The 56,569-nt window shown below is 58.9% G+C and carries 51 protein-coding genes and 3 pseudogenes (2 of these 54 running past the window's edge); 29 read left to right on the plus strand and 25 right to left on the minus strand.

From position 1 onward, the window contains the following. Both NTD87_RS19355 and NTD87_RS19360 read left to right on the plus strand, forming a co-directional pair. Positions 1–731, plus strand: partial view of a hypothetical protein gene (locus NTD87_RS19355; RefSeq protein ID WP_262115801.1) — the 3' portion only. It extends 250 nt beyond the left edge of the window; 731 of the gene's 981 nt are visible here — the last part of the coding sequence; its start codon lies off the left edge, out of view; its stop codon occupies positions 729–731. A gap of 2 nt (positions 732–733) precedes the next feature. Next, complete coding sequence (locus NTD87_RS19360) at positions 734–1,018, plus strand: STAS-like domain-containing protein (protein ID WP_262115802.1); 285 nt, start codon at positions 734–736, stop codon at positions 1,016–1,018. A 64-nt stretch (positions 1,019–1,082) separates the two neighbouring features. Here the strand turns inward: NTD87_RS19360 and NTD87_RS19365 are convergent, their stop codons facing one another. The 7 genes from NTD87_RS19365 to NTD87_RS19395 all read right to left on the minus strand — a co-directional run bounded on the left by NTD87_RS19365 (position 1,083) and on the right by NTD87_RS19395 (position 6,886). Beyond that, entirely contained in the window at positions 1,083–1,763 is a 681-nt protein-coding gene (locus NTD87_RS19365; protein WP_262115803.1) for an SOS response-associated peptidase, read from the minus strand. 23 nt (positions 1,764–1,786) lie between these two features. Further along, a complete protein-coding gene (locus NTD87_RS19370; protein ID WP_262115804.1) occupies positions 1,787–2,515 on the minus strand; it encodes a hypothetical protein in 729 nt (242 codons plus the stop codon). Positions 2,516–2,658: 143 nt separating this feature from the next. After that, positions 2,659–3,015 carry a DUF6572 domain-containing protein gene (locus NTD87_RS19375; protein WP_010462328.1) on the minus strand — a complete coding sequence of 119 codons (357 nt, stop codon included), beginning with the start codon at positions 3,013–3,015 and terminating at the stop codon, positions 2,659–2,661. Positions 3,016–3,025: 10 nt separating this feature from the next. Continuing rightward, a complete protein-coding gene (locus NTD87_RS19380; protein WP_262115805.1) occupies positions 3,026–4,225 on the minus strand; it encodes an S-type pyocin domain-containing protein in 1,200 nt (399 codons plus the stop codon). A gap of 268 nt (positions 4,226–4,493) precedes the next feature. Continuing rightward, the gene (locus NTD87_RS19385; protein ID WP_262115806.1) at positions 4,494–4,982 is read right to left on the minus strand and encodes a hypothetical protein; all 489 of its coding nucleotides are present in this window, start codon (positions 4,980–4,982) and stop codon (positions 4,494–4,496) included. Positions 4,983–5,058: 76 nt separating this feature from the next. After that, positions 5,059–5,427 carry a helix-turn-helix domain-containing protein gene (locus NTD87_RS19390; protein WP_262115807.1) on the minus strand — a complete coding sequence of 123 codons (369 nt, stop codon included), beginning with the start codon at positions 5,425–5,427 and terminating at the stop codon, positions 5,059–5,061. A 334-nt stretch (positions 5,428–5,761) separates the two neighbouring features. Continuing rightward, on the minus strand, positions 5,762–6,886 hold the full coding sequence (locus NTD87_RS19395) for an HNH endonuclease (RefSeq protein WP_262115808.1): 1,125 nt from the start codon (positions 6,884–6,886) through the stop codon (positions 5,762–5,764). An 856-nt stretch (positions 6,887–7,742) separates the two neighbouring features. Between NTD87_RS19395 and NTD87_RS19400 the strand changes: the two genes are divergently transcribed. From NTD87_RS19400 to NTD87_RS19440, 9 genes are all read left to right on the plus strand, one after another. Further along, positions 7,743–8,057 carry a DUF6124 family protein gene (locus NTD87_RS19400; RefSeq protein WP_262115809.1) on the plus strand — a complete coding sequence of 105 codons (315 nt, stop codon included), beginning with the start codon at positions 7,743–7,745 and terminating at the stop codon, positions 8,055–8,057. Between the two features lie 35 nt (positions 8,058–8,092). Then, a complete protein-coding gene (locus NTD87_RS19405; RefSeq protein ID WP_262115810.1) occupies positions 8,093–8,359 on the plus strand; it encodes a hypothetical protein in 267 nt (88 codons plus the stop codon). 230 nt (positions 8,360–8,589) lie between these two features. After that, positions 8,590–9,306: an MgtC/SapB family protein gene (locus NTD87_RS19410; protein WP_262115811.1), complete on the plus strand. Its 717-nt coding sequence runs from the start codon at positions 8,590–8,592 to the stop codon at positions 9,304–9,306. A gap of 352 nt (positions 9,307–9,658) precedes the next feature. Further along, the gene (locus NTD87_RS19415; RefSeq protein ID WP_262115812.1) at positions 9,659–10,285 is read left to right on the plus strand and encodes a response regulator transcription factor; all 627 of its coding nucleotides are present in this window, start codon (positions 9,659–9,661) and stop codon (positions 10,283–10,285) included. Then, positions 10,286–13,921 (plus strand): transporter substrate-binding domain-containing protein, encoded by a 3,636-nt coding sequence (locus NTD87_RS19420; protein ID WP_262115813.1) that lies wholly within the window; start codon positions 10,286–10,288, stop codon positions 13,919–13,921. It abuts the gene before it with no gap. Positions 13,922–14,087: 166 nt separating this feature from the next. Next, positions 14,088–15,290 carry an EAL domain-containing protein gene (locus tag NTD87_RS19425; protein ID WP_262115814.1) on the plus strand — a complete coding sequence of 401 codons (1,203 nt, stop codon included), beginning with the start codon at positions 14,088–14,090 and terminating at the stop codon, positions 15,288–15,290. Between the two features lie 126 nt (positions 15,291–15,416). Beyond that, positions 15,417–15,851 carry a response regulator gene (locus tag NTD87_RS19430; RefSeq protein WP_262115815.1) on the plus strand — a complete coding sequence of 145 codons (435 nt, stop codon included), beginning with the start codon at positions 15,417–15,419 and terminating at the stop codon, positions 15,849–15,851. A gap of 160 nt (positions 15,852–16,011) precedes the next feature. Next, positions 16,012–16,659, plus strand: a complete 648-nt coding sequence (locus tag NTD87_RS19435; RefSeq protein WP_262115816.1) for a response regulator transcription factor — start codon at positions 16,012–16,014, stop codon at positions 16,657–16,659. Further along, positions 16,660–19,926, plus strand: coding sequence for a transporter substrate-binding domain-containing protein (locus NTD87_RS19440; RefSeq protein ID WP_262115817.1), 3,267 nt, complete (start codon positions 16,660–16,662; stop codon positions 19,924–19,926). Between the two features lie 36 nt (positions 19,927–19,962). On the opposite strand, the gene NTD87_RS19445 is transcribed toward NTD87_RS19440, so the two are convergent. Further along, complete coding sequence (locus NTD87_RS19445) at positions 19,963–20,871, minus strand: LysR family transcriptional regulator (RefSeq protein ID WP_262115818.1); 909 nt, start codon at positions 20,869–20,871, stop codon at positions 19,963–19,965. Positions 20,872–20,976: 105 nt separating this feature from the next. On the opposite strand from NTD87_RS19445, the gene NTD87_RS19450 reads away from it, so the two are divergent. The 4 genes from NTD87_RS19450 (at position 20,977) to NTD87_RS19465 (ending at position 24,997) form a co-directional block, all read left to right on the plus strand. After that, positions 20,977–21,843, plus strand: coding sequence for a pirin family protein (locus NTD87_RS19450; protein ID WP_262115819.1), 867 nt, complete (start codon positions 20,977–20,979; stop codon positions 21,841–21,843). A 94-nt stretch (positions 21,844–21,937) separates the two neighbouring features. Continuing rightward, positions 21,938–22,621, plus strand: a complete 684-nt coding sequence (locus tag NTD87_RS19455; protein WP_262115820.1) for an isochorismatase family protein — start codon at positions 21,938–21,940, stop codon at positions 22,619–22,621. A 56-nt stretch (positions 22,622–22,677) separates the two neighbouring features. Then, the gene (gene ycaC / locus NTD87_RS19460; RefSeq protein WP_123426605.1) at positions 22,678–23,304 is read left to right on the plus strand and encodes an isochorismate family cysteine hydrolase YcaC; all 627 of its coding nucleotides are present in this window, start codon (positions 22,678–22,680) and stop codon (positions 23,302–23,304) included. Positions 23,305–23,560: 256 nt separating this feature from the next. Then, positions 23,561–24,997 carry a mechanosensitive ion channel family protein gene (locus NTD87_RS19465; RefSeq protein ID WP_262115821.1) on the plus strand — a complete coding sequence of 479 codons (1,437 nt, stop codon included), beginning with the start codon at positions 23,561–23,563 and terminating at the stop codon, positions 24,995–24,997. Positions 24,998–25,235: 238 nt separating this feature from the next. On the opposite strand, the gene NTD87_RS19470 is transcribed toward NTD87_RS19465, so the two are convergent. Continuing rightward, positions 25,236–25,607, minus strand: a complete 372-nt coding sequence (locus NTD87_RS19470; protein ID WP_262115822.1) for a DUF6124 family protein — start codon at positions 25,605–25,607, stop codon at positions 25,236–25,238. A 698-nt stretch (positions 25,608–26,305) separates the two neighbouring features. On the opposite strand from NTD87_RS19470, the gene NTD87_RS19475 reads away from it, so the two are divergent. After that, positions 26,306–26,746, plus strand: coding sequence for a carboxymuconolactone decarboxylase family protein (locus tag NTD87_RS19475; protein WP_262115823.1), 441 nt, complete (start codon positions 26,306–26,308; stop codon positions 26,744–26,746). Between the two features lie 7 nt (positions 26,747–26,753). Here NTD87_RS19475 and NTD87_RS19480 read toward each other — a convergent pair whose 3' ends face one another. The 3 genes from NTD87_RS19480 to NTD87_RS19490 form a co-directional block, all read right to left on the minus strand. Further along, positions 26,754–28,346 carry a DHA2 family efflux MFS transporter permease subunit gene (locus NTD87_RS19480; protein ID WP_262115824.1) on the minus strand — a complete coding sequence of 531 codons (1,593 nt, stop codon included), beginning with the start codon at positions 28,344–28,346 and terminating at the stop codon, positions 26,754–26,756. Further along, entirely contained in the window at positions 28,343–29,470 is a 1,128-nt protein-coding gene (locus NTD87_RS19485) for an HlyD family secretion protein (RefSeq protein WP_262115825.1), read from the minus strand. The genes NTD87_RS19480 and NTD87_RS19485 overlap by 4 nt, the downstream gene beginning before the upstream one ends. 102 nt (positions 29,471–29,572) lie before the next feature. After that, positions 29,573–30,337: an AraC family transcriptional regulator gene (locus NTD87_RS19490; protein WP_262115826.1), complete on the minus strand. Its 765-nt coding sequence runs from the start codon at positions 30,335–30,337 to the stop codon at positions 29,573–29,575. A gap of 99 nt (positions 30,338–30,436) precedes the next feature. On the opposite strand from NTD87_RS19490, the gene NTD87_RS19495 reads away from it, so the two are divergent. After that, entirely contained in the window at positions 30,437–31,567 is a 1,131-nt protein-coding gene (locus NTD87_RS19495; protein ID WP_262115827.1) for an MFS transporter, read from the plus strand. 74 nt (positions 31,568–31,641) lie between these two features. On the opposite strand, the gene NTD87_RS19500 is transcribed toward NTD87_RS19495, so the two are convergent. Further along, positions 31,642–33,618 (minus strand): alkyl/aryl-sulfatase, encoded by a 1,977-nt coding sequence (locus NTD87_RS19500; protein ID WP_262115828.1) that lies wholly within the window; start codon positions 33,616–33,618, stop codon positions 31,642–31,644. 104 nt (positions 33,619–33,722) lie between these two features. Between NTD87_RS19500 and NTD87_RS19505 the strand changes: the two genes are divergently transcribed. Then, positions 33,723–34,658: a LysR family transcriptional regulator gene (locus NTD87_RS19505; RefSeq protein ID WP_262115829.1), complete on the plus strand. Its 936-nt coding sequence runs from the start codon at positions 33,723–33,725 to the stop codon at positions 34,656–34,658. A gap of 204 nt (positions 34,659–34,862) precedes the next feature. Here NTD87_RS19505 and NTD87_RS19510 read toward each other — a convergent pair whose 3' ends face one another. Further along, positions 34,863–36,014 carry an MFS transporter gene (locus NTD87_RS19510; RefSeq protein ID WP_262115830.1) on the minus strand — a complete coding sequence of 384 codons (1,152 nt, stop codon included), beginning with the start codon at positions 36,012–36,014 and terminating at the stop codon, positions 34,863–34,865. Between the two features lie 151 nt (positions 36,015–36,165). Here NTD87_RS19510 and NTD87_RS19515 point away from each other — a divergent pair, with 151 nt between their 5' ends. Further along, on the plus strand, positions 36,166–37,158 hold the full coding sequence (locus NTD87_RS19515) for a diaminopimelate epimerase (protein WP_262115831.1): 993 nt from the start codon (positions 36,166–36,168) through the stop codon (positions 37,156–37,158). Between the two features lie 113 nt (positions 37,159–37,271). On the opposite strand, the gene codA is transcribed toward NTD87_RS19515, so the two are convergent. The 3 genes from codA to NTD87_RS19530 form a co-directional block, all read right to left on the minus strand. After that, positions 37,272–38,510, minus strand: a complete 1,239-nt coding sequence (gene codA / locus NTD87_RS19520) for a cytosine deaminase (protein WP_262115832.1) — start codon at positions 38,508–38,510, stop codon at positions 37,272–37,274. 97 nt (positions 38,511–38,607) lie between these two features. Beyond that, positions 38,608–38,964 carry a 6-carboxytetrahydropterin synthase QueD gene (gene queD / locus NTD87_RS19525; protein WP_123426580.1) on the minus strand — a complete coding sequence of 119 codons (357 nt, stop codon included), beginning with the start codon at positions 38,962–38,964 and terminating at the stop codon, positions 38,608–38,610. Between the two features lie 94 nt (positions 38,965–39,058). After that, positions 39,059–40,138 carry a patatin-like phospholipase family protein gene (locus NTD87_RS19530; protein WP_262115833.1) on the minus strand — a complete coding sequence of 360 codons (1,080 nt, stop codon included), beginning with the start codon at positions 40,136–40,138 and terminating at the stop codon, positions 39,059–39,061. Between the two features lie 143 nt (positions 40,139–40,281). Here NTD87_RS19530 and NTD87_RS28125 point away from each other — a divergent pair. From NTD87_RS28125 to NTD87_RS19545, 4 genes and pseudogenes are all read left to right on the plus strand, one after another. Further along, a pseudogene (locus tag NTD87_RS28125) lies at positions 40,282–40,366 on the plus strand (peptidase); the annotation flags it as partial. Further along, positions 40,366–40,680 (plus strand): PepSY domain-containing protein, encoded by a 315-nt coding sequence (locus tag NTD87_RS19535; protein WP_262115834.1) that lies wholly within the window; start codon positions 40,366–40,368, stop codon positions 40,678–40,680. The pseudogene NTD87_RS28125 and the gene NTD87_RS19535, both read left to right, overlap by 1 nt. Continuing rightward, positions 40,680–41,348 carry a response regulator transcription factor gene (locus tag NTD87_RS19540; protein WP_262115835.1) on the plus strand — a complete coding sequence of 223 codons (669 nt, stop codon included), beginning with the start codon at positions 40,680–40,682 and terminating at the stop codon, positions 41,346–41,348. The genes NTD87_RS19535 and NTD87_RS19540 overlap by 1 nt, the downstream gene beginning before the upstream one ends. Then, positions 41,345–42,658 carry a sensor histidine kinase gene (locus NTD87_RS19545; RefSeq protein WP_262115836.1) on the plus strand — a complete coding sequence of 438 codons (1,314 nt, stop codon included), beginning with the start codon at positions 41,345–41,347 and terminating at the stop codon, positions 42,656–42,658. The genes NTD87_RS19540 and NTD87_RS19545 overlap by 4 nt, the downstream gene beginning before the upstream one ends. A gap of 172 nt (positions 42,659–42,830) precedes the next feature. On the opposite strand, the gene NTD87_RS28130 is transcribed toward NTD87_RS19545, so the two are convergent. Together NTD87_RS28130 and NTD87_RS28135 are read right to left on the minus strand one after the other, a co-directional pair. Continuing rightward, positions 42,831–43,586 (minus strand): methyl-accepting chemotaxis protein, encoded by a 756-nt coding sequence (locus NTD87_RS28130; protein ID WP_410017498.1) that lies wholly within the window; start codon positions 43,584–43,586, stop codon positions 42,831–42,833. A 102-nt stretch (positions 43,587–43,688) separates the two neighbouring features. Next, positions 43,689–44,978 (minus strand): annotated as a pseudogene (locus NTD87_RS28135) (HAMP domain-containing protein); the annotation flags it as partial. Positions 44,979–45,371: 393 nt separating this feature from the next. Here NTD87_RS28135 and NTD87_RS19555 point away from each other — a divergent pair. The 3 genes and pseudogenes from NTD87_RS19555 (at position 45,372) to NTD87_RS28145 (ending at position 48,452) form a co-directional block, all read left to right on the plus strand. After that, positions 45,372–46,688, plus strand: a complete 1,317-nt coding sequence (locus tag NTD87_RS19555) for a Na+/H+ antiporter family protein (RefSeq protein ID WP_262115852.1) — start codon at positions 45,372–45,374, stop codon at positions 46,686–46,688. A gap of 81 nt (positions 46,689–46,769) precedes the next feature. Continuing rightward, positions 46,770–47,594 (plus strand): annotated as a pseudogene (locus NTD87_RS28140) (cache domain-containing protein); the annotation flags it as partial. A gap of 102 nt (positions 47,595–47,696) precedes the next feature. Further along, a complete protein-coding gene (locus NTD87_RS28145; RefSeq protein ID WP_410017499.1) occupies positions 47,697–48,452 on the plus strand; it encodes a methyl-accepting chemotaxis protein in 756 nt (251 codons plus the stop codon). 141 nt (positions 48,453–48,593) lie between these two features. Here the strand turns inward: NTD87_RS28145 and yegQ are convergent, their stop codons facing one another. Beyond that, complete coding sequence (gene yegQ / locus NTD87_RS19565; RefSeq protein WP_262115839.1) at positions 48,594–49,919, minus strand: tRNA 5-hydroxyuridine modification protein YegQ; 1,326 nt, start codon at positions 49,917–49,919, stop codon at positions 48,594–48,596. A gap of 156 nt (positions 49,920–50,075) precedes the next feature. Between yegQ and NTD87_RS19570 the strand changes: the two genes are divergently transcribed. Next, positions 50,076–51,137 carry an AI-2E family transporter gene (locus tag NTD87_RS19570; RefSeq protein WP_262115840.1) on the plus strand — a complete coding sequence of 354 codons (1,062 nt, stop codon included), beginning with the start codon at positions 50,076–50,078 and terminating at the stop codon, positions 51,135–51,137. Here the strand turns inward: NTD87_RS19570 and NTD87_RS19575 are convergent. From NTD87_RS19575 to NTD87_RS19585, 3 genes are all read right to left on the minus strand, one after another. After that, positions 51,134–51,316, minus strand: a complete 183-nt coding sequence (locus NTD87_RS19575) for a hypothetical protein (RefSeq protein WP_262115841.1) — start codon at positions 51,314–51,316, stop codon at positions 51,134–51,136. The two genes, NTD87_RS19570 and NTD87_RS19575, sit on opposite strands and share 4 nt — an antisense overlap. Positions 51,317–51,421: 105 nt before the next feature. Continuing rightward, positions 51,422–51,616, minus strand: a complete 195-nt coding sequence (locus NTD87_RS19580) for a hypothetical protein (protein ID WP_262115842.1) — start codon at positions 51,614–51,616, stop codon at positions 51,422–51,424. A 261-nt stretch (positions 51,617–51,877) separates the two neighbouring features. Then, positions 51,878–52,198: a hypothetical protein gene (locus NTD87_RS19585; RefSeq protein WP_262115843.1), complete on the minus strand. Its 321-nt coding sequence runs from the start codon at positions 52,196–52,198 to the stop codon at positions 51,878–51,880. A 246-nt stretch (positions 52,199–52,444) separates the two neighbouring features. On the opposite strand from NTD87_RS19585, the gene NTD87_RS19590 reads away from it, so the two are divergent. Further along, positions 52,445–53,263 carry a shikimate 5-dehydrogenase gene (locus NTD87_RS19590; protein ID WP_262115844.1) on the plus strand — a complete coding sequence of 273 codons (819 nt, stop codon included), beginning with the start codon at positions 52,445–52,447 and terminating at the stop codon, positions 53,261–53,263. Positions 53,264–53,443: 180 nt separating this feature from the next. Here the strand turns inward: NTD87_RS19590 and NTD87_RS19595 are convergent, their stop codons facing one another. Then, positions 53,444–54,091: a YceH family protein gene (locus NTD87_RS19595; protein ID WP_262115853.1), complete on the minus strand. Its 648-nt coding sequence runs from the start codon at positions 54,089–54,091 to the stop codon at positions 53,444–53,446. 195 nt (positions 54,092–54,286) lie between these two features. After that, positions 54,287–56,110: an ATP-dependent zinc metalloprotease FtsH gene (gene ftsH, locus NTD87_RS19600; RefSeq protein WP_262115845.1), complete on the minus strand. Its 1,824-nt coding sequence runs from the start codon at positions 56,108–56,110 to the stop codon at positions 54,287–54,289. 277 nt (positions 56,111–56,387) lie between these two features. Here ftsH and NTD87_RS19605 point away from each other — a divergent pair, with 277 nt between their 5' ends. Then, positions 56,388–56,569, plus strand: the start of a protein-coding gene (locus tag NTD87_RS19605) for a phosphoribosyltransferase (protein WP_262115846.1). 526 nt of this gene lie beyond the right edge of the window; 182 of the gene's 708 nt are visible here — the first part of the coding sequence; its start codon is at positions 56,388–56,390; the stop codon falls past the right edge of the window.

The raw sequence follows: 56,569 nt of genomic DNA on the forward strand, positions 1-56,569 counted from the left end.
GAAATGCTGGGGTTAACTATGCTCCTTTGACCCCGCTCGCGTCTCAAGATGCCGTGGATCAGGCTACGACACAGATCAATAGCTGTTTGAGGGCATACGCTGCACAAGGTGCTGCTGACTACAGCAAAAGTCCTGCTTTCAAAGATCTGACACATGTTGTCGGGGAGCTGCATGACAACGTCTGGTCGCATGGCCTGAGTACGGGATTCTCTACGGCTCAGCGGCAGCTGCTTCGTAAAGGGGCGACCGATCACGTTATTGAGTTTTCCCTTGCGGACTGCGGTATAGGTTTCTTGGATGAGTTGAAACGCTCAGGAATTCAGGGTATCAAATCGCATCAGGAGGCGATTGATTGGTGCGTTCAAGAAGGAAATTCGAGCAAGCTTGCGACGAAGGTTGACGCTTGGGCGCAATCAGTTCCGGAAGATTTCCTGGGCAGCAGTCCTTTTGGAGGCGCTGCCATTTGTCCGGCTGGCAACGGAAATCATCACCAAGGGTTAGGTTTGGCGAAGCTGGTGGAGCTTGCGCAAAAGTACAAAGGGGTCCTATATTTAGCCTCAGGTAATTGCGTTATGCGGATGCTGCATAATGGAGCGATCAAATACCGGCCTTTACATAATCCATGGAAAGGTGTAGCAATCTCGCTCTCGATTAAAGAATCCAGTTTCATGTCCGCTAAAGCGGCTGAACCTGATGACGTGGATGACATCATGAATTTACTGAGGAGGTGACCATGGAAGCGTATACCTTTCAGCACTCGGACTTAGCGTCACGAACTCTAGCTTCGCGGGAGCGCTCAAGTCTGACCAGAGAGCTTGCTAGCAGTGAGCAGGTTGTAATTGATCTGAAGGAAGTGGAGTCGATTTCTGAGTCCTTTGCTGATGAGTTATTCGGCGTTTTGGTGATGGAGAGGGGTTTTGACTTCGTCATCAAGCATGTAAAGATCATTAATGCTGCTGACGATGTTCTGCGTTCAATCGCCATAGCTATGAAGCGGCGGTGTTCGGCCGCAGCGTAGGATAGGATCTGTAGAAGAACCCGCCGATGCGGGTTTTTTTGTGCCTGTTTTTTGAAAAAACTCATTAGGATCTTGATTGGATTAGCTCCGGTCCGTCGTTTCTTACATTTCCCACGGCCTGACTGACCCTAAACCACTCGAAGGTTTCCGAAGGCTCACTCTGATGTAACAGCATCAGCTCGGCGCGCTCCTTTGGTGTGGCCATGTCCAGCCATTCTCTGGCCAATTCAGGCGCTAGCACCACTGGTCGCCGGTCATGGATATCCACCATACCGCCGGCGCTGTCGGCGGTGATGATCACAAAGCCGTCATGCTCTTCAGGGCCTTCATCGGCGTCGGGGAATTGGCCAATGACGGCACACAGAATCGGTGCGCCATCCCGGCGCCGAATGAGATAGGGTTGCTTCTTTGGTCCGCCTTCATCGACCCATTCGAACCAGTTGTCGATGGGTGTGATGGCGCGGTGTGGCCAGATCGCCCGAAAGAATGCGCCGTGCGCGACCTTCTCGACCCTGGCATTGATCGGTGCTGCGCGATCCTTCGCCCAGTGCGGACGCCATCCCCAGCGCACCCGGTCAGCGTGCAGGGTGTCGCCTTCGATGTGGAACAAGGCAACCTGCGTCGACGGCGCGACGTTGTACCGTTCGAGCGGCTGCTCACCGACGGTGCTGACCAGGGCATTGGGCATGCTCAGCGCCGCAACGAAGTCGTGGATGCCGCGGTACTGGGAAAGTCGTCCGCACATTGCCTCGTCCTCACGTAGTGCTTTCAGCGTAGACCAGTGAATACCTGCTTCGTTACAAACCCTTTGCCGACGCAAGTCGGGCAATCGTCGCGTTGTCCGAAATGATCAAGGCAGGACGGGCAAGTGTGAAACCTTGCCAGGTCGAGAAGCGGGCGTGCCTTTTCGAACGTGCGGAGATTGTGGTTCTCTTGGGCGACTTGGGCTGTGTCGACCAGGGCACGGTACAGGTCGGGATCCTCGATCGGCTTGTAAATGACACCATCGACAACTCGCTGAGTCTCGACGAGGTCGCACACCGTTCCGTCAGGCATGGTCAGTGTGAGGCCTGTAATTCTCGCAATTGCGCAGGATGTATTGAACACCAGGTTTGCTCCGTCGGCATCCGGATAAACTTTGCCGTCATAGCTAGTCCGGCACGGGTCGGCAAGTGAGCTTGCGAAGTCGAAAATGGATCGACCGATACGTCCGAATAGTTCGGTTGTCCCATGCGCCACAACGTCATAGGAAGAGGCGCCACAGTAGCGTGGCGGCGAATCATGCAGTTCCTCGACGACGTGCCAATAGGCGGCGTTCGCCAGTTCATCCATATCGAATTGCTCAAGCTTGTCGATCAAGCCTTCGGCGGCTAGGCCCTTGCTCATGGAGTGAAGAGTCTGGCGATACGCCTCCGGGTTTTGAATTCGGAAGGAGGGGTTGTCGAGGGTCGAGCGCCACTGCTGAAGTCTCAGCGCTTTTGCCTGGTCGAAATTCATGGGGACTAATTCACTGCACATACACTGGTTTTATGTACAGTAATTCAGCCGTGTGATTGCGGCGAGGGTTGGGCGACGAACAGCAGCTTTTAGGCGTCCGGAATTCGCTCATCGGACCTGGTACTGTCAGATGCTCCCCCTGGTCACATGTTGCGTATCGCGTCATTCTCGTCAAGTACGAACTCTAGTCCAATGCCCACTTCCTTTAGCACCTCTGCTGCACGATCAATGAAGAACTCGCCTTGCTCTGGCAGCTCATACAAGCCGTTGATGCGAATGATGGGGTGCTTCCCAAGTGCGTTGGGGATCTCGGTGTAGATCTCGCCGCTCTCGATGAATGCAACGTAGGTATTGAGCTTGTCTTGAAGCAGTTGCAGGTGTTCGCCTTGCTCAGCTTTCCCGCCCCATTCAAGGTGGTCAGAAATATACAACACCACGTTGTCAGGTTCCCAAGTGGGGATTGCCCAGATATCAATCACCTGTGGATTTGTAATGGACATGTCTGCTCCCTCAGGGTTTTGGTCGAACAATTTCGACTCTGGTTGGTGGGATTACGGTGCCCCCGGGAAAGCCGGGTTTCCCTTTGCCTACAACGACTGCACCGCTTTCTTCGATCTCTGGATACGCCAGTTTTTGGTTACGAGTCAGTGGCGCTGTATCAGACGATTTGCATTCGATGCAGGAAATGTTGCCGTCTGCATCCCGCCCTAGCATATCGAATCTCGTGCGTACTCCGCTTTTGGTCTTGGCCGTCACTTCTCGGCCCACTTCGGGCGTTGTTTCGCGTAGCTCGTCGTACTTGGAGTCTTCAAAGGCCTTGCCCTTCTCCTTGTTCTTCTCCAACTGCGTACTGAGCACAATGTAGATTGGCTCAATGCCCGAGTCAGGGAACCAAATAATTGCATCTTGGAAGTCAGGGGGATGCGCAGGATTCGCCAGCACCGTGTCAGATTGTGCTGTCGGTGGGTACACCCAAACAGGTGGCAACTGTGGGGCGCCTTCCAGTGCAGGAATACCTAGTACACCGTCAGGGCTTGCCGCTGGCGTCCAAGTGAGCCCAATGCCGTTGCCAATGTCAGCAACAAATTTCTCGCCGACTTTCTCGCCCTTGATGATGGGGACATTTTCCCATTCCGCTTTACCGCCCGTGTAGAAGCCGTAAGCGTTAACGGAGCCGTCCGGCAATGTCTTCACGTTGACCCGCACACGGGTGCGGCCAGTTTCAAGCGTTGCGTACTGGTCGTTCGTGTAGAAGGCGCTGTCGGGTGAAATACTGGTGTTCGGTATCAGCATCCCAACCGTACCCATTACAAAGCCAGAAGCAACAACGCCTGATCCTTTTAGCAGGCTCAGTGACAGCGACCCACCAAGACGTTGAGCAATTGCACTGCCAGTAGCAGACCCGCCCACCAGTTGCAGTGGGGTGCCTTGGGCGGTAATTGTGGCCCCGGTGGCCAGCACTGCCCACAACCCGTAGTCGGCCAGTTTCTCAACAGGCACAAACCCGGCTGGGTTCTTGTGATTGATTACGCCGTCAGGGAGGTTACAGCTCTTGGCGAACACACAGCCCATGGTGTCGGGCTTGTCTTCTGGCTTCGGTGCAAGGTCTTTGTATTCCGCCCAACGCTGGGCATTGATATCAACAGGCTCTACGCCGCTGTTGTGACTAGCCGAGTTGGGCAAAGCTGGTTTGGGCACATAACCGGACATGCAGCTTCCTTTCGTCCTTGGGGAATTCCAGCCTGTAGCTGGGCAGCATCGACGTTACCGGGAAGCTCAAGCACTGGCTGTAGGACAATTCCTAATTGCAGTGCTGAATGTTCCCAGATCCATGTCATCGCAGGGAACGGATGGTAACCGCACTAGCATGAGGGTTTGAATGGTGGCATTTTGCGCACCCGCTGCCATCGTTATGAAAGTTGGCTTCTGGCTGATTGCAATCATCATTGCGGGCCGGGCACAGGTAATTGGAGTGATCTCAGAACTGGGCAGTGGGCGCTTTCGAGCAATGGTAAGTCGCGGGAGCGCTGCCATATACCACGCCATCATCGTAATAACGATAGTCGCCGTTTAGCCGGTTCAAAGTGTGATGCTCCAACGTTGGCTTGCCAGTCACCGGGTTTTGAACGCCAGAAGTCCATTTGACCTCGTCCTCGGTGACGGCTGCGGCCAGTCCATTCGCTGCTTTCAAAGCAATATCTAGATGGATCGTTGTTGTAAAGCGCTGTCCGTAAATCTCTGCCTCGCAAAGCAAGTCAAGTGGCCCGGTAGTGGGGGCGGCGGCCGAAGAGGCAGAAGAGGCAGAAGAGGCGGGAGTGTTTGGTGTTGGCTCTTGTGAAGAAACTACCAGGCCAGCTGCCTTTACAACGGCGATCGCCTTTTCCAGAGGGATGGGCTTTTCAGAGCCCAGGATGCAACTTTGAATGTCGTCAAATTTGCGGTCGCACCCGCTTAGGGCTAGCAACATGCAGGCTCCTCCGAGAATAGTTATTTTTCTCATATGATCTCCATTGAAAAATTAAGGGCGTATGGCGCAAAGCCAACTACTCGATCATATGGAAATCGTCACGTTTCCTGGGATCCGTGGTTCCACCTCGGCAGTTTTGGCCGCGCATAGGCTTCAGTCCTGGAAGAAAGACCAGGCCTTCCGCTTCTAAGGCGAACGACAAGGCTTGCATCGTGACCTGTCGCAATGTCCGCCGGCCTTCTTCAAGCTCTCTGATTGCCTTGACTGAAACCCCGGACCGGAATGAGAGTGCCTCTACTGACCAATTCAGCATGGCGCGAGCAGCGGCGCAGTGGACTGTCGAGAAGGACAACGGTAAATCATCTAATGAAGGGCCGGGTCCCCATTCGATTCCCGCTTCCTTCAGCGCTCTGATCTGCTGCAGGTCGATAATTTTCCCCGCCATTGCACAATCTCCCGAGTGCTGTTTATTTGTACAGTAAAGCACGGAGCGCAAGACGATGATAGTGCGTCACGATGAACCTGGACGAGTCGCCGTGGTACGGAATTGGGGGGGCGTGCAGCTAATGATGTGGTGATCGCGGGGATGATTCAGGAAGAGCTGAGGGTCTAGATGCTGGTGTCTGTTCAGTTCATTCGGAGTCTGCGAAAAACAGAAACAGGCACCTTAACAGACACCTAGTTGACGCGGGGAAGGCTGGAGGCCTTGAAAACAGTGGAGCGGGTGAAGGGAATCGAACCCTCGTTATCAGCTTGGGAAACTGATATCGGAGTGACGATTAACGACGAATCATGTTCGCAAGTTTCGATCCGAGATAATCAGCGACGAGAATGGAGAACTCTTGCGCGCGTTCAGTTGGAATGATGCCTTCTTTCGGAATACCCATTGACTCGCACGCATGTTCGAAAGCATTGCTGGTCTCTCGCTCTAGGTATCGAGATTGATTGCGCTTATAGATGATACCGAATCCCTCATCGAGGGCGGCGGTATAGGTTTCATCCGTCACCGCTTGATTGATCCGGATCAATTCTAGCTCATCGTCGGACAGATTGAGGTCGACGCTAAGGTCGAGGCCAGTGCCGTTTGCGGGGTTAAAGGCGTAAGTAGTATTTACTGTGGGGCCATCATATTGTTCACTCAGGATCACTACGATCCGTGACATGGAAAAATACTCAACATATCCTAGAAGTTGCCGCTTAGAGGGGATGCCGACAACGCTAACGCAATTAAAGGCGTGCGTTGACGGTCGATTCGCGATCAAGTCGCGCAGATAAAAAAATGCGTAAGGTGGCGTTACGGTATCGTTCTTCAAGTATTGCATAGCCGCATCGCAGGATTGAGCACTCACGCCAGCAGCTGCAGCCAATGCGACAGTAGTTTTGACCATTGAACGGCCGGCTAGCTCTCCGCCAAATTGCGCGGAAAAGGTCACGGGTGACTCCAGGGGCGTCTCTGTTACCGTCATGGCGCTCAAAAATGAATCCACATTCACCTTCGGATTCTTTTTTGCGGCCTGCTTGACCATTTTATGAGCTGTTGGCTTATCCCTTGCCGTTATATTTATTTTTATGCCTTTTTCGCCTGGCTCAGCCCTATAAGTGGCGTTCGAGATTGTCATGCTGCCATCAGGCAGCAAGAGGTAATTCTCACCATCGATAGTCTGAATCTTGATATTCGGTGGCGTCCCTCGTTCTCGATCAACGCCGTGCATCATCGCGAGGTGGGAAAACTGCTGCCAAATCTCAGCATCCCAGCTATCGCCCGAACGGCTATTGCAATCAATGCAGATGAACGATCGAATTTTCCGTCGACCACCGATCGAGTGCGGAATAATGTGCTCACGAGAGTCGTTGGCATATTCAATTCGCTTTTCGCAGAGCGCACAGCTGCTTGCGTTGTCCATGGCGGTTCCTTGAATAGGTGATAGCGCTTCTGGAAACAGTACCACGAAGAGAAGGGTAAGCCGCCCCTAGGTGGCGTTTGAAAATCTTAACTGGAACGAGAGGGAGTTAGGGCAAAATTAGGGCATATTCGAGACCGCTATAGGCAGCAGAAAGCCTTAAGTTTTCACTGAAAATGCCATATTCAATGGCCTTGAGTGTCCCTACTTTATAAAACACACAAAGCTCTGCTGTCCTCGTCGGGATGGCAGAGCTTTTTTCGTCTGGGTGGAAGGGTTGTCTGTTGTGAATGAGTTTTAGGATTGGAGGGCGCGGCACTGTCGACAAAGTTTGCCGGCGGAATTTGGTGAGGGCACCATCCGACTCACTCAGCTTTCTGTATTGGTGGTACAAAAATGGTACGCATTGAATTTGAAGTGGAATCTAAGCCTTTATTTACGGGCTGATGCTGGAAAGTCGTTCCCATCCATCATCGGAGCGACGGCGAAGCAACAGAGCAAATCTTGCCGATTGAATCTAGCTTCAAACACACCACACCTGCATCGGACATTTCCTGCAACCTGCATCGTTTTTAGCTGCTATATCGCCAATCACCTCAGCAGATAACCTTCCCCAGTCGCTGCAAAATCAGCGGCCGGATGTGGAAGTCCGTTCTATAGCTAAAGGCGCCCAAGCGCCCATAAACACATGTCGGCGTTTTTTTATGCCAACATTGTCGTGTTATGGCGGCTGTGCGCGGGGCACTCCCGAGTGCGCCGGGATCCTTTAGCACCCCGGTCTTCCACACCTGCGGACAGCTGCCACCCTCATGTGGAAGTGAGATTGGCAGTTCACTGAATTGCTAAAGGAGCTTCACCCATGAAAAAGATCACCCCCAATCCCCCCAATCCCCCCAATCCCCCCGAAACCCCAGCCGTTTCTGATTCTGCGGACCCCACCACCCACCTCTTCACCATCGCCCCCAACGTCGACACCGAAACCTTGCTGATCCACGCCTCCGAAACCCTCGCCTCCCTAAACGCCATGACCACCGACCTAGCCTTCGAGCTCGAAGGTTCGCAGCGCCATGTGGCGTTGGCGATGCAGCAGTTAGTGGTGCTGGGTGAATTGCTGGTGAACCGGGCGCTGGAACATCTCGACACGCCTGCATCGGCGTCGGCCACTCGCCACTGAGCGCTCACGCGGGTTCATTCAATGGAGGTTCTGTCATGGCTCGATACATGCCGATCACCGGTATTGACTGCACAATCCCATCCTTGCTGATCGACACCGAAGCGCCGGTCGATGTGCTGCACGACACGGCGGCGTATCGCATTCGCAGCGTGACGCAATTGCTGGAAACGCTTTCCCAGGGCGAGGGGATCAGTCGTGATGCGTTGCTGTTGCAGGACTTTGCGCGGGTGTTGGCGATTACGCTGCGCGATGGGTGTGATGTGATGGATGTGGTGGGGCGACGCTTGCACGCTCAGGTTTGATAGCCGTTACAAAAATGGGCGACCTCAACGGGTCGCCCCACATTCTTCGACAACGTGTTTTCGGTGTTGGCAGCCGGGCAATGTCGGGCGCTTCATGAGCTTCTTTGGCCCGATCAGTGCAGTCTTTGACATATTGATGTTCGCCTTGATGTGGTATGTGTTTGACGCCAACACGCTGGACCATCAAACCTGGCTTCTGCGAAAGGCTCAGGCTACCAAGGAGAGAGCTCATGCAAGCCATCGACAACATCAACCTGACCTCGCTGGTCGATACCCTGGTCAGCCTCAGCGCGGCGTTCATTCTGGGTGGGGTGATCGGTTTTGAGCGCCAGTTCCGTCAGCGCACGGCGGGGCTTCGAACCAATGTGCTGGTGGCGGTGGGGGCGGCGATTTTCGTCGACATGGCCAACCGTCTCGGTGGTGCCGAAGGGGCGGTTAGGGTGGTGGCCTACGTGGTGTCCGGTATCGGTTTTCTCGGTGCCGGCGTGATCATGCGCGAAGAGGGCAATGTCCGCGGTCTGAACACCGCAGCCACCCTGTGGGCCTCGGCAGCGGTCGGTGCGTGCGCCGGTGCCGACCTGGTGCTGGAAGCGGCGCTCGGCACTGTGTTCATCCTGGCGGCGAACACGCTGCTGCGGCCGATCGTCAACAACATCAACCGTCAACCGCTGGACGTGATCTCGGCCGAGGTGACCAATATCGTTTACGTCATCGCCCAGCGCTCCAGGCAAAAGGCCGTATTTGCCCTGCTCGAAGCCGAACTGGAGCGCAGCAACTACCCGGCCAGTGATGTCGATGTGCGCGCCTTTGGCAGCGACGAAGTGGAAATCGAAGCCACCCTGGCCACCACCTCGGTGGATGGCGACGAGCTGGATGCCCTCGTGGCGCGGATTTCCCTCTCACCCTTGGTGCAACAGGCGTTCTGGAGCCCGAGCACTACCGAGTGATGTCTTCTTTGGGAAATTTCCTACATTGCAGTAGGACGGATCCTTCCTAAAAATACATCCCCATTCGCCAGTATTCGCGCCTCGGATTTTCAACGTCTTTGAAAAACATGCAATCAGGCCGGTCAGGGTATTATCTGTCATGTCCCACAACCTGCCATGGTTGACAGCAGTGGCTGGGACGGTTCGCGCAGACCCCATGTGGCGAGCAGCGGACGCACTGAAAAGTCCGTGAAACTTCCTACACTGCACTCAGGGGCCTGCCCCTTGGGGTGACGCATGAACGGGTGGGGTCTTTTTCAGACCGGGATATTTTCCCCTTCGGCCCGTTCTGGCCCGTCTTACAGAGGTTTGTATGTATAAAGCGATGGTTGTGGACGATCACCCGTTCATTCGATCTTCAGTCAAGGTGCTACTGGAGCAAGAACACTTCGAGGTGGTCGCCGAGGCGGGCAACGGTGCCGATGCCGTGCAACTGGCCCGTCAGCATGCGCCTGACCTGATTGTCCTCGACATAGCGATGCCAAAGCTCGATGGGCTGGAGGTTATCAGCCGGATCAGCGCGCTGCGTCTGCCGAGCAGAATTCTCGTACTGACGTCGCAGGCGCCGCAGTTCTACGCCATGCGCTGCATGAAGGCGGGGGCCGCGGGCTACATCTCCAAGACCGAAGATACGGGCGAGTTGCTCAAGGCCATTTCGGCGCTCATGGGGGGCTATACCTTTTTCCCGAATCTGTCGTGCAGTTCGGTCCGTCGCAGCGATGTCCAGGCCACGGATCTCGAACTGATCCAGAGCCTGACGGACCGTGAACTGACGATCCTGCAGCAGCTGTCGAACGGCCTCAGCAACAAGCAGATCGGTGATGCCATGCTCCTGAGTAACAAGACCATCAGCACCTACAAAACCCGATTGATCGAGAAACTCAACGTCAAATCGGTGGTGTATCTGGCGGACTTTGCCAAACGTAACAATCTGATCTAGATGGCCTTTTTTCGAAATTTTGTGCTTGTGGCTGCGCTTGTACTTCTGTCACTGCCAGTCCGCATCGTGTTGGCCGAGCCGCAGCCCTATCACCTGCTGGGCCGTTCCAGTGTCGAGGGCTATCACGTTGAACTCAATGAAGACGACTGGCGTTGGCTGCGCAGCAAAGACAGGCTGGTGCTGGGGGCGTCGGCCCCGGAATATCCGCCATTCGGCATCAGCAACAATGGCAACGACTACGAAGGCCTGACGGCCGATTATGCGCAGCTGCTGGGTGAACTGCTGCATATCAAGGTTCAAGTGCTGCGCTACAGCTCACGCGAGCACGTCGTCGAGGCACTCAAGAAAGGGCAGGTCGACTTGCTCGGAACTGCCAACGACTTCGAGGCCGCGGACTCGCAGTTGGTGCTGTCCAGCGCCTATGCCGATGACCAGCCGACCCTGGTCAGTCGTATCGACGACACCCAGGACCTGACGCCGAATCTGGCAGGCAAACGGTTGGCGATGCTTTATCACTACCTGCCACCGGATCAGGTGCGGGCGTTTTATCCCAAGGCCCAATTGCAACTGTACCCATCGACGCTCAGTGCAATCGGTGCAGTCGCGTTTGGCCAGGCGGATGTGTACATCGGCGACGCCATCAGCGCCAACTACCTCATTCTCAAAAACTACCTGAACAACGTCCAGTTGGCCGACTTCTCGCGGATGGAGGTGAATAACTTTTCCTTTGCCTTGGCACGGGATAACCAGCGCTTGTTGCGAATCGTCAATGCGGCACTGGCAGTGATTCCAACGGAAGTGCGCCTGAGTATCCTGCGGCGCTGGAGTGCGGGCGGCGCGAGTCTCTCAGGAAAAAACCGGGTGCACTTCAGTGACAGTGAGCAGCGCTGGCTGGACACTCATCCACGGGTGCGCGTTGCCGTGGATGGCGGCTTTGTGCCGTTGTCGTTCTACAGTCGCGAGGGTGAGTTTCGAGGTGTGGCGGCCGATGTGCTGGCCAAGGTTGCACTGCGTACGGGCTTGAAGTTCGATATCCAGCAGGGTTCTTCGGTTCCGGAACTGATCGACAGGATCAAATCGGATCAGGCCGATCTGCTCGTGTCCCTGACCCCCAGTGTCGAGCGCGAAAACACGTTGCGCTTTACGCGTCCCTACTTGAACACGCCGTACGTGCTGGTTAGCCGGACATCCGCCGATGCCCCGACGACCCTGGACGAGATGATCGGTCGACGGCTGGCGCTGACCCTGGGCAGCCCTGTCAGAGAAATGGTTGCCGAGCGCTATCCGGGCGTTCGGCTACTGGTGGCGGACAACGCCCAGGCGGCCATGGCGATGGTCGCCAAAGGTGAAGCGGATGCCGCGATCAATCCCTTGATCATTGCGCGCTACATGATTTCCGGGCAGTACCGTGACCAGTTGCAAATCACCAGCACCGTCGGGACCTCATCGGCGCACATGGCCTTTGCTACGGCACGCGGCACGCGGGAGCTGCATTCGATTCTGGACAAGGCCTTGTTCAGCATTCCCCCGGAAGAATTGGACGAACTGACCAATCGTTGGCGCAGCGAAGCCGTGGTCGATGACAGCTACTGGTTGCGTTACCGGGCGACCATCATCCAGGGGTTTGTCATCGCCGGTCTGCTGTTGCTGGTGGCGTTGGGCTGGATCGGTTATCTGCGAGTGTTGATGCGCAAACGCGAGCAAGCCGAGCGCGCGCTCAATGATCAGCTGGAGTTCATGCGCGTGTTGATTGATGGAACGCCCCATCCGATCTACGTCCGCGACCGCCAGGGGCGTCTCATGGCATGCAATAACGGCTACCTGGAGGTGTTCGGAGTTGAGCGCGACGCGGTCATTGGCAAAACCGTGATTGGCGGTGAACTCAAGAGCGTGACCGAGGCCAAGGCATTTCACGAAGAATACTTGCAGGTGATGGCGGAGGGGTTGCCACGGGTGCGGGACCGGAAACTGACGCTGTCTGAATCCGATGTGCGGACCATTTATCACTGGATGCTGCCGTATCGTGGCAGCGACGGTCAGGTCAATGGAATGATCGCCGGCTGGATCGACGTCAGTGAGCGTCAGCGGCTGCTCGAACAATTGCGTGAAGCCAAGGATGAGGCCGATGAAGCCAATCGCGCCAAAACCACGTTTCTGGCCACCATGAGCCATGAAATCCGTACGCCCATGAATGCGGTGATCGGCATGCTTGAGTTGGCCATGAAAAAAGCCGATCAAGGGATCATGGACCGCTTCGCCATCGAGGTGGCGTCGGGGGCGGCGCGGGGATTGCTGGAGTTGATCGGCGATATTCTGGACATTTCCAGAATCGAGTCCGGTCACCTGTCGCTGGCCCCCGAGCGTGCCAACTTGCGTGCACTGGTGGAATCGGCAGCGCGGATATTCGAAGGGCTGGCACGGCAAAAGCATTTGCACCTGCAGCTGGATGTGGACGGCGGGGCCAACCGCGACGTGTTGATCGACCCGCTGCGTTTCAAGCAAGTCGTTTCCAACTTGTTGAGCAATGCGATCAAGTTCACGGCAGAGGGGCAGGTGCGCTTGAGTGTGCGGGTCAAGCCTGGCAGCGATGATCAGCGCCTGGCTGTCGTGGTGCGCGTCGAGGACTCCGGCAGCGGCATTTGCGTCGAGGACCAGCAGCGGCTGTTCAGTCCGTTCAGCCAGGCCAGCAATAATATTCAGTCGGCGCGCAGTGGGGCGGGTCTGGGGCTGATGATCAGTCGCACATTGTGCGAAATGATGGGGGGGCAGTTGGTGTTGTCCAGCGTGTTGGGGCAGGGCACGCAAATTGAGGTGACGCTGGAGCTGCCCATCCTGACGCCCCTGGCGAGCGAGGCAGTCATCGGGAGGCAGCCTGCGCCTCAGGGCCAGATGTTGAACATCCTGGTCATCGATGACTACCCGGCCAATCGCCTCCTGCTGTCACAGCAATTGACGTACCTGGGGCATCGGGTCAAGGAAGCGCAAGACGGTGCCCATGGTCTACGGGCCTGGCGCAGCCAGCATTTCGATGTGGTCATTACCGACTGCAATATGCCCATCATGAACGGCTACGAGCTGACGCGTGCGATCCGCGACGAGGAGCGTACCCGAGGTATCGTGCCAGGCTTGATTCTAGGCTTCACGGCCAACGCTCAACCCGAGGAAAAGACCCGTTGCCTCGATGCCGGAATGGACGGTTGCCTGTTCAAGCCCATCAGCCTGCAAGATCTGAGTGCCCGACTGGCGAGCGTTGCCCCGGACACCGTACCGGTGCCGGCCGAAGAAGATCGGCGCGAGTCTGGCGACGCCATCGACCTGACCAACCTCGAGCAATTGACTCGGGGTGACGAGGCGTTGATCAAGAGCCTGTTGGCGGATCTGGCCCGCAGCAATGAAGAAGATATGTCGCGGCTGCTGAAACTGTTCACCCAACATGACTTGCCTGCACTGGCCGATCTGGCTCACCGGGTAAAGGGCGGTGCGCGGATCATCAAGGCGCAGGGGTTGATTCACTGTTGCGTGAGTCTGGAAGCCGCCTGCGAGGGCTTCGATGCCGAGCAGCTGACGGCTGCCGTGGATGCGTTGCAACAGGCGATGGAGCGGTTGGCCGAGACGTTGGAACAGCTTGCGCACTAGGTTCTGTACGAAAATAAGTGGCGAGATGTTTAAGGGGGCTGGATCAAATAAATTCGCCAATAAGCTTCTTTGGGAAATTTCCCACAGGTGCTGGGATGTTTCCTAGTTAAGTCCGCGCGATGTACCGGAATAATTGCGCCCTCTTTTTATAACGCGGGCCGCCGAGATGACACTGCCGATCAGGGTTCTGGTGCTTGAAGATCATTCCTTTGCACGTGCTGTTGCGGTCAACACGCTCAAGCAGTTGGGGTGTCGCGAAGTGTTCCAGGCCTGTGACGGCGCCCAGGCACTGGCGGTTCTGCAAGAGGTCGGAGCGGTGGATATCGCCTTGTGCGATCTGTGCATGGAAGGCATGGATGGTCTGGAGTTTTTCCGGCGGGTAGGACTCTCGGGGCTGGTCGGGTCAATCATCATCTGCAGTTCACTGTCGGCCGACTTGCGTCGTGCGGTACGCCAGATTGTTTCCCTGTCGGGGCTCAGGCTGTTGGGGGATGTCGGTAAACCCTTGCATTCGCAGGCGCTGGCACAATTGCTGGAAAAACACCGCAGTGCTCCCCGCAATGATTTGATACCTGTGCACGTGTCGGAGCAGGCCTGTGAAAGCGAGGTGCGAAACGCCTTGAGCGACGGGCAACTGCAACCGTTCTACCAGCCAAAATTCAACCTGTTGACCGGTGAAATCTGCGGTGTAGAAGTGCTGGCCCGCTGGCTGCATCCGTTCAAGGGCATCTTGTCGCCGGCCGTGTTCATGCCGGTACTGGAGCGCTTTGAGTTACTGGATGAGTTGTTATTCACCCAGATGGACCAGGCATTGACGCTGCAACGGCAAGCGCGGGAGCAAGGATTTACGCTCAATGTCGCCTTCAATCTGCATGCTCAGCAGCTGACCCATCATCAACTGACCTCCTCCATCGAAGGTATTCTGGCGTTGCACGATGCGCGCGGTTGCGGATTGACGTTCGAACTGACCGAAAGTGGTTTGCTGGAAGCCCCGGCTACCAGCCTCGAGAACCTGGTGCGCCTGCGAATGATGGGCAGCCGGTTGTCCATTGATGACTTCGGCACCGGGTTTTCGTCGTTGCAGCGTCTGTGTCAGTTGCCGTTCAACGAGATCAAGCTCGACGGTGAATTCGTGCGCACGCTCGAAGATGAACCGCGTTGCCTGGCAGTGATCAGCAGCACCCTGGCGCTGGGCGAGGCGTTGGGCATGTCGGTGGTGATCGAAGGTATTGAAACCAACGAGCAGCGCCAGCAGTTGCTGGCCCTGGGTTGCACCCAGGGCCAGGGTTATCTGTTTGCACGACCCATGAGTGGCGCCGACTTACTGCGCTGGCTGCCGGTTTCATCGGTGTCACGGCAAAAAAATTAATTGTAGATGGAACTGTTTCTTTCAGAACAGTCCTACAGAAACCCCGCGGCAATGCCTTTAGTCTCTCGCACTCTTGAAATGGCTGGGTGCATTCCGGCCGCACTTTCATTGCAGAGTTAGTCAACTATGCCGAATAAAGCGTTACGTATCCTGATCGCCGATGAGCAGCATTTTCATCGCATGAAAATCGAGCGCAGTTTGAACCAGCTCGGCTATTACCGGATCGCTCCCGTGCACTCCCTTGAAGAGTTGCTCAGCGTTGTCGAATACGGCTGCGAGCCTTTTGATCTGGTGATCATCAACGCAACCTTGTGTTCCGGTTCCGGTCTGGACCCGCTGGCTTTCTGTCAGGACAACCAGCAAATCCGCCATGCGTTGATCTACGACGCGGAGCAGGCTGGATTGCCAGCCTTGTTCGCCGTGCAGCGGCACAATGTCCGGATCAGCCAGGCCCGCGTACCGGACCAGGAGACCCTCGAAGGACTGATGAACCGCGTCGATAGGCCTGTTCCCCTTTCCGAGCGTGGACACTCGTGGTCGTGTGGTGGCCTGCGCGCCTGAGTCGCCTGAACTCCGCGCTACCGTTCGTCGGTACTGTCAACTCTGACAGGTAGTTTCGCGTCTTCTCTCGTGCAACAGTCGTTGCGCGGCCGTTGTGCCAGCCCAGGTCACCGCCTTGGGCGGTGCGTCGGGATCCTCGAGCGTTTCTACAGGAGTTGCCATGCCTTCAGCGCTGATCGTGGATGATCATCCGGTTATTCGGGCCGCCGTCAAAATGGTGCTTACGCCGCTCAAGGACTCTAAACACAGAGTGATGTTTCGGACCATTCTGGAATCTTCCAATGGTGCTCATGCGCTGCAAATGATCCGTGAGCATTCACCCAATCTGGTGGTGCTGGATCTGAGCATGCCCAAGCTTGGTGGGCTGGACCTGCTGAGCCGTTTACAGCACGATCGGTTGCCTTGCAGGGTTTTAGTCTTCACCTCCTATGAGCCAAGGTTTTATGTCCAGCGCTGCATGAGGGCCGGGGCCTTGGGTTTCGTCGCGAAAACCAATGACCTGGATGACCTGCGTAAAGCCGTTACCGCGTTGATGTCTGGCTACACGTGTTTCCCTCAAGTGGACACCGACTCAGTGAACCTGGGCGATCTGCAACTCAACGAGTTGCAGATGATCGAGAAACTCTCCGACCGTGAGCTGACCATTTTCCAATACCTGGCACGTGGCTCCAGCAACAAGAATATTGCCGAGGTCATGCTCCTCAGTCACAAGACCGTCAGTACCTACAAAACCCGCTTGATCACAAAGCTCAATGTGAAATCCCTGGTTCACCTGAGGGATTTCGCCAAACGCAATAAACTGATCTGAATGCACATGAGCGTAAGAGCCTGGCTGGTCGTGCTGACAGTGTTCAGTTCATTCTGGTCGCTGGACAGCTTCGCGGCAAAACCACAGCTGCTGAAACTGCAGGGGCGTTCGGCTGTCGACGGTTACCAGGTCGAACTGGAGGAGGCCGACTGGCGCTGGCTGCGCGAGCAGGGCAGCTTGCGACTGGGCGCGTCGGCACCGGATTACGCACCGTTCGAAGTGACCATCAACCACAAGTTTCTGGAAGGCATCACCGCTGATTTTGCGGTCTTGCTCAGCCAATTGCTGCACATCAAGGTCGAGGTCAAGCGTTACCCGTCCCGGGGGGCGGTGATTACCGCGTTGAAGCAGGGGAACGTCGATCTTCTGGGGAGCGCAAACGACTTTGAAGCGGCCGATCCGCAGTTGCTGATGTCGCGAGCCTATGCCGAAGACGCTCCGGCCCTGGTCGCCCGTGAGGGCGACAGCGCCAGACTGCCAGCGGACCTTTCGGGTCTGCGGGTCGCGATGCTCGATCATTACTTGCGGCCCGAAGCGGTCGAGGCGGTTTACCCGATGGCCCGCCTGCAACTGTATCCCTCGACATTGAGTGCCATCGGCGCTGTGGCGTTCGGCGGCGCCGATGTCTACCTTGGCGACTCCATCAGCGCCAGCTACCTGATCAATAACAGTTACCTGAACAATGTTCAGTTGACGGAATTCGCTCGCCTGGACGTCAACGCGTTCGGCTTTTCAGTGAGCGCTGACAACGCTCGTTTGCGGCGAATTATCGATGCCGCGCTAGCGGTGATTCCCGTGCAGGAACGCATGATCATCTTGCGCCGCTGGAATGCTGGCAGCAGTTTCAGTAGTGCGCATCGCTTGCAATTGAGTGCCAGTGAACAACGCTGGCTGGATAACCATCAGTTAGTCAGGGTCGGTGTGATCGACAATTTTGCACCGTTGTCTTTTTATGACGATAAAGGTGAGTTCAGAGGCCTCAGCGCACAGGTCCTGGACAGGATCAGCCTGCATACCGGGCTGAGGTTCGAGCTGGTGCGCGGCAATTCGTTGAACCAGCAAATAGCCTTGCTCAAGCAAGGCGGGCTCGACCTGCTTGCAGTGATTACCCCGAGTACCGAGCGTCAGGCAGAACTGCGTTTTACTAGACCGTATCTGATCAACCCCTTTGTCCTGGTCAGTGCCGGCGGGGCTGGGGATCCGGCGACGCTGGACGACATGAACGGCAAGCGGTTGGCGATCTACAGCGGCCATACGCTGCGCGAGTTCATTCTTGCGCGGGTTCCCGGTGTGCGCTTCGTTGATGTGGAAACGCCGGCCCAAGGCATGGCACTGGTCGCCAAGGGTCAAGCCGATGCGGCATTAAGTTCGTTGATCATTGCGCGCTACCTGATCGCTCGGGAGTACCGTCACGTTCTGGCGATCACCAGTACCGTAGGCACTGAACCGGCGCACATCAGCTTCGCGACAAACCGTGGAGCCCTTGAACTCTATTCAATCCTGAATAAAGCCCTGCTAAGCATTTCCCCGGAAGAAATGGACGAGTTGGCCAACCGCTGGCGCAATGAACTGCCGATGGATGACAGCTACTGGTCGCGTCACCGCACCGCCATCATTCAAGGGTTCTCGGCCGCAGGAGTGTTGTTGCTGTTGGCGCTGGGCTGGATCGCCTACCAGCGCAGCCTGATCCGCAAACGCCAGCAACTGCTGCAACAAGTGCAGCAAGCCAAAGAGGCCGCGGACGATGCCAACCGCGCCAAGACCACCTTCCTGGCAACCATGAGCCATGAAATCCGCACCCCGATGAACGCGCTGATCGGCATGCTCGAACTGGCGATGAAGCGTGCTGAAGAGGGGGTAACCGACCGCTTTGCGATTGAGGTCGCGTCGAACGCCGCGCAGCAGTTGCTGGAGCTGATCGGCGACATTCTGGACATCTCACGGATCGAGTCCGGGCATTTGTCCCTGGCGCCGGAACGGGCGAACCTGTGGGCATTGGTCGAGTCGGTGTGCAAGGTGTTCGAAGGCCTGGCGCGGCAAAAGAACCTGCAGTGGGACGTTGAACTGGACGTGCGAAGTCAGCGCGAGGTGCTGATCGACCCGATGCGTTTCAAACAGATTCTTTCCAACCTGCTGAGCAACGCCATCAAGTTCACCCGCGCCGGGCATGTCCGATTGACGTTGCGGGTCGAGCCCGACACCGTTCACGGGCATCTGGCAATCACCGTGCTCATCGAAGACAGCGGGATCGGCATCAGCAACGCCGATCAGCAGCGACTGTTCAGTCCGTTTGTACAGGCTGCCGATAGCCCCCAGGATGGACGCAGTGGCTCAGGGTTGGGCCTGGTCATCAGTCGCTCGCTGTGCGAGATGATGGGGGGGCGATTGCAATTGAGCAGTGTGCCGGGCAGCGGCACCCAAGTCGACATCAGCCTTGAGGTGCCGGCATTGCCGCCGCTGGTTGAGCCGCCGACAGTCGATACCGCGCCGACCGGGCAGGGGCGCTCGTTGAACATTCTGGTGGTTGACGACTACCCGGCCAATCGCCTGTTGCTGTCACAACAATTGAGCTACCTGGGGCACCGTGTTCTGACTGCCAACGACGGTGAACAGGGGGTGGAATGCTGGCGTGAGCATTCGTTCGACGTGGTGATCACCGATTGCAACATGCCTCACCTCAGCGGTTATGAGCTGGCGGGGGCGATTCGCGACGAAGAGCGGGCCAATGGCTATAAGCCTTGCCTGATTCTCGGCTTCACCGCCAACGCCCAACCCGAAGAAAAAGTCCGGTGTATGCAGGCCGGGATGGACGATTGCTTGTTCAAACCCATCAGCCTGCACGACCTGAGTGCCCGCCTGATCAACATAGCGCCGGATTTGAATGCGCGGCCACTGCTCGAAACATTGCCGGCTGCCGCTGCCGAAATTGACCTCAGCAGCCTGGAGCAACTGGCCGGGCCAGACCGCAGCCTGATCGATAAGTTGCTGGCCGAACTGGCCGCCAGCAATGATGAGGATCTGGTACGGTTAAAGCGCTTTTACAACCAACGCAACCGCATATACAGCCAACGCGACCGCATCGGTTTGCGGGAACTGGCCCACCGGATCAAGGGCGGGGCGCAAATGGTCAGCGCGAAGCACTTGATCCGCTGTTGCGAGCGGCTTGAACTCGCGTGCCGTAAGCGCGACAAAACATCGTTGAGTCACGCCGTGCAAGCCTTGCAAGACGCCATGGAACGTTTGGCTCAGCACCTGGAGCAACGCTGACCGGTTCTGCCCTTGCCACAAGGTCGGGTTTTGATTTCAAGCAATATCGCTCTGGTTGAACTCCTCGCCCAGGAAATCGATCAGGGTTCGCACCGACGGCAGCAAACCACGGCGCGAAGGGAAAATGGCGTGGATGATCCCGGATTTTGGCGCCCAGCCCGGGACCAGATCGACCAACCGGCCAGCGGCCAGATCCTCACGCACCACCACGGCGGGCAGGTGGGCGACGCCGAGGCCGGCCAGCACCGCGTGGCGCAAGGCGATCAGGTCGTCGGTGACCAGCCGTGGATGATGGCGGATCACCGCACTGGCGGCGTCCCGGCCGAACAGCTCCCACTGGTATTCACGTTGCGCAGCACCCCAGTGCAGGCTCGGCAGGCCGCTGAGGTCGGCGGGTGAGGCCGGTGATGACAAACGGTCGAGAAATGCCGGGCTGCCCACCAGGCATTGGGTGCTGTTGCCCAGTACTTTCATCACAAGATCGGTGTTTTCCAGGGGCGGAAATCGTACCCGCAGGGCGATGTCGAACCCCTCGTGGATCAAGTCCACACGGCGGTTGGTACTTTCGATGAACAACTCCACCAGCGGGTACTTGAGCATGTAGCGCGTCAGCATCGGCCCGACCCAGGAATTAAGCAGCGCCGTCGGGCAACTGATGCGCACCAGGCCCTGGGGTTCGGAGCGATTGCGTTCGATCAGTTCCGCCGCGCTTTCGGCTTCCACGCGCATGGCCAGGCAACGCTGGTAGTAGGCCTGGCCAATTTCGGTGAGCGAACACTGCCGGCTGGTGCGATGAATCAGCCGTACACCGAGGCGTTCTTCGAGCTGGGAAATCCGTCGGCTGAGTTTCGACTTGGGCATGTCCAGGGCGCGCCCGGCAGCGGCGAAACCGCCGTGTTCGACGATTTGGGTGAAGTAGTAAAGGGTGTTCAGGTCTTCCACCATCGTTCTCCTGGTAGAACGCTAAGGGCGATTTTTGCAGTCTAGCGCATCAAAGGTGCCGGATTTAAGCTTTGCCCATGTTCTGACTCACCCACATTCGGAGGCACCATGAAAAACATCATCGGTATCTACACCAGCCCAAGAGCACACTGGGTGGGCGACGGTTTCCCGGCTCGCACGCTGTTTTCCTACGACAGCCTGGGCAAACACATCAGCCCGTTCCTGCTGCTCGACTACGCCGGCCCTGCTGAATTCACCCCGACCACGGCGCGTCGTGGCGTGGGTCAGCATCCGCACCGCGGTTTCGAGACTGTGACCATCGTTTACAAGGGCGAACTGGAGCATCGCGACTCCACGGGCAGCGGCGGCAAGATCGGTCCCGGCGACGTGCAATGGATGACCGCAGCGTCTGGAATTCTGCATGAGGAGTTTCACTCCGAAGCGTTCGCCAGGAGCGGCGGCACCCTGGAAATGGTCCAGTTGTGGGTCAACCTGCCGGCCAAGGACAAAATGGCCGACGCCGGTTACCAGACCATTCTCGATGGCGATATCCCGAACATTGCCCTCCAGAACCAGGCTGGCAGCCTGCGCTTGATTGCCGGTGAGTTCGATGGCAAGCGTGGACCGGCGAAGACCTTCACCCCGATCGATGTCTGGGACATCCGCCTGAATGCCGGCAAGTTGCTGAACCTGGACCTGCACGAAGGTCGTAACACGGCGCTGGTGGTGTTGCGCGGTACGGTTCAGGTCAATGGCCTGGAACTGGTTCGCGAAGGGCAATTGGCGTTGTTTGAACGCACTGGCGACCAGCTCAGCCTGGAAGCCAACAGCGATGCGGTGGTGCTGCTGCTCAGCGGTGAGCCGATTGACGAGCCGATTGTCGGTCACGGCCCGTTTGTGATGAACACCGAGCAAGAGATCCATCAGGCCTTCGCTGACTTCCAGTCTGGCCAGTTCGGCCGGATGCACGGTTAACACCACTCGCGTTTAAACCCCCGCTCTACACAGGATACGTAGGCCGGTTCACAGGCCAGGGATGGCTGTTGCCTGAAAGAAAGAGGAAACGCTCATGAGTACCGTCAATGCGGCCAACTTCAACGGCCTGAAACCGACCATCGACCCGAACGACAGCGCGTTGCTGTTGATCGATCACCAAAGCGGACTGTTCCAGATCGTCAAGGATATGGACGTTCCGCAACTGCGCGCCAATGCCATCGCCCTGGCCAAAGCCGCGACCTTGTTGAAGATGCCGGTGATCACCACTGCATCGGTACCACAAGGGCCGAACGGGCCGTTGATTCCGGAAATTCACCAAGAGGCACCGCACGCTCGGTACGTGGCTCGCAAAGGTGAAATCAACGCCTGGGACAATCCAGAATTTCACGCGGCGGTCAAAGCCACCGGCAAGAAAACCCTGGTGATTGCCGGCACGTTGACCAGCGTCTGCCTGGCATTCCCGTCAATCGCCGCGGTGCACGAAGGCTACAAAGTGTTCGCGGTGGTCGACGCCTCCGGCAATCACTCAAAACTGGCCACTGATCTGACAATTGCCCGTTTGGTCCAGGCCGGGGTGGTGCCGATCGACATCATGGCTACGCTCTCTGAGCTGCAAGGTTCGTGGAACCGCCCGGACGCCGAGCAGTGGGCTGCCGTCTACGCCCAGGCCATGCCGCATTATCAATTGCTGATCGAGAGTTACCTCAAGGCCCAGCAAGTGGCGAATGAACACGAAGTGCTGGATTCCCAGCGCTAACCGAGCACACCCACGCCGATTTCCACTCGGCATCGATAGACGCGAGGACTACTGCAATGACTACCTCTTACAAACGTCTGGACAAAAACAACGCCGCCGTCCTGTTGGTCGATCATCAGGCGGGCCTGCTGTCGCTGGTCCGCGACATCGAGCCGGACAAGTTCAAGAACAACGTGCTGGCGCTGGCCGACCTGGCCAAGTACTTCAAACTGCCGACCATCCTCACCACCAGTTTCGAAACCGGCCCCAACGGCCCGCTGGTGCCCGAGCTCAAGGCCCTGTTTCCGGAAGCGCCGTACATCGCTCGCCCTGGCCAGATCAATGCCTGGGACAACGAAGACTTCGTCAAGGCGATCAAGGCCACTGGCAAGAAGCAACTGATCATCGCCGGTGTGGTGACCGAGGTCTGCGTAGCGTTCCCGGCGCTGTCGGCCCTGGCTGAAGGTTTTGAGGTGTTCGTGGTGACGGATGCTTCCGGCACCTTCAACGAACTCACCCGTCAGTCGGCCTGGGACCGCATGTCGTCCTCGGGCGCACAACTGATGACCTGGTTCGGTCTGGCCTGTGAGCTGCACCGCGACTGGCGCAACGATGTGGAAGGGCTGGCAACCTTGTTCTCCAACCACATTCCGGACTACCGCAACCTGATGACCAGCTACAACACCCTGACCAACAGCAAGTAACAATGGGTCAAGTGGCGTACACAGATTCTGCGTACGCCACTGCCCAACTGTGGGAGCGAGCCTGCTCGCGATAGCGGTGGAACAGACACCTATACAGTGACTGTCAGACCGCTATCGCGAGCAGACGAACGTCGCCCGGCTCTTCCCACATTGGTTTTGTGGTGTTTTACAGGTTGCGTTCATCTCGCAATCAAACACTCCTACACTGTGCCCAATCTGTGCGATCTTCACGCTATTCGCCTGTTGGAGTTGCTCGATGCTGTCATTGCTCACCGATCACCCGCTGTTTTGCGCCTTGGCGCTGATTCTGTTCGACATCCTGCTGTGGCGGTTGATCAGTGTCAGTCACTGGCAGTTGGTCATGCGGCTGGTGATTTTTGCGTTGTTCAGCGCCGTATTGTTCAACGAAGGCATGAACCCGATGGACGTGGCGCCCTGGCCGGAGAACGTGCCGTTGCACCTGGCCGCGACCGGGTTGCAAATCGGTTGGTGGCTGTTTGGCGCACGGACCCTGACGGTAATGCTCGGCGCGGTGATGATGCAACGGGTCGGGCATACCGGCCGGCTGTTGCAGGATTTGCTCGGTGCGGTGATTTTCCTGATCGCGATCATTGCCGCCCTCGCGTATGTGCTCGACTTGCCGGTCAAAGGCGTGCTCGCGACGTCCGGTGCCCTGGCAATCATCGTTGGCCTGGCATTGCAGAGCACCCTCAGCGACGTGTTTTCCGGCATCGTGCTCAACACCACCAAACCCTATCAACTGGATGACTGGATCTCCATCGACGGCACCGAAGGCCGGGTCACCGATATCGATTGGCGGGCCACGCGGTTGCAAACCGCACAGGGCAGCATGGCGGTGATTCCCAACTCATTGGCGGCCAAGGCCAAGATCATCAACTTCAGCCGGCCCAGCGACATATTCGGCATTACGATCAGCCTGCAACTGAGCCCCCATGCGCGCCCGCACACGGTGATCGACGCGCTGGAGCGGGCGGTGCAGGGTTGCCGGCAGTTGCTCAGTAAACCGGCGCCGAACGTCTCCTTGAAAAGCTCCAGCGCCAGCGGCGTGGAGTACGAGATCATCGGATTTGTATCGTCGATGGGGCAAAAGCGCGAAGTGCGCAATCTGCTGTTCGATCTGGCCTTCCGGCATTTGCGCGCATCGGGCGTCAGCCTGTTGTCGACGGCAGAAACGGCAACACCACCAGGCCTCTCGCGGCCACGAGCACTGCTCGAAAGTTCGAATATTTTCTCGACCTTGCGTTCGGAAGAGAAAGACACCTTCAGCCAGAACATGAAGCTCATCACCTTCCGTGCCGGGGAAATGATCCTGCCGGCCGGCGAGGTCAGCGATCACCTGTTCATCATCGAGTCGGGCGTGGTGTCGGTGGCCTTGAGCCGTGGCGGTAACAAGTTCGAAGCCGGGCGCATGGGGCCGGGCGAGGTCATCGGCGAAGCCGGCATCCTCTCGAATAAATCAGTGCCGGCAGACTTTTCGGCCAAGACCTTCTGCACCCTGTACCGGATCGAAAAGGAATACCTCAAACCCTGCCTCGACGCCCGCCACGACATCAACGAAGCGATGCAAGCGCTGCTGGATTTCCGCCTGCACACCGCACAAACCCTGACTCAGGAAGTGCCGAAGGTGGTGGAGAAGAAAGGCTTCTTGCAGTGGTTGCGTAGCCGGACGTAGCCCGTTGCGGCGCCTTCATCGGTGACTTGTGTTGTTCGGGGTCTACCGATCAGTCAAGCCGCTACACACTTCGTAGCAGCTGCCGAGCCTGCGAGGCTGCGTTCGGTCTGGGCCGCATCCGGACGAAGCGGTCGTAAATCAGGCAACGCATCCTTTCAGGAAAACCGCATACGCAGGATCTGCGAGGACTGCGTCCTCGAACGCAGCCTCGCGGGCTCGGCAGCTGCTACGGGCGCTGTTACTCCGGTGGATCGAGGTGGTCCAGTGCGCGATTCACGGCCAACTCGGCCAGGGAAATCATCTGTTGAATCGCCAGTGCGGTATTGCGCTTGGGGCCTTCGAGGTCGAACGCCAGATCGCTGGCCATGACGTTGGCCGAGGCGAGGGTTTCGCAGGCGTGGGCCAATAGGGTTTCCGAGTCGACGTCGGGTGCAATGACGAAAATGCAGCCGGGGCGTCGGTCGGCTAGCAATGCCTTGGTCTCTGGCAACACCAGGTAATGATCGAGCGCACGGTGCGCGGCGGCGTGGAGTTCTTTCGAGTCGAGGGAAGCGTAGGGGGAAACGGGGTCGGTTTCTGTTTCGGGGGGATTTGGAGTTGGTTTGAACATTTTCGTAATTACCTCTTTGGAGCTACCACCGATTCGCTGCTAAACGAAAGGGTGGCGGCTGTACGCAGGTTAGCAGACCGGGAGGAATCACGAAAAACCGGCGCGCCCGAGGGCGCCCTGCGCACAGCCACCATAGCGTTCAGGGATAGGAAATACCTGAATTTCTGGAGTGCAGTGCACCTACGTAAAACCTCCGAGCTGCTAAACCCGATCGCTGATGGGCAGCGACAGGAGAACAATAGAAGCCAGGGCCAAGGCGCACAAGCCGGCGGATTCTGGCGCAGGTGTAGGCCCTGACGCAAGGCGTTGTAGCCTCTGATGGGCACTGCGTAGGCAAGCTTAAACACCCGTAGCAGCTGTCGAGCCCGCGAGGCTGCGTTCGGCTCGGTCCGCGCTCGGGCGAAGCAGTCGTAAAATCAGGCAACACGTTCTTTCAGGTGAACCGCGTACGCAGGGTTGGCGAGGACTGCGTCCTCGAACGCAGCCTCGCGGGCTCGGCAGCTGCTACGGTTGCTGTTACTCCGATGGATCGAGGTGGTCCAGCGCGCGATTAACCGCCAACTTGGCCGGAGAAACGGTCGCGCCAAAAAACGGGCAGGTTAGTCATTGGCTACCTCGACTTCTGAATAATTGGCTATTTGTGCCAATGGCCAGTGGCGCTAACGTATGGCGCATCCCCACTTGCTACGGAGCTCACCATGCAACCTCGTGTCGATTTTTACACCGCCTCACCGGAAGCCCTCAAAGCCATGATCGCGCTGGAAACCGCAGTCTCGAAACTGCCGTTGGAAAAGTCGCTGATCGAACTGGTCAAACTGCGTGCTTCGCAGATCAACGGCTGCGCGTTCTGCATTGACATGCACACCGCCGATGCCATCAAGGAGGGTGAAACCCCACGTCGCCTGTTCGCCGTTACCGCCTGGCGCGAAGCCCCGTTCTTCAGCGACCGCGAGCGTGCGGCCCTGGCCTGGACCGAATCCCTGACCCAGCTCAGCCTGACCCACGCCCCGGACGAAGACTATGAGTTGGTAAGCGCGCAATTCACGCCCAAGGAAATGGTCGACCTGACCGTGGCGATTACCACCATCAACAGCTGGAACCGTCTCGCTGTAGGCTTCCGCAAAATGCCCCAGGCCTGATCCGGGCTCAATGGGCATCCGCTGACGGCGCGGCCGGTGGTTGTACCTTGTGCATCAAGGGCACCATCAGCGTCGCGATAATGAAGCAGACCATGATCATGACAAACGCGTCGCCATAGGTTTGCGTCTGGGCTTCGCGGTAGGTCAGCAACCACAGTTGGTGCAGGCTGGCGGTGACACCCGCCTCGCCGCTTTGACCCAGGGCGGCGAAGTTGCTGCCGACCTGTGACAGCCACTGGTTCAGGGCTTCATTGCTGCTGTTCAAGTGCTCGGCCAGCCGGGTGAAGTGCAGGTTGGTGCGGTCATTGAGGATCGTCGCGCAGGCGGCGATGCCGATCGCGCCACCGAGGTTGCGCATCAGATTGAACAATCCCGAGGCGTGCTTCAACCGTGCCGGGGCCAACCCGCCCAGGGTCAGCGTGACCGCCGGTGGCACCGCCAATTGCTGGGCAATGCCGCGCAAGGCTTGTGGCAGCATCAATTCTTTGGCGCCCCAGTCATGGGTGATCGGGCTGAAGTCCCACATCGATAACGCGAACAGCCCAAGGCCGGCCATCATGATCCAGCGCAGGTCGACGCGGTTGGCCAGAAAGGCATACAGCGGAATCGCCATGATTTGGAAGATCCCGGTGGAAAACACCGCCAGACCAATGTCCAGTGCGCCATAACCGCGTACCCGACCGAGAAACAGCGGCGTCAGGTAAATGGTCGCGAACAGGCCGATCCCGGTGACGAACGAAAAGAAGCAGCCGAGGGCAAAGTTGCGGTCCTTCAAGGCTCGCAGATCAACGATCGGGTTGGCCACGTGCAAGGTCCGGCCAATAAACGCCAGGCCTGCCAGCCCCGAGATCCACGCCGTGGTCAGAATCGTCTGATCGCTGAACCAGTTCCAGCGCGGACCTTCTTCCAGGGTGTATTCCAGGCACCCGAGAAACAGCGCCATGAAGGCCATGCTCAGGTAATCCGCGCCCTTGAGCAGGGACAGTTCCGGTTGGTCGATCTTCACCAGCATCGGCACCGCCACGGCGACGAAAATCCCCGGCACCAGATTGATGTAGAACAGCCAATGCCAGGACGACACATCGGTGATCCAGCCTCCGATGACGGGTCCCAATGTCGGTGACAACGAGGCCACCGCGCCGATGGTTGCGGCGGCGATCACCCGTTGTTTACCGGTGAAGAAAAAGAACGCGGTGGTGAACACCAGCGGGATCATCGAGCCACCCAGAAAACCTTGCAGGGCACGAAAGGCGATCATGCTCTGGATGTTCCAGGCCGCGCCGCAGAGCAGGCTGGCCAGGGTGAAGCCAACCGCCGAGGCGCAGAACAGCCAGCGCGTGGAAAACACCCGCGACAGCCAACCCGACAACGGAATCACGATAATCTCGGCGATCAGATAGCTGGTCTGTACCCAGGCGGTTTCGTCGGTGCCGGCCGAGAGCCCGCCGCCGATGTCACGCAACGAGGCCGAAACAATCTGGATATCCAGCAGCGCGATGAACATGCCGATGCACATCGTGGCGAAGGCAAATACCTTGCTCGCCGTCGCCATGTTCGCGGCATCGAACGGTTGAGCCTGGGCGGTGAGGGCGCGGTTCATGGTGCGTTGGCCTGGGCTACGGCAACTGTCGGCTCCTTGGGCGCGGTTTTGGTATCAACCGACGCGGTCACCGACAACCCCGGACGCAGTTGGCCGAGCACGCCATCGGCCGGATCAAGGAGGATGCGCACCGGCACCCGCTGGACGATCTTGGTGAAGTTGCCGGTGGCGTTTTCCGGTGGCAGCACACTGAACTGCGCGCCCGTGGCCGGCGCCAGGCTGTCCAGATGACCATGGAATTCACGCCCGGAGAGCACGTCGGCATGAATGCTCACGCGCTGGCCGGGCACCATGTGCGCCAGCTGATCTTCCTTGAAGTTGGCATCGACCCACAGGCCGCTGGCGGGCACCACCGAGAGCAATTGCGAACCGGCTTGGGCGTAGGCGCCAACCCGTGCCCGGCGGTTACCGATCACACCGTCGACCGGTGCACGCAACTCGGTGTAACCGAGGTTCAGCTGCGCCAGATCACGTTCGGCGCGTGCTTGCATCAACGCCGCTTTGGCCTGTTGCTTGCGGGTAGCGATCACGTCCAGCTGCCGTTGCGTGGCGAGCAGCTCGGCTTGTGCTCGTGCACTCAGCGCCTGAGCGGTCTTGAAGGTGGCATCGGCGCGTTGAGCGCTTTCCACCGACACCGCATTACTGCCGACCAGCCGTTTGTAGCGGTCATTGTCATCCCGCGAGCGGGCGGTTTCAGCGCCAGCGGCATCGATCCCGGCGCGGGCCTGGCCGATCACCGCATGCTGCAATTGCTCGGTGGCGTCGAGGTTGGCCAGCAGGGCTTCTTCCGCGGCAACGGCGCCTTCGGCCTTGGCCAGGCTGGCGCGATAGTCACGTGAGTCGAGGCGAATCAGCACATCACCGGCCTTGACCTGCTGGTTGTCGGTCACCAGCACTTGCTCGACATAACCGGCGACCTTCGGCCCGATGACGGTGACGTCGCCACCGATGTAGGCATCGTCGGTGGCTTCGATGAAGCGGCCACTGGTCCACCAGTGCGAACCGTACAGTGCGATCAACACTAGAGCGACAGCGCCCGCACCGCTCAGCAGCAAACGCTTGAGCAAAGGAGGGCGCACAGGTTTCACGGCAAGGGAGGGATCAACGGCGTTCAGGCTGGTCATGGCAATCCCCTATGGGATATCAGTCGTTATTACGGGCGTAATATGACGCAGGTAATATTTTCTGACAATTGATTTTTTCGGCCACTCGTCAGTTGCCGATGATTACTTGAAGTAAGCGCCAGGCGTTTTGCCGGTCATGGCCTTGAAAAAGGCGATGAACACGCTGTCGCTGGCAAAGCCCAGTTCAAAAGCGCTGTAACTGATGTTGCGGCCGGTCGCGAGCAGTTCGATGGCGCGCATCAGTCGCCACTGCTGTCGCCATTGTTGATAGCCCATGCCGGTTTCCCGCTGGAAAATCCGCCCGATGGTTTTGCTGCTGGCGCCGACCCTTGTCACCAGCACCTGCAATGGCGGCGGCAGTTGTTCGGGGACGGTCAGCAAGGGCGCCAAGCGTTTGTCCCGAGGCAAGGGCAGCAGCATCGGCTGGTGGATGGCTTCGCGGATTTCACTCAGGCACAACCCCAGCAAATGCACGAACGTGCCCTGACGCCAGTCCGTGTCGAACGGCGCCATCGCAATCGGCTCCAACACCGCCCGCAGCAACGGGCTGACCTCGATCACGCAGACCTGATTCGGCAATTGAGTCGAGAGTTGCGGCGTCAGGTAAATGGACCGGTAATCGACGCTCTGCTGCATCACCGCTCGATGACTCACCCTGGGCGGAATCCACGCCGCGCGTGACGGCGGTAACAGGCAGAGTTGTTCTGCCAGGGTGATCCGGGTGCAGCCCTGGCGGGTGAACAGCAATTGCCCACGCTCATGCCGGTGCAGACCCGAGTCATGTTCGCCCAGGTTTGCGGCAATGCCGATGACATCAGCCTCATGAGCGTCCGGGTCGAAGGGTGTCTGTGCTTCCAGCCAGGCCATGAGGTTGTCCGATTTCAGTGGTTTATTGTCCTGATCAGGATAATACGCCAGTGACAGCTCAATAAAATCACCGCCAGTCTTTCAGGTGAGTAAGCCGTCATGAATTCAAACAATCTGCTTCGCTTGGCCATTGCCTTGTTGATGTTCGGGCAGATCGCACAAACCCTCTACAGCCCGGCGCTGGCCGATATCGGTCAGGCATTCCGGGTGACGCCTGCCGCTGCCGCACAGCTTTTGTCGGTGTATTTCCTGGCGTTCGCCGCAGGCGTGGTGGTGTGGGGACGGGCCTGTGATCACATCGGTCGACGACCGTCGATGTTGGGTGGTCTGGCGTTGTATGCCTTGGCCACGGTGATGGCACTGAGTGTCAGTACCTTCGACGGTCTGCTGGCGGCGCAAGCGCTGGCGGCCTTTGGAGCTGCGGTCGGTTCGGTGGTGACGCAAACCCTGCTACGCGACCGTTTCAATGGCGCGGCGCTGGCCCGAGTGTTTTCGGTGTTGGGCATGGCGCTGGCGATAAGCCCGGCGTTGGGCCTGTTTATCGGGGCCAACCTGGTCAGTGGGTTTGGCTATCGAGGCGTGTTGGTTTGCCTGCTGATGCTGGCGCTGGTCCTGTTCGGCTGGAGTGCCTGGACATTACCGGAAACCCGACCGGCCAACCATTCGACGCCCCCGTTGTTCGGGACCTTGCGACAGATGCTGCAAGACGTGGCGATCTGGCGTTCCGCGTCGTTGGTGGCTGTGTTCAACATCGCGCTGTTCAGCTATTACAGCCTGGGCCCCTTTGAGTTTCAGCGTTTGGGAGTTGGCCCCGAGTTGTTCGGCTATAGCGGTGTGGTCCTTGCCCTGGGATCGGGCCTGGGGGCGGGGTTGAACAAACACTTGCTCAAGCGCGGCATGACGGGGCCGCAACTGGTCGGCATTGCGGCCATCGCGGCATTGCTCGGCGCGATGGGGGTCCAGGGATTGCGCGAAAGTGTCTGGTTCGTTGCGCCGATGCTGCTGGTGGTTCTGGCCTTCGGGATGGCGATTCCGAACATTCTCGGCTCGGCGTTGACCGGTTATGGCGATCGGCTGGGCACCGCCGGTGCGCTGTTTGGCTTGATGTATTACTTGCTGATCGGCGGTGGACTGATGCTCGCGGCGTGGAGCCAAGCCCTGGGTTGGACGCTGTTGATCTGTGGTGTTCTGGCCGTGCTTTTGAGCGGGCGAGCGAGCCGCACTGCCTGATCGACGAAAAAACCCGTTGAACCAGTCGGGCCCTTGATCAAGGTCAAGGGCCCGACGGGCGCAACCAACCGGCATCAGCCTTTGGTTGGCGGCGTAACGATGTCGAACCAAAGATCGAAGTCGTCAACCATACCGAACAGCTGCGGCAGCAGCAGGGGGTTGCCGGAGCTACTCAGTTTTCCTTCCACGATCAGTCGTACGGCCGACACATCTTTGAGCAACAGGCGATTGAGGTCGGCGCGGTTAATGGTCACGGTCTGCCCGGCATCGGCGCTCTGTATGCCCTTGATGTTGTTCAAGTGCGAGTTCTTCAACTCCAGCAGATACGTTTCGTTTACATCCGGCAGGTTCAGATTAATGCTGATGTTCTTGCCTTCGGCTTTTTCGGCGTTCAGACGAACCCCGAGGTAGTCGAAGATCAGTCCGGTATCCATCGCGGCCAATGCGTCACCACTGTTCATTTTGGTGGACGGTAGATTACGTGGCACGCCATTACGCAGTTCCTGCGCCGCCGCCAGATAGCTGTTGCGCCAGCCAGCGTTCTCGGCCTGGTAGCCCAGTTGCTCCAGGGCGTCGGCCTGCAGATCGCGGGCGGCTTTGTTTTCCGGGTCGGCGAAGACCAGCTTGTTACCGACTTCGGCAACCCAGCGATATTCACCTTGGTCGTACGACGCCTTGGCCATCTTCAATACCTGATCGGCACCGCCCATATAGGCAATGTAATGCTTTGCCGACTCTTCCGGGCTAAGCGGGTCGAGGGTTGCCGGGTTGCCGTCGTAGTAGCCGAGGTATTTGTTGATCACCGCCCTTGAGTTGTGGCTGATCGAGCCATGATAGCCACGGTTGAACCATTCCTTGCTGAGTTCATCCGGCACTTTGATGCGGTGCTGGATGTCGTCGATGGTCACGCCCTGATTGGCCAGATGCAGTGTCTGATCGTGGAGATAGCCGTAAATATCACGCTGTTTCTCCAGGACCTTGACGATGTCTTCGTGTCCCCAGCGCGGCCAGTTATGGACGGCAAACAGCACCTCGGCCTTGTCGCCGAACCGGTGCAGGGCTTCGTTGATGTATTTGCTCCAACCCAATGCATCGCGGGTTTCAGCACCGCGCAGGGTGTACAGGTTGTGCAGCGTGCCAACCACGTTTTCGGCCATCAGCAGCGCTTTTTGCTGCGGCAGCCAAATGTTCATTTCCGAGGGCGCTTCGGTGCCTGGCGTGTTCTGAAAGGTAAAAGGGATACCGTCCAACTCGGTTTCTTCGATGGCAGCCTTGATCAGCCGGGACGGCGCAATCAGGCTCAAAGGCCCGGATGACAGGCCTTTGCCGATAGCCATGTCAACCTGACCTTCCGGACTTTTGGGGAGCAACGTGCCGTATTGGTACGTCGCGCGGCGAATCATCGCGTTGCCCGCCAGCACGTTCTCTTTGATGGCCGACTCCATGAAGCCGTTCGGCGCGATAATCTGCACCTCACCGCTGGCCACCTGTTCCGGTGTGACCAGGCCACGCACGCCACCGAAATGGTCGGCATGTGCGTGGCTATAGATGATGACTTTAATCGGCTTTTGTCCGAGCTCCTGACTGACCAGCGCGTAAGCGGCCTTGGAAGTAGCCGGGGTGGTCAGCGTATCAATGACAATCCAGCCGGTCTTGCCTTCGACAAACGTAATGTTCGCCAGGTCATAGCCGCGCACCTGGTAGATGCCATCGGTGACCTTGTACAAGCCGTACTTGAGGTTGAGCAACGCCTGACGTTGAAGGCTCGGGTTGATACTGTCGAAGTCCTTTCCCGCATGCAGAAAATCATAACCCCCCAATTGCCAGGCGACGCTGCCATCGTCGTTCTTGATCAGCAGATTGTCCGGGCGCTTGATCAGCCCTTTATCAACCCGATCGAAATCGCTTTGATCCTCAAACGGTAAACTGGATTTCACCTGCTGTTGGGCGGCGATGGTGAAGGCGGTCGCAGGTTTTGTACCGTCGGCATCAGCAGCCATCAAGGGTGGGCATAAGCTGACCAGCAGAACTGCTGTTGAGAGGCGAATCATCGGGTGGCTCCGGAATTGTTATTGGAGGAGATCTCTAGCACTATGCCGTTAACGCATTCGATAATTCCAATGCATTCCAATCCGGTAATTGATGCAGGATCAGCATGAGCGACCTACGCCAACTCCGTCATTTTGTTGCCCTCGCCGATCATGGCCATTTCGCTCGCGCTGCCGCAGCGGTCAACCTCAGCCAGCCGGCACTTTCGCGCAGCATTCAGGCCCTTGAAGGCCATCTTGACTGCCAGTTGGTCGACCGCAATCCGCGGGGTGTTGCCTTGACAGCCCATGGTCGGTTGGTACTTGAGCACGCTCGGCGGTTACTGGCCGCCAGTCGTGCGCTGGACAATGCGGTGCTGCAACTGGCAAGCCTGGAAACTGGCGAACTGCGTCTTGGCGCGGGCCCTTTTCCGGCCGCGCGCCTGATGCCCCAGGCGCTGGGGAAGTTTTCCTGTTCCTACCCCCAGGTCACGGTGCAGCTAGCCATTGAAAACTGGCAAAGCCTGCGGCAACGACTGTTGGATGGAGACATCGAGCTGTTTATAGCAGACGGCAGAGAGCTGGAAGGCGACCCTCAGTTAGAGGTTCAACCCTTGCAAAAGCATCAAGGCGTCTTGTTCTGCCGTCCGGGCCATCCGCTGTGTGAACTGCGCAACGTAGGTCCTGATGAACTGCGGCCCTATCCACTGGCGGGGCCCCGATTGCCACAGGAAGTCCAGCAATGGCTGGCGACCACGCTTGGCCGTCCACAGCCGCTGGGCGTGCAATGCGATGATGTATTGTTGCTCAAACAGTTGGTCGCCAGTAGCAATGCGGTCTGCCTGGTGCCATGGGATGTCATCGCAGACGATGTGCAGAGTGGCCGTATGGCAATCGTGGATTGGAATGTACGGCCGACTTTGACGTCTCCAAAAGCTTCAGCCTATGCCCTGGTACGACTGGCTGGACGCAGCCTGTCCCCCGCGGCACAAGCCTTTGTCGACTATCTGTTGGAGATCGATGGAGATGCCCTGCCGGGCGTGCAGGCCAGCGACGGGCTCTAAAAAACATTGTGGCGAGGGAGCGAGCCCTAATGTAGCAGCTGCCGAGCCCGCGAGGCTGCGTTCGAGGACGAAGTCCTCGCAAATCCGGCACACACGGTATGCCTGAAAGAACGCGCCGCCTGATTTTACGACTGCTGCGCAGCCGAACGCAGGCTTCGCCAGCTGCTACGGATCGTGCAGCAGTCGCCCCCTTGCCACAGTTTTTCAGACTTTCAACACCTTGCCACTGACCGCCACGGCCAGCAGCAACACCGCGATCAAACCAAAGGCAAAACTCAAACTGCTGCCGTGGGCGATAAAACCGATCACCGCAGGCCCCGCCAGAATGCCTGCATAGCCCAAGGTAGTGATGGCTGGCACGGCGATGTTTTCCGGCATGACGTTCTGTTTGCCAACGGCGGTGTACAGCACCGGCACGATGTTCGAACACCCAACGCCGACCAACGCATAACCGACCAGCGCGGCTTCCCAAAACGGTGCCAACGTTGCCAGCAGCAAACCGCTGGCAGCGGTCAATCCGCCAAACACAATGACTCGCGTGGCCCCGAGCTTATGCACGATGGCATCGCCCGTCAGCCGCCCGACCGTCATGGTCAACGCGAAAGCGGCATAGCCCAGCCCTGCATAGGCGGTGTCGACGTTACGCTCCGAGGCCAGGAACACCGCGCTCCAGTCCAGCACCGCGCCTTCGGCAAGAAACACGATAAAACACAGGCTGCCGATAAACAGCACCACGCCATGGGGAATGGCGAACGCCGGCCCCGAGCTTTCGCTGCCATAGGGCAACAGATGGGGAGCCGCCTTGAGCAACGACACGAGCAGAAACACGATCACCACCAAGGTCGCGCCCAGCGGCGAAATGCCCAGACCAAGCAGGCCGCTGACACCCGCCGCACCGACGATCCCGCCGAGGCTGAACAAGCCGTGAAAACCCGACATCATGGTCTTGCCGCTGGCTCGCTCGACGATCACCGCTTGCAGGTTCACTGTCGAATCCACCGTGCCCAACCCTGCACCGAACAGGAACAGCGCGGCGATCAGCAGCGGGATCGACGACACCGTCGCCAGCAGCGGCAGTGCCAGGCAGATCAACAGCGTGCCGCCACTGAGCACCCGCCGACAGCCGAAGCGTGAAGCCAATGCACCGGCCATCGGCATCGCCAGAATCGAACCGACTCCCAGGCACAGCAACAATAAACCGAGGGTGCCGTCATCGAGCCCGGCCCGGGCCTTGGCGTAAGGCACCAGAGGTGCCCACGCGGCGATGCCGAACCCGGCAATAAAGAAGGCGATGCGCGTCGACATCTGTTCCAGGCGCCCGGGGCGGACGGGGGCGGGAGGGAGAATGGCGGTCATGAAAAATCCTTGGCATTTCGGTGGAGGCTGCGAACAGGGCAACATCCTTGCACATCAATGACCCTCAGACGACCTTGAGGTTCGTGCGTGTGATGTGAGTCGCCAGCGCTTACAGTAACGACTCGTTCCAGACCCCATTCAGGACCTGTCCATGACCTCGCTTTTCGATGCCCGCGGGAATATCTACGCTGTTGTCAGCCCACACGAGTTGCGCCAGCGCGGTATTGATCTGCCGGAGGGGGCCAACCCGTCAGCTCAACAGCGCGCGGACTGGACCCTTGCAGCCATATGGGCGTTTTGCAGTTGGGCGCCGGGTGCGCAACCAGCCGGCGCCAAGGCGCACCGTTCGGACGGTTTGCTGGTCGGCCCGTTTCAGGCTGCGCCACCGTTTGACCTGTTGATCGTCAACACCGACGGCACCCTGGCCGAGCGCAGTGGCAATGGCCTGACGATTTTTGCCCAGGCGCTGACCGAGCAAGGTTTGATGCCGGCCGAAGGTCGTTGCGTGCTCAAGGTTTACCATGACAAAGGCGATGCCGTGTCGCCTGTCGAAACCTCGGTAACGCCTGCACAGGTCGATGGTGTGCAAGGTTTTTGGCTGGACCTGGGCAAACCGATGTTCGGACCGTACGCGGTAGGGGCCCAAGGTGTTGAAAGCGCGATACTGAATGGTCGTGAAGTCAGTCATGTGCGGCCGTTGTCGGAACTCGATCCTGCCTGGACCCGGAGCCAGTTCGTTCGCATTGGCAACCCTCATTGCGTGACGCTGGTTGAACAGGCCGCTGAGTTGCCAAGCAATGAGCGCATGCGCGAGCCCCGGTTGTCGGCCGATCTGACGCACATCGCCTTCGCCCCACCGACTGGAGCCGGCGAGCTGTGTCCAGCAGGCGTCAACCTGCAATGGGCGATGCGCGAGTCCGAAAATCGTATTGCCGCTCGGGTCTTCGAACGCGGCGAAGGCCCGACCGCGTCTTCCGGCACCAGCGCCAGCGCGGTGGCCTGCGCGGCGTGGAGTGTGGGGTGGGTGTCGGCGGGGGCCGTGGCGGTGGTTATGCCCGGCGGCACGGCGCCGGTGCTTCTTGAAGAACAGGACGGTGAGTTGAGCCGGGTCAGTTTGTTTGGCACGGCGCGTTTGATGCTCTGATTATGCGGTGCCAGTCAGATTGCCATCGCGAGCAGGCTCGCTCCCACACTGGATCTGTGTCGCGCCGCAGTTCACTTGTGGGAGCGAGCCTGCTCGCGATGGCGTCAGCCCGGTCAGCCGAAAAGCTCCACCACCGGCATCTGCCGCTTCATCAACACCTTGCCGGCGCGAATCGAATACAGCGGTAGGCCCTGGCTGCGGATTACCTCGTAATCGCTGTCGGCCGAGAGAATCAACAAGTTCGCCGGACGCCCCGGCTCCAGCCCGTAACGATCGCCCAGGGCCATGGCCTTGGCGCTGTTGTCGGTCACCAGGTCCAGCGCGGTTTGCAGGGTGCGGTAACCGAGCATGTGGCAGATGTGCAGGCCGGCTTCGAGCACCCGCAGGATGTTGCCGTTGCCCAGTGGATACCACGGGTCGACGATCGAGTCCTGACCGAAACACACGTTCATCCCGGCTTCCAGCAACTCATTGACCCGGGTGACGCCACGGCGTTTCGGGAAATTGTCGAAACGTCCTTGCAGGTGAATGCTTTCGGTCGGGCAGGAAACAAAACTGATCCCCGAGTGCCCGAGCAGACGGAAGAGTTTGGCGCAGTACGCATTGTCGTAGGAACCCATCGCGGTGGTGTGGCTGGCGGTCACCCGCGAACCCATGTCGCGACTGCGGGCTTCCTCGGCCAGAACCTCAAGAAAGCGTGAGTGCGGGTCGTCGGTTTCGTCGCAATGCACGTCCACCAGGCAACCGGTGCGCTCAGCCAGGTCCATCAGGAACTTCACCGAGCTGACGCCTTGATCGCGGGTGTACTCGAAATGCGGAATGCCGCCGACCACATCGGCGCCCAGGCGAATGGCTTCCTCCATCAACTCGCGGCCGTTGCGGTAGGACTCGATACCTTCCTGAGGGAAAGCGACGATTTGCAGGTCGATCAGGTGCCGGCTCTCTTCGCGCACTTCAAGCATGGCCTTGAGCGCGGTCAGCTGCGGATCAGTGACGTCGACGTGGGTGCGCACATGCTGGATGCCGTGGGCGGCGAGGGCGTCGATGGTCTTCCTGGCGCGGGTTTTGGTGTCTTCGGCAGTGATGGTCGCCTTGCGCTCGCCCCAGCACTCGATGCCTTCGAACAGCGTGCCGCTCATGTTCCAGCGCGGTTCACCGGCAGTCAGCGTGGCATCGAGGTGAATGTGTGGCTCGACGAAGGGCGGCACGACAAGATTGCCGCCGGCGTCGAGGTCTTCAGGCCCCAGGGGCGGGGCTTCGGTCTGCCGGGCGATGCTGGCGATCAAGCCGTTTTCCAGGTGCAGCTCATGCAGGCCTTCACGGTTGCGCAGGCGGGCGTTGATGATGTGCATGGGGTCAGGTCCTTTGGTCGATCGATAGCGCCGGTGAGTGCCTGAATCATAGGCATAAAAAAACCACCGGTCTCGGTGGTTTTTTTGATTCCCAGGCTTATTCGCCGTGGTAGATGCAGCCGCTGGTGCAGGTCTCGTGGATGCGGATCGCACTGAGTTCCGGCAGCAGAGGCTTCAACTCATTCCAGATGAATTTGGCCAGGACTTCACTGGTCGGGTTTTCCAGGCCAGGAATATCGTTCAGGTAGTTGTGGTCCAGACGCTCATACAACGGCTTGAAGATCTCCTTGATTTCCGAGAAGTCGCGGATCCAGCCGGTGTGTGGATCAAGGTCGCCGCTCAGGTGAATCGCCACTTTGAACGAGTGACCGTGCAGGCGGCCGCACTTGTGACCTTCCGGGACGTGGGGCAGGCGGTGGGCGGATTCGAAGGTAAACTCTTTGAAAATTTCCACAGTGGTTTGAGCTCTGTCAGGTGGCTATCGCCCACGGCGATGGGGCAGGTCCCGAGTTTAACAGCTTGGGTTCCGGGTTGCGGGAAAACACTGACTAAAGGGTCAACAGCTGCTCGCCCAAACGTCCGCTGGCGCTGAGTTCGAGGAACTCGTCACCGAGCCGTTGGCTCTCATCCATCGCGGTTTTCCAGTACTTCTGGCGGCTGGCCGGATCACCCATGAAACGCTTGAAATCGTTCCTGTCGGGCAGCTTTCCGTAGGGCAGGCGCGACAAATACGCCTTCGACGGCGCCACCAGCAACACGTCCTGCAAGCGCCCCGGATTGCCGCGCCGCCACGGCAGGGTTTTGTCGAACCAGCCGGGAATCACCCGATCGGTGAAGTGCGGGTAGAGCACGATGTCATCACCGCTGTACGGCAAGTCGAGGTGGTAATCCAGCAAGCCGCCATCGCGATAAGTCCCCGCGCCGGCACCGGGCAAGTCACGTACGCCTTCCATGACCATCGGGATCGAACCCGAAGCGAGCAAGGCCTGACGCAAGTTGCCGGCATTGAGCGGGACGAAACGCGACGGGAAGTCGTTCAGCGCGTTGAGCGGTGGCGCCAGGCGCGGGTCATGCACGATCAAGCGTTCAAAGTGCCGCGACAACCGTGCACGGCCACGCAGGTTGTCGGCAATCACCGATGATAGCCCCAGCCCGAGTCGCCCGCGATGGTCGTCAGCCAGCAGGCCGTGGCTTTTCACTACCATGATGTTCAGCCGATAGAGCGGGTTGTCCAGCAGCAGCGCATCGCGACCGTCGAGCAAGTCATGCAGCATGCGCTGCGAGCTTTGACTGATGTGCGCCATGCTCATGCCCTTGGTGAAGCTCTGGGTGTTGTACAGCTCGCCGAGACGCCTGATGCCTTCGGCAGCGTCTGGCAAACAGGCACTGGCGAAGCGCCAGGAACCGACCGAGGCACCGATCAACGAGCGCTCGCGTGGCGCGGCCGGTAGCCACTCGCCGAACAGTGCCAGGTCCAGACCTTGAATCCCCAGGGCTTTCGGTCCGCCGGCGGCGCCCGGCAGCGTGCCGACATCCAGGGCGCTCAAACCGTTATCGCGAATCCGCGTCAAGGCGCGTGGGCCGGCCTTGAGGGTCAGGGCGGGGAATTTGATGTGGATAGCGGTCATACCGGTCTCTGTGCGGGCGAGCGGGTGATTATAGAAGTGTCGGCGCGTATGGCTGAATAAAATGTGCCGTTGGGCAATATGGCGATTCAGTTTCAGTTAAGTTCGTATAGCTAGGGTGGCAGGCATGGCTGGTACCCTTCGATCAGATCGAGCGGCGTGACCCTCAGGGCATTGAGCAGGATCTGGAATTGGACGCTGCAGGTACTCAAGGATCATCAGGATACGTAATGAAGGTTAATCTGCGCGCTTATGGTCTGGCGACCCTGACGCTTCTGGCATTTTGCTCGGTGGTGCAGGCCCGCGACCTGGATCAGGACGAAGCCCTGCGCTTGCGTCAGCAAGGGGTGATCCTGCCGCTTGAGCAACTGTTGCAGCAGGCCATGGACCGTTACCCCGGCGCTAAACTGCTGGAAGCCGGGCTTGAACAAAAGCACGGCGTTTACATCTACGAAGTCGAGTTGCTGACCGCCGATGGCGTGGTGCGTGATCTGGATCTGGACGCCGCCAACGGGCGCTTGATCAAAGACAAGGAAGATGACTGATGCGTCTGTTGCTGGTGGAAGACCACGTACCGCTGGCCGACGAATTGATGGCCGGACTCAACCGCCAGGGCTACGCCGTCGATTGGTTGGCCGATGGCCGCGATGCGGTGTATCAGGGCCGCAGTGAGCCCTACGACCTGATCATCCTCGATCTGGGCCTGCCGGGGTTGCCGGGGCTTGAGGTGCTCAGCCAATGGCGTGCCGCTGGCCTGGCCACGCCGGTGCTGGTGCTGACCGCGCGCAGCTCCTGGGCCGAGCGCATCGAAGGGCTCAAGGCCGGTGCCGACGACTACCTGAGCAAGCCATTTCACCCGGAAGAACTGCACCTGCGCATTCAAGCGCTGCTGCGACGTTCCCACGGTCAGGCCAATCAACCGACGCTCAAGGCCGCCGGTTTGCAACTGGACGAGGGCCGTCAATGCGTGGTTCGCGACGGCACCGACATTCAGCTGACCGCTGCCGAGTTCCGCCTGTTGCGTTACTTCATGCTGCACCCGCAGCAGATCCTTTCCAAAAGCCACCTCGCCGAGCACCTCTACGACGGTGAGACCGAGCGCGGCTCGAACGTGCTGGAAGTTCACGTCAATCACCTGCGCCGCAAACTCGGCCGCAACGTGATCGAAACCCGGCGCGGTCAGGGTTACCGGTTCGGTGGGCAGGCTCAGTGAAGTCGATTCAGCGTCGTTTGAGCCTGGGGCTGATCAGCATCATGGTGATCGTGGGGCTGGTGCTGGCGCAAACCAGTCTATGGCTGTTCGAAATGGGCTTGCAGCGGTATCTGGAAGCCGGGCTGCGCAACGACAGTGAAAACCTGCTGACGGCGTTGGTGCGTGGGCCGCAGGGTTTGGAGCTGGACGAGCGACGTCTGTCGCCGGCCTACCAGCGACCGTTCTCCGGGCATTATTTTCATATCGACTTCGCCGGCAGCCACTGGCGCTCACGTTCACTGTGGGATCAGGAACTACCGCTGCTCGATCATCCCGGGCTGCACAGCAACCTGCAACTGGGGCCGGAAGGTCAGCAATTATTGGTCTTGCGCTCGGACTACCGGCGGTTGGGGCAGTCGATCTCCATCAGCGTGGCGCAGGACTACACCCCGGTGCGCGAGAGCTTCCAGCGTATGCGCCAGGTCGGGCTTGGGTTGGGGCTGACGGGGTTGCTGCTCATTCTGATCTTGCAGCGCGTCACCGTACGGCGAGCCTTGCGACCGCTGGAAAACGCCCGCGAGCAGATCGCTCAGTTGCAGCAAGGGCAACGCTCGCAACTGGACGCTCAAGTGCCGCTGGAGCTGGAGCCCCTGGTGGCGCAGATCAACCATTTGTTGGCGCATACCGAAGACAGCCTCAAGCGTTCGCGCAATGCCCTGGGCAACCTCGGGCATGCGCTGAAGACGCCATTGGCGGTGCTGTTGAGCCTGGCATCGAGCGAAAAACTCGACGCCCATCCCGAACTGCGCAAGATGCTTCAGGAGCAACTCGAACAGGTTCAGCAGCGACTCAATCGCGAACTCAACCGCGCGCGCCTGGCGGGCGATGCCTTGCCCGGTGCGCAGTTCGATTGCGCTGCCGAGCTGCCGGGATTGCTGGCGACCCTGAACATGATCCACGGTGAACACCTGAATCTCAGCTACACGGCACCGGCCGGTTTGCATTTGCCTTGGGATCGTGAGGACGTGTTGGAACTGCTCGGCAACCTGCTGGACAACGCCTGCAAATGGGCGGATGCCGAGGTTCGGTTGAGCATTGTCGAGACGGTCGAGGGGTTTGGGCTGGTGGTGGAAGACGATGGGCCGGGGATTCCCGAGGCGCAACGTGATCAGGTATTCAGTCGCGGCGCGCGGCTGGATGAGCAGATTGACGGGCATGGCCTGGGACTGGGGATCGTGCGCGATATTGTCGAGGCGTGGGGCGGGGAGTTGGTGTTGCAGGAGAGTGAGTGGGGCGGGTTGAAGGTGAGGGTGTTTCTGCCCAAACGCTGATCCCCTGGCTGACACCGATCCGAGGAACACTTAGTCATCTGTGGGAGCGAGCCTGCTCGCGATGGCGGTATGACAACCAACATCAACGTTGAATGTCCCAGCCTCATCGTCGGATCGCCGCCCGGAGCAGGCTCGCTCCCACATCAGATTTCCAGTGGATACAGTGTCTGCGTCACACCCGGAACTGATCCATCAAACTCTGCTGCTGATTCGCCAGGCTGTTGAGCGACTGGCTGACCCGCGCCGATTCATTGGCTTGCCCCGACAGCGACTCCGTCACGTCACGAATAGTCGCCACGTTGCTGTTGATCTCTTCGGCCACCGCGCTCTGCTCTTCCGCAGCGCTGGCGATTTGCAGGTTCATGTCAGTAATCACCGTCACCGCGTCGCCGATCTGCCGCAGGGCGGTGACCGCCTGGCTGACTTGCTCGACACTGCCCTGGGCCTGGCGATGGCTGTTGCTCATTGAGCCGACGACATCTTGGGTGCCGCTTTGCAGTTGTTCGATCACCTGACGGGTTTCTTCCACCGACTCTTGCGTGCGGCGCGCCAGGTTGCGCACTTCATCGGCCACCACCGCAAAACCACGACCGGCCTCACCGGCACGGGCCGCTTCGATGGCGGCGTTCAGTGCCAGCAGGTTGGTCTGTTCGGCGATGGCGCGAATCACTTCCAGCACCGAACCGATCTTCTCGCTGTTGGCGGCCAGGCCTTCGACCTGGGTCATTGCCGTGCTCATGTCGGCCGCAAGGCTGTCGATGCTGGCGGTGGTGCGGTCGATCACGGTCAGGCCCTGACGGGTCGCCTGATCGGCATCGCGTGCCGCTTGGGCCGCTTGGGCGGCGCTGCGAGCGACATCCTGGGCGGTGGCGCTCATTTCATGGGACGCCGTGGCCACCTGATCGACCTGACGGTACTGCTGCTCCATACCGGCGCTGGTCTGGGTGGCGATGGCCGATGATTGATCCGCTGTGCTGCGCGCGTCCTGCACCGAGCGTTTCACTTCAGCGATGATCGGTTGCAGCTTGTCGAGGAAGCGGTTGAACCAGCCGGCCAATTGCCCGAGCTCGTCTTTTTTGTCGTAGGCCAAGCGGCGGGTCAGGTCGCCTTCGCCGCTGGCGATGTCTTCAAGCATGTGCGCCACGCCGAGAATCGGTTTGGTCACGCTGCGCGCCATCAGCCACACCAGCAACAAACCGATGATGGCCGCGAGTACGCCGAGGCTCAGCTCGATCAGAGTGCCGGCGGTGTTGCGTTCATCGAGTTGTTTCTTCAGGGCTTCGGCCGGGCCGACCAGGACTTTCTCCGGCACGTCGAGCAGCACGCCCCACGATTTGCCACCGGGAATCGGCTGGAAGGGCGACAGTACCTTGAGGAGCTGATTGTTGTGCAGGCTCTGGGTCTGAGTGCTGGCGGCGAGCATGCGGATCAATTCGGCGCCGCTGTCCTTGTCCACGGTGTCCAGACGCTGGCTGAGTTTGCTGGCATCCGGGCTGTATCCGGCCAGCAGGCCGACCGGGCTGAGGATGCTGACGTTGGTCTGGCCGTCATAGAGCTTTTTGCTCGCTTGCTGGCTGACCGCTTGCAGGCTGTTGAGGTTGATGTCGACCGACAGCGACGCGATGACTTTCCCGTCGACCATCAACGGAAAGACGATGCTAGTCATCAGCACGTTCTGGCCGTCGATCTCATAGAAGTAGGGTTCGATCACGCACGGCTTGAGGGTGGTGCGTGGGCAGGTGAACCAGGCGTTGGCCGGCTCGCCGCTAGGACCGGTGCTGGTGTCGGCCATGTCGCTTTCCGGCAGCGACATCGAGTTCAGCTTGCCGGCGGTCGGTTGCGACCAGTAGAGGGCGAAGCGGCCCTTGTCGTTGCTGCCGAGTTCTTTCTGGCCGACGAACAGCTCGTCCTTGCCGTCCAGTGCGTTGGCTTCGAACACCAGCGACAGGCCGAGCAATTGCGGGTTGGCTTGCAGCGCCGATTTGACCTGACGGGTCAGGTCTTCACGCAGGTCGAAGGCGTCGAGGAAGCGCTTCTCGGCCTGCTCACGCAGGAACAACACCTGGCGCGAGAACCCGTGGCCATATTGATAGGCGTCCATGAACTGCTGGCGAATCCCCAGCGCCTGAACTTCACCCTGCGCCTCGATGCGGGCTTGGGCCGCTTCGTTGAGCATTTCCATGCTCGAGGCTTTTACCAGCGCCGAACTGTGCTCCATGCGATACAACGAAAGACCTACCAGCAAGGTCACGATACCGGCCAGGCACAGCCCGGCGAGCAGGGTGATCTTCCATTGAATGGAAAGTTGTCTGAGCGGCATGGAGACGTCCTTATTCGATATTTATCTGAGACTTTGCACTGTAACGGCCGTGTTTTTCCTTTCTTTATCCATTCGAATAAATAAGAAATCACACAAAACCCGTAGCAGCTGGCGCAGCCTGCGTTCGAGTGCGCAGCAGTCGTGAATTCATTCGATGCGGTGTTTCAGGAATACCGTGCAGGCAGGGTTTACGACGGCTTCGCCGCCGAACGCAGGCTGCGCCAGCTGCTACGGGGATATGTGTTGGTTTTGACAAGCCAGGCCTGCTGCGGCACAGTGCGCGCCCTCTAATAAAACCCTCTCTTCAATCCGCCGTCGGCTCATGCAGCTGGCTGGACGGATTCATCCTGTTTGCGCCGGATTTACCCGTCGCCGTGTTTTGAGGTAACGATGATTAATGCAGTAATTGCCGCGGTCGGCATCATGCTGGTGCTCAGCCTGTCCCGCGTGCATGTGGTGATCGCGCTGATCGTCGGCGCGATGGTGGGCGGTTTGACCGGCGGCCTGGGTATCGATGCAACGCTCAAGGCCTTCAACAGTGGCCTGGGCGGCGGTGCGACCGTGGCCTTGTCCTACGCTTTGCTCGGCGCTTTCGCAGTGGCCATTGCCAAATCCGGTTTGGCCCATGCCTTGGCGGACAAAGCCTTGCTGCTGGTCGACCGACAGGACGCCGCTGGCGGTGGTCAGGTCAAATGGTTGCTGATCGCGTTGCTCTGGGTGGTGGCCATCGCTTCGCAAAACATCCTGCCGATCCACATCGCCTTCATTCCGTTGCTGGTGCCGCCACTGCTTTATGTCCTGACCAAGCTGCAACTGGATCGCCGACTGATTGCCTGTGTCATGACGTTCGGCCTGATCACGCCGTACATGTTCTTGCCGGTGGGCTTTGGCAACATCTTCCTGAATGAAATTCTGCTGGCCAACGTCAGTAAAAGCGGGGTGGACATCAGTGGCGTCAACGTCACGCATGCCATGGGGATTCCGGCGTTGGGCATGGTGTTCGGGCTGTTGATAGCGTTTATCAGCTACCGCAAGAAGCGCGTGTATGACCTGGAGAAGATCGAGCGGGTCGAGCAGGTCGCGGTGCAGTACAACCCGTTGACCTTGATGGTCGCGGGGCTGGCCATTGCCTCCGCCTTTATCATTCAGTTGCTGCTGGACTCGATGATTATCGGCGCGCTGGCCGGGTTTCTGATTTTCTCGGTGTCGGGCGTGGTGCGCTGGCGCGAGACCGACGACCTGTTTACCGAAGGCATGAAGATGATGGCGATGATCGGTTTCATCATGATCGCCGCCTCGGGTTTTGCTGAAGTCATGAAAGCCACCGGCGAAGTGCAGACCCTGGTTCAAGCCTCGGCTTCGTGGATCGGTCACAGCAAGGGCATCGGTGCATTGCTGATGTTGCTGGTCGGCTTGCTGGTGACCATGGGCATCGGTTCATCGTTTTCCACGGTGCCGATTCTCGCGGCGATCTTCGTGCCGCTGTGTGTGCAGCTGGGTTTCAGTCCGTTGGCGATTGTCTGCATCGTCGGCACCGCCGGCGCCCTGGGCGATGCCGGCTCGCCAGCCTCTGATTCGACCCTGGGCCCGACCTCCGGTCTGAACATCGACGGCCAGCATCACCACATCTGGGACACCGTGGTGCCGACGTTCCTGCACTACAACCTGCCGCTGCTGGCGTTTGGCTGGTTGGCGGCGATGATCCTCTGATTTTACTGCGCCTACAGTTTTGCGTTGATGTGCCGTTAACATGGCTGTACCCACGCCATTAAAATCCAGAGTGAACAACACATGCGCCTGAGCCTTAAAGCCAAAGTCTTGTCCCTCTCCGTCCTCCCGGTTTTGCTCTTTGCACTGGTCATCAGCCTGACCACCGCCTTCATCTTGCAAGAGCAGGCCCGTAAAGAAGTCGAAGAAACCCGTCAGCGATTGATGAACGATGCCAAGGCCACCCTGCAAAGTTACGTTGCGGTGGCGATGACCACGATCAAGCCGCTCTACGACGCGGCGGCACCTGGCGATGAGGCGGCTCGCGCGCAAGTGGTCAAACTGCTGTCGAGCATCAGCTACGGCAAGGACGGTTACTTCTTCGGTTACGACTCCAACACCGTGCGCCTGTTCAAGGCCAATAGCCCGGAAGGCGTCGGCCAGAGCTTCAAGGACAACCGCGATCCGAACGGTGTGTACGTTAACCGCGACCTGGTGAAAGTCGCCAAGGACGGTACGCACTACCTGCAATACAGCTCGCCGTTGCCTGGCGACAGCAAAGTCCTGGTGCCCAAACTGGGTTACACCGAATACCTGTCTAAGTGGGACATGGCCATCGGTACCTCGGTGAATCTCGATGGTGTCGAAGCCCAGGTCGCAGCGGTCCAGGCCGAGGTTCGCGATCGCATGGAAGGCGTGGTGCTGAGCATCGTCGGCATCGCGGCGGTGGTGCTGTTGGTGATCGCGGCGGTCGGTCTGTTTGTGGCCAACACCATTTTGCGTCCGCTGCACCTGATGAAGGCCAATCTGGACGACATCGCGGCAGGCGAGGGTGATCTGACGCGGCGGCTGGCGATTACCTCTCAGGATGAACTCGGCGAGCTGGCCGGTTCGTTCAACCGTTTTGTCGACAAGATTCACGGCCTGGTGCGGCAGATCACCGAGATGACCTCGCAGCTGAACGGGCTGGTCCATCAGGTGTCCGATCAGGCCCAGCGTTCGGAGCAGGCCATGGAGCGCCAGCGTCACGAGACCGATCAGGTGGCCACGGCGATCAACGAAATGTCCTCGGCAGCGCAGGAAGTGGCGAAAAGCGCTCAGGGTGCGGCGGTCGCTGCCCAGCAGACCGACGAAGAAGGTCAGGCCGCCAAGCGCGTGGTGGCCGGGAGCATTTCGCAGATCCATGCACTGGTTAACGATATTCGCAGCAGTGGGGTCTCGCTCGACAGTTTGCAGCAGGACGTGTCGTCGATTGTCAGCGTGCTTGGGGTGATCCGTTCGATTGCCGATCAGACCAACCTGCTGGCGCTCAATGCTGCCATCGAAGCCGCGCGTGCCGGTGAGGCCGGGCGTGGTTTCGCGGTGGTCGCCGATGAGGTGCGTGCGCTGGCCAGCCGCACGCAGCAAAGCACTCAGGAAATTCAGGGCATGATCGACCGCTTGCAGGCTGGCACACAGTCGGCGGTCGACGCCATGCGCCGCTCCAGCGATGCTGGTGACGGCACGTCGGCCCAGGCCAATGAAGCTGGCGCTTCGCTGGACACCATGGCCCGGTTGATCGGCACCATCAACTCGATGAACGCGCAGATTGCCAGCGCCGCCGAAGAGCAAACCGCCGTCGCCGAAGAGATCAATCGTAGCGTGCATCAGATTGCCGTGGCGGTGGACAGCGTCGCCGACGAAACCCAGCTCGGCGCACAAACTTCCCGCAGCCTGGCGGATCTGGGGCAGCGGTTGGGCAAACTGGTGGGGCAGTTCAGGATCTGAGGCGCCCGACAGGCCGCCATCGCGAGCAGGCTCGCTCCCACATTTGATTGATGGTGTTGTCGCAATTTGCGGCAACGCACAAATCTACTGTGGGAGCGAGCCTGCTCGCGATGAGGCCGGCACAGACACTGCCAGTCGCGACTAAACCACCGTCACATCCCGCATCAACAACCCGAACCTCAAATCCACCGCATCCGGAATCGGTAGATACACGGTATGCCCGTCCCCCGGTGCCACTTCAACCGCCTCACCTTTGGCGTTCTGCAACTGATGCAAGTCAAAGTGGAAGTTGCCCTTGGGCGTCATCAGTTCCATGTGATCACCCAGGCCAAAGCGGTTTTTCACCTTGACCTCGGCCAGTCGATCACGGCGCTCGCCGGTCAGTTCACCGACGAACTGCTGGCGCTCCGACACCGAGCTGCCGTTCTGGTAGTTCTGGTATTCGTCGTGCACATGCCGGCGCAGGAAACCTTCGGTGTAGCCACGCTGGGCCAGGGACTCGAGGTCGTCCATCAAGCTGCGGTCGAACTCGCGGCCGGCCACGGCATCGTCGATGGCACGGCGGTAGACCTGAGTGGTCCGGGCACAGTAGAAGTGTGATTTGGTCCGGCCTTCGATCTTCAACGAGTGGACACCCATCTGCGTCAAACGACCGATATGCTGCACGGCGCGCAGGTCCTTGGCGTTCATGATGTAAGTGCCGTGCTCATCTTCGAAGGCTGGCATCAGTTCATCGGGGCGGTTGGCTTCCTGTAGCAAAAACACCTGATCGGTCGGTGTGCCGATTCCCAGCACAGGTTCCGGTACGAACGCCTGAACGATCTCGCCCACGATGTTTTCCGTGGCGGGCTGCGCAGCATATTTCCAGCGACAGGCATTGGTGCAGGTGCCTTGATTCGCGTCGCGCTTGTTCATGTAACCCGACAGCAGGCAGCGCCCGGAATAGGCCATGCACAACGCGCCGTGGACGAAGACTTCCAGCTCCATGGCGGGGACCTGCTGGCGGATTTCGTCGATTTCCTCCAGCGACAGCTCCCGCGACAGGATGATCCGGCTCAAGCCTTGCTGCTGCCAGAACTCGACGCTGGCCCAGTTCACCGTGTTGGCTTGTACCGAGAGGTGGATCGGCATCTGCGGGAAATGCCGGCGTACCAGCATGATCAGTCCGGGGTCGGACATGATCAGCGCATCCGGTGCCATGGCGATGACCGGCTCGAGATCCTTGAGGAAGGTTTTCAGTTTGGCGTTGTGCGGGGCGATGTTTACCACCACATAGAAGCGTTTGCTCTGGGCCTGGGCCTCTCGGATGCCGAGGGCCAGGTTCGCATGGTCGAATTCGTTGTTGCGTACTCGCAGGCTGTAGCGCGGTTGGCCGGCGTAGACCGCATCGGCGCCGTAGGCGAAGGCGTAACGCATGTTTTTCAGGGTGCCAGCAGGGGCGAGCAGTTCAGGCATGGCGAGAGTCATGAGGGCGTCGATCGCAAAAGCTCGCGAGGGTAGAGCAGCCGCGGCGGGCGTTTATTGATCTGGATCTATGCTTGATGAACAAAGCAGGGCGCTCGGGCGTGACGTGCCTGACTAACGAGACAGCCAGTGTCTGCGTGTTACTGGCAGGGATCGGACATGAAGCAAACCGTTGTGCGAGACAAATCACTGCTGGTGCTGCTGGTGTTGGTGACCGCAGCGTTCATCTGGATTCTGCTACCGTTCTACGGTGCGGTGTTCTGGGCGGTGATTCTTGGCATTGTCTTCGCGCCCTTGCAGCGTCGACTACAAGTGAAGTTTGGCTGGAACCGCAATCTGACGGCGCTCTGCACCTTGGGCATTTGTCTGGTCATTGCCATTTTGCCGGTGATCATTACGAGCGTCCTGTTGGTGCAGGATGGGGCGAACCTCTACAAGAATATCGAGAGCGGCCAGTTGGATATCGCCGGCTACCTGGCGCAGTTCAAACACAGCCTGCCACCGTACTTCCAGCACCTGCTGGACCGCTTTGGCATGGGAGAGCTCAACGCCTTGCGCGAGAAAATCGTCAAGAGCGCGATGCAGGGCAGTGAGTTTTTCGCCAGTCAGGCGTTCAGCTTCGGTCAGGGTACTTTCGAGTTTGTGGTGAGCTTTTTCATCATGCTCTATCTGCTGTTCTTCTTTCTGCGCGACGGTGCCGAACTGGCGCGCGAGGTCCGTGCGGCTGTGCCATTGGCGGAACATCAAAAACGCCGTTTGCAGCTCAAGTTCAATCGCGTGGTGCGAGCCACGGTCAAAGGCAACTTGCTGATGGCGATCACACAAGGCGCGCTGGGTGGTTTGATTTTCTGGTTTCTGGACATTCCCAGCGCATTGCTCTGGGCGGTGATAATGGCGTTTCTGTCGCTGTTGCCAGCGGTCGGGGCGGGGATTGTCTGGGCGCCGGTGACGGCTTGGTTTTTGCTCAGCGGCGCGATCTGGCAGGGCGTGGTGCTGGGCTTGTTCGGAGTGTTCGTGATCGGTCTGGTGGACAACGTACTGCGGCCGCTCCTGGTGGGCAAGGACACCCGGATGCCGGATTACCTGGTCCTGATTTCGACCTTGGGCGGTCTGGCGATCTTCGGTCTCAATGGTTTTGTCATTGGGCCGTTGATCGCCGCGCTGTTTATGTCGAGTTGGGCCTTGTACATCGAAACCAAGCCGCGTATGCAGTTGCCTTAAGCGCTCAGCGCGTAGGTACCGATACGTTGCGACAGGGCCTGGGCGGCAGGCAGTGAAGTGAGCGGGCCGCTGATCGCGACGCCGTCCTGAACCACGTACCAACAGGCGAGCAATCCCAGCTCTCTGAGCGGTGCAGGAACGGCGCTGCCGATAACGGACATGATCTGAACCTTGGGCATAAGTACCTCCATCAATCTATGGAGCTACCTTACTGACCCAGCGGTTATACGGAAAATCAACGCTCTCGATAGTGGACATTGACGCCTTTGAGGCGACAGCCGCTGTCAGTCGACGACCTGGTCGAGCATGTTCATCACTTCATGGTCATTGAGCAGGCCTTTGCGCACCAGGTTATCGGCCAGCAGCGAGAGAAACTTGGCGCTGCGATGGCCTTCCAGGTGCTTGAGCTCGGTCAATGCGTTATAGACCTTGCTTGAGGTACAGAGTCCAACAATGCGGTGCGGGTTTTGCGTGGGCATAAGGGTCGTCCTTGTTTTTATGAACCGTTTATTACGGACAATTCAGAGCTTGCTGAACTGTCATGACATAAATATGACGGTTGTTGCGTTGAAGCCAGGGCATTCGTCGGATCAATCATGTCAAATTTAACCGCAGTCACTGTCCCGGCAGCGACCTTGGCGAGATTTATTCAGACATGGTTCAAACAGTGGAACAAAAACAGGCCCCGTTTCGAGGCGGGGCCTGTGTTGTGTTGCCTGTAGTGATTGCCAGCACGGGCCTTAGTAACGAGGCTGAATGTAGTACCCCGGTTGTGGCGGGACGTAAACCGGTGCTGGCTGGACGTACACCGGCTGCGGTTGAACATAGACTGGCTGCGGTTGAACGTAGACCGGTTGCTGTACATAAACCGGACGCTGCGAGTTGGCGACGACTGATCCCGCTACCACGGCGCCTACCACAGCGCCGACGGCGAGCGGTGCACCCCAGCCCCCGCCCCAGCAGCAGCCACCACCGTGGCCATAGTAGCCATGGGCCTGCGCCTGTCCGGCGACAGCAAATGCACCGACCAGCAAGGCTATTACAGGGAGTTTGCGGATCATGATAATTCCTCGTGTTTTCGTCCCGGCGCTTGAACCTGCAATAGACCCAAGGATTGTCGCGGGGGATAACTTTCAGACAACGTTTTTTGGTAAAACTGCGACGCGTCTGAGTAAATATTGTGTAAGGTCTGTACCGGCATCTTTACCTTGCTACACCCGCCGGGCCAGACACCTCACTATGATCGGACAAACTCGACGGGCTGGCTAATCCCGTCCATCTGAAAGTGCAATTTGCAGGAGATTCACATGCGGATGAACCCGAACAAAGATACCCAACTGTGCATGTCGCTGTCTGGGCGCCCCGGGAACTTCGGTCTGCGTTTCCACAACCATTTGTATGAGCAACTTGGCCTGAACTTCTATTACAAGGCCTTCAGCAGCCAGGACCTGCCCGGGGCGGTTGGCGGGATTCGTGCGCTGGGTATTCGCGGCTGCGGCGTGTCGATGCCCTTCAAGGAAGCCTGTATCGCGCTGGTCGATGAGCTGGACGCGTCAGCCGCGGCCATTGCCTCGATCAATACCATCGTCAACACCCACGGCCACCTCAAGGCTTACAACACCGATTACATCGCCATCGAGCAGTTGCTGAAAACCCATGCTGTGCCGCAGGAATCGACATTCGCTTTGCGCGGCAGTGGCGGGATGGCCAAAGCGGTGGCCAGCGCCTTGCGCGACGGTGGCTATAAAAACGGATCGATCGTGGCGCGCAACGAAAGCGCAGGCCGTGCCCTGGCGGATTCGCTGGGTTATCGCTGGCAAGCAGACCTGGGTAGCGAGCGCCCGCAGCTGCTGGTCAACGTCACGCCAATTGGCATGACCGGAGGAGCAGAAGCCGATCATCTGGCTTTCGACGCCGAAGCTATCGATGCGGCGCATACAGTTTTCGATGTGGTGGCGATTCCGTCGGAAACGCCGCTGATCGTGCGGGCTCGTGCCGCTGGAAAGCGGGTCATCACCGGGCTTGAAGTGATCGCTATTCAAGCGCTTGAACAGTTTGTGCTGTACACCGGCGTGCGCCCCAGCGATGAGCAGTTCCAGAAGGCAGTGGCATTCGCCCGCAGTTAGCAGATCAGATTGGGAGCGAACCTGTGGCGAGGGAGCTTGCTCCCGCGGGTCGGTCCGCGTTCGGGCGAAGCGACCCTAAAAGCAGCCTCCGCGAGTATTCAGATGGAACGCGACTGCCGGATTACGACCGCTTCGCGGCCGAGCGGGAGCAAGCTCCCTCGCTACATAACAGCTGCGGTGTTACTCGAGGCGGGCCAAACGCTCTTCAAGTGCCGCAATTCGTGCTTCGAGCTCTTCGATGCGTTCCACCGAAACACTGCTGCTGGCGCCACGTTCCGCCGGATTCTGGCGGGCGCTGAGGATCGTTTCGATATCGGCCGGGTCGCCCAGCGCGTGCATGTAGCGGTCTTCGCGTTGGCCCGACTGGCGCGGCAGCAACATCGCGAGACCGCGAGCAATCAAGCGTTCCAGTTGATGGATAACCTGTTCGGCATCTTCGAAGTCGTGCATGCGGCCACTGCGCGTCAGCAGTTCGTTGACCGTCTGCGGACCGCGCAGAAACAACAAACCGGCCAGAATGACCTGGGCCGGTACCAGTTCCAGCGCCTTGTCGAGTCGATGCTCCCAGCGATCGGCGCGGCTACCCATGACCAGCCTGGTGAAGCCACGACCTTCAAGGGCACGCAAGCTTTGCCCGACCTGGCCCTGGCTGAGATTCATCACCGGTTCCCGGCTGGTTTTCTGGTTGCAGGCGATGACCAGCGCATTGAGGGTCAGCGGATAGGTTTCCGGGCTGGTCGCCTGTTTCTCGATCAAAGAGCCGAGAATCCGCAGCTCCGTGCTGCTCAGCCGCAGTTCATCGGTAGACGTCTCTTGTTCGGTGCTCATGCTTTCTGGACCCTTGCTAACCGTTACTTCCATTTTTTACTCCATAATTTAGCAACAGACCCTTGTTTTTCAGGCCAGATCGACCCCCCTTCAAGTCGTTCTGTTTGACGTTCAGAACCCGGTTCTCGGCGAGCAGAACCTCGTTGAGGGAGGTGAGTGCGGCAATCTTAACGCACAGTGGCAGGCGGACCTCAATCATGGCGAACCATCAGGGGCGGATTTGAGGGGCATCAAGGGTGGGAACTCTTCGGGCGTCAGGGTTTCCTTTTCCAGCAGCAGGCGGGCGCCGGCATCCAGGTCGGCCCGACGACTGTCGAGCAGCGCTTTGGCACGGTTATAGGCTTCTTCGAGCAAGGCGCGGATGCCCAGGTCAATTTCCCGCGCGGTTTGCTCCGAATAGTCCTTCTGGCCAAACCCGGCCATGTGTTCGCCCAAATAGGTAGGATTTTGCCGTTCCAGTACCGATTGACCGAGTTCGGCACTCATGCCGAAACGGGTGATCAACTGCCGGGCGATGTCGGTCGCCCGGGTGAGATCGTCGGCTGCGCCTGTGGAGATCTGGCCATAGACGATGAACTCGGCAGCCCGACCGGCCATCAGTACGGCGATTCGATCCTTGAGCATCTGACAACTGATCAAGAAGTGATCCTCGGTGGGTCGCTGCAAGGTATAACCCAGCGAGCCAATGGAGCGGGGGATGATCGAGACTTTATGTACCGGGTCCATCCCGGGCAAGGTGCCAGCGGCCAGGGCATGCCCCATTTCGTGATAGGCCACCACCAGGCGCTCATCAGGCCGTAACAGGCTGCTCTTGCGTTCGACACCCGCGACGATGCGTTCTACCGCGGCAGTGAAGTCGTCAAGGTTGACGGTCTGGCCTCCCCGACGGGTGGCAACAATGGCGGCTTCGTTGATCAGGTTCGCCAGGTCCGCACCGGTGAAACCTGTCGTGATTTCGGCGATGCGTTCGCAGTCAATGTCGTGAGCCACGGAGATTTTTTTCAGATGGACCGTGAGGATGGCCTGTCGGCCTTTTCGATCGGGGCGGTCGATCACGAGCTGACGGTCGAAGCGACCGGCCCGTAACAGCGCTGGATCAAGTATCTCCGGCCGATTGGTCGCCGCCAGCAGGACCACACCTTCGCGCGGGTCGAAACCGTCCAGTTCGGCCAGAAGCTGGTTAAGGGTCTGCTCTTTTTCGTCGTTGCCACCAAACGCACCGACACCGCGCATTTTGCCCAGGGCGTCGAGTTCGTCGATGAAAATAATGCAAGGTGCTGCTTGCCGTGCCTGCTCGAACAAGTCGCGCACTCGAGCGGCACCGATACCGACGAACATTTCGACGAATGCGGAACCGGAAATCGAGAAAAACGGCACGCCGGCTTCACCGGCGATAGCCTTGGCCACCAGGGTCTTGCCGGTGCCAGGTGGGCCGACCAGCAGAGTGCCCTTGGGAATATGGGCTCCCAGGCGTGTGTATTTGGCCTTGTCCTTCAGGAACGAGACGATTTCCACCAGCTCGGCCTTGGCTTCATCAATGCCCGCTACATCGGCGAAGGTGACGCCGGTATCACGCTCGACCGATACCTTGGCCCGCGACTTGCCGATGTTCATCAGCCCGCCAATGCCCTGTTTTTCGGCCATGCTGCGGAACAGGAATTGCCAGAGCACCATAATCATCACAAAGGGCAGCAGCCAACCCAGCAGCCCGTTCAACAGTGTGTTTTCGCTGACTCCGGAAAAACCGACACCTGATGGAGCCAGTTCGGCCGCCAGCGTGGGGTCGACTCGCACGGTGGTGAACAGGTCGTGGCCGTCGATAGGCTCTTGCAGCTTGCCGCTGATCTGGTCCTTATCGACCCGCAGCTCGCTGACCTTATGCTCGCCCACCAGTTGCAGGAACTGACTGTAGGGGATGCTCTGCACAGAATGGCGCTCTACAAAAAAAAGCTGAGCGAGTGCAAGAACCAGAAAGGTGATAGCGAAGTAGGAAAGGTTCCACTGGTGATTCTTCTTCATGGCCTTGACTCAGGGGAAAGGGACACGATGCGTGGCGGTTCAATCCTTAACCCCATGGGCATTTGAATAGGATTCTAGACGCCATCAGCCCGAACATATCGGTAATCGTGGCAAGTGAACCAACTGTCGTCTGCTTGCAGCCGCTGCGCGGGGGCGGCCCGATAATATCGGGTGAAGAAAGGCAAGCTGATCCGAACCCAGCGCTCGCCGCTCTTAATCAGAGGTCAAGGCCGTGCGATGCGAACCGACAGGCGTGATTGCCTCAGGAGGTTTCCAAATGACATATCTTCACTCACAGCAAACCCTCTTGTACGACCGGGCTGCTGCCGGCCGAAGTCTGGTGGCACCGCTGCGTCAATACGCTCAAAGAGCCGATGTCATCGTCCTCGCCTTACCCCGTGGCGGGGTTCCAGTTGCCTATGAGATCGCCACGGCCCTGGAGGTTCGCCTGGATCTGAT

Origin of the sequence: Pseudomonas sp. 6D_7.1_Bac1 (assembly GCF_025465945.1) — a bacterium.
GTDB lineage: Bacteria > Pseudomonadota > Gammaproteobacteria > Pseudomonadales > Pseudomonadaceae > Aquipseudomonas.

Excerpts from the sequence above, each read along its gene's own strand:
- NTD87_RS19360 (WP_262115802.1), top strand. The coding sequence starts at position 734 with ATGGAAGCGTATACCTTTCAGCACTCGGACTTAGCGTCACGAACTCTA.
- NTD87_RS19365 (WP_262115803.1), bottom strand. The coding sequence starts at position 1,763 with ATGTGCGGACGACTTTCCCAGTACCGCGGCATCCACGACTTCGTTGCG.
- NTD87_RS19370 (WP_262115804.1), bottom strand. The coding sequence starts at position 2,515 with ATGAATTTCGACCAGGCAAAAGCGCTGAGACTTCAGCAGTGGCGCTCG.
- NTD87_RS19375 (WP_010462328.1), bottom strand. The coding sequence starts at position 3,015 with ATGTCCATTACAAATCCACAGGTGATTGATATCTGGGCAATCCCCACT.
- NTD87_RS19380 (WP_262115805.1), bottom strand. The coding sequence starts at position 4,225 with ATGTCCGGTTATGTGCCCAAACCAGCTTTGCCCAACTCGGCTAGTCAC.
- NTD87_RS19385 (WP_262115806.1), bottom strand. The coding sequence starts at position 4,982 with ATGTTGCTAGCCCTAAGCGGGTGCGACCGCAAATTTGACGACATTCAA.
- NTD87_RS19390 (WP_262115807.1), bottom strand. The coding sequence starts at position 5,427 with ATGGCGGGGAAAATTATCGACCTGCAGCAGATCAGAGCGCTGAAGGAA.
- NTD87_RS19395 (WP_262115808.1), bottom strand. The coding sequence starts at position 6,886 with ATGGACAACGCAAGCAGCTGTGCGCTCTGCGAAAAGCGAATTGAATAT.
- NTD87_RS19400 (WP_262115809.1), top strand. The coding sequence starts at position 7,743 with ATGAAAAAGATCACCCCCAATCCCCCCAATCCCCCCAATCCCCCCGAA.
- NTD87_RS19405 (WP_262115810.1), top strand. The coding sequence starts at position 8,093 with ATGGCTCGATACATGCCGATCACCGGTATTGACTGCACAATCCCATCC.
- NTD87_RS19410 (WP_262115811.1), top strand. The coding sequence starts at position 8,590 with ATGCAAGCCATCGACAACATCAACCTGACCTCGCTGGTCGATACCCTG.
- NTD87_RS19415 (WP_262115812.1), top strand. The coding sequence starts at position 9,659 with ATGTATAAAGCGATGGTTGTGGACGATCACCCGTTCATTCGATCTTCA.
- NTD87_RS19420 (WP_262115813.1), top strand. The coding sequence starts at position 10,286 with ATGGCCTTTTTTCGAAATTTTGTGCTTGTGGCTGCGCTTGTACTTCTG.
- NTD87_RS19425 (WP_262115814.1), top strand. The coding sequence starts at position 14,088 with ATGACACTGCCGATCAGGGTTCTGGTGCTTGAAGATCATTCCTTTGCA.
- NTD87_RS19430 (WP_262115815.1), top strand. The coding sequence starts at position 15,417 with ATGCCGAATAAAGCGTTACGTATCCTGATCGCCGATGAGCAGCATTTT.
- NTD87_RS19435 (WP_262115816.1), top strand. The coding sequence starts at position 16,012 with ATGCCTTCAGCGCTGATCGTGGATGATCATCCGGTTATTCGGGCCGCC.
- NTD87_RS19440 (WP_262115817.1), top strand. The coding sequence starts at position 16,660 with ATGCACATGAGCGTAAGAGCCTGGCTGGTCGTGCTGACAGTGTTCAGT.
- NTD87_RS19445 (WP_262115818.1), bottom strand. The coding sequence starts at position 20,871 with ATGGTGGAAGACCTGAACACCCTTTACTACTTCACCCAAATCGTCGAA.
- NTD87_RS19450 (WP_262115819.1), top strand. The coding sequence starts at position 20,977 with ATGAAAAACATCATCGGTATCTACACCAGCCCAAGAGCACACTGGGTG.
- NTD87_RS19455 (WP_262115820.1), top strand. The coding sequence starts at position 21,938 with ATGAGTACCGTCAATGCGGCCAACTTCAACGGCCTGAAACCGACCATC.
- ycaC (WP_123426605.1), top strand. The coding sequence starts at position 22,678 with ATGACTACCTCTTACAAACGTCTGGACAAAAACAACGCCGCCGTCCTG.
- NTD87_RS19465 (WP_262115821.1), top strand. The coding sequence starts at position 23,561 with ATGCTGTCATTGCTCACCGATCACCCGCTGTTTTGCGCCTTGGCGCTG.
- NTD87_RS19470 (WP_262115822.1), bottom strand. The coding sequence starts at position 25,607 with ATGTTCAAACCAACTCCAAATCCCCCCGAAACAGAAACCGACCCCGTT.
- NTD87_RS19475 (WP_262115823.1), top strand. The coding sequence starts at position 26,306 with ATGCAACCTCGTGTCGATTTTTACACCGCCTCACCGGAAGCCCTCAAA.
- NTD87_RS19480 (WP_262115824.1), bottom strand. The coding sequence starts at position 28,346 with ATGAACCGCGCCCTCACCGCCCAGGCTCAACCGTTCGATGCCGCGAAC.
- NTD87_RS19485 (WP_262115825.1), bottom strand. The coding sequence starts at position 29,470 with ATGACCAGCCTGAACGCCGTTGATCCCTCCCTTGCCGTGAAACCTGTG.
- NTD87_RS19490 (WP_262115826.1), bottom strand. The coding sequence starts at position 30,337 with ATGGCCTGGCTGGAAGCACAGACACCCTTCGACCCGGACGCTCATGAG.
- NTD87_RS19495 (WP_262115827.1), top strand. The coding sequence starts at position 30,437 with ATGAATTCAAACAATCTGCTTCGCTTGGCCATTGCCTTGTTGATGTTC.
- NTD87_RS19500 (WP_262115828.1), bottom strand. The coding sequence starts at position 33,618 with ATGATTCGCCTCTCAACAGCAGTTCTGCTGGTCAGCTTATGCCCACCC.
- NTD87_RS19505 (WP_262115829.1), top strand. The coding sequence starts at position 33,723 with ATGAGCGACCTACGCCAACTCCGTCATTTTGTTGCCCTCGCCGATCAT.
- NTD87_RS19510 (WP_262115830.1), bottom strand. The coding sequence starts at position 36,014 with ATGACCGCCATTCTCCCTCCCGCCCCCGTCCGCCCCGGGCGCCTGGAA.
- NTD87_RS19515 (WP_262115831.1), top strand. The coding sequence starts at position 36,166 with ATGACCTCGCTTTTCGATGCCCGCGGGAATATCTACGCTGTTGTCAGC.
- codA (WP_262115832.1), bottom strand. The coding sequence starts at position 38,510 with ATGCACATCATCAACGCCCGCCTGCGCAACCGTGAAGGCCTGCATGAG.
- NTD87_RS19530 (WP_262115833.1), bottom strand. The coding sequence starts at position 40,138 with ATGACCGCTATCCACATCAAATTCCCCGCCCTGACCCTCAAGGCCGGC.
- NTD87_RS19535 (WP_262115834.1), top strand. The coding sequence starts at position 40,366 with ATGAAGGTTAATCTGCGCGCTTATGGTCTGGCGACCCTGACGCTTCTG.
- NTD87_RS19540 (WP_262115835.1), top strand. The coding sequence starts at position 40,680 with ATGCGTCTGTTGCTGGTGGAAGACCACGTACCGCTGGCCGACGAATTG.
- NTD87_RS28130 (WP_410017498.1), bottom strand. The coding sequence starts at position 43,586 with ATGGAGCAGCAGTACCGTCAGGTCGATCAGGTGGCCACGGCGTCCCAT.
- NTD87_RS28145 (WP_410017499.1), top strand. The coding sequence starts at position 47,697 with ATGGAGCGCCAGCGTCACGAGACCGATCAGGTGGCCACGGCGATCAAC.
- yegQ (WP_262115839.1), bottom strand. The coding sequence starts at position 49,919 with ATGACTCTCGCCATGCCTGAACTGCTCGCCCCTGCTGGCACCCTGAAA.
- NTD87_RS19570 (WP_262115840.1), top strand. The coding sequence starts at position 50,076 with ATGAAGCAAACCGTTGTGCGAGACAAATCACTGCTGGTGCTGCTGGTG.
- NTD87_RS19575 (WP_262115841.1), bottom strand. The coding sequence starts at position 51,316 with ATGCCCAAGGTTCAGATCATGTCCGTTATCGGCAGCGCCGTTCCTGCA.
- NTD87_RS19580 (WP_262115842.1), bottom strand. The coding sequence starts at position 51,616 with ATGCCCACGCAAAACCCGCACCGCATTGTTGGACTCTGTACCTCAAGC.
- NTD87_RS19585 (WP_262115843.1), bottom strand. The coding sequence starts at position 52,198 with ATGATCCGCAAACTCCCTGTAATAGCCTTGCTGGTCGGTGCATTTGCT.
- NTD87_RS19590 (WP_262115844.1), top strand. The coding sequence starts at position 52,445 with ATGCGGATGAACCCGAACAAAGATACCCAACTGTGCATGTCGCTGTCT.
- NTD87_RS19595 (WP_262115853.1), bottom strand. The coding sequence starts at position 54,091 with ATGAGCACCGAACAAGAGACGTCTACCGATGAACTGCGGCTGAGCAGC.
- ftsH (WP_262115845.1), bottom strand. The coding sequence starts at position 56,110 with ATGAAGAAGAATCACCAGTGGAACCTTTCCTACTTCGCTATCACCTTT.